We start from the raw sequence: 57,671 nt of genomic DNA, 5'->3' as shown, positions 1-57,671 counted from the left end.
CGCCGCGTGCACGAGCACCCGGGAGCCGAACGGCAGCGCCCGCTCGTCCAGGTCGAACGTCGGCTGGTGGATGTCGCGCTTCGGGCCGCTGCCCGCCCACACGCCCAGCCGGGCCATCGCCCCGGGCGCGTGCTCCAGGTACCAGGCGAAGTCCTCCCCGCCGGAGGACTGCTCGGTGCTCTCGTCGGCCGTGTCGCCGCCGACGGCGACCGCGGCGTCGCGCAGCAGGCCGGTGGAGACCTCGTCGTTGACCACGGGCGGGACCCCGCGGACGTGGTCGAGCACGTAGCCGACGCCGGTCGGGGCCAGCACCGACGCGACCAGCGCGCGCAGCGTGTCCTCCAGCTCGGTCCAGGTCGCGTGGTCGGCGGTGCGCAGGGTGCCGCGCAGCAGCCCGGACTGCGGGATCGCGTTGGCCGCCTCCCCGGCGTGCACCGCACCCCAGGTCAGGACGGTGCCCGAGCGGGGGTCGACGTGCCGGGTCAGCAGCAGCGGGACCTGGGTGGCGAGCAGCCCGAGGGCCTGGACCAGGTCCGCGGTCAGGTGCGGGCGGGAGGTGTGCCCGCCCGGCGAGGTCAGCCGGACCTCGATCAGGTCACACGCCGAGGTGATCGGCCCGACGCGGGTGCCCAGGCGGCCGACCTCCAGGCGCGGGTCGCAGTGCAGCGCGAAGATCCGCTGCACGCCCTCCATCACACCCTGGCCGACGACGTCGAGCGCCCCGCCCGGCCGCACCTCCTCGGCCGGCTGGAACACCAGCCGGACCCGGCCCGGCAGCGACGGCGCCGAGTGCAGCGCCAGCGCGGCCCCGAGCAGCATCGCGGTGTGCGCGTCGTGCCCGCAGGCGTGCATCACGCCGGGCACCTCGGACGCGAACTCCGCCCCGCTCTGCTCCTGCAGCGGCAGGGCGTCCATGTCGGCACGCAGCGCCACCAGCGGCTCGCCGTGGCCCACGTCGCACACCACGCCGGTGCCCCCGGCGAGCGTGCGCGGTTCCAGCCCGGCGCGCAGGAGCGTCTCCGACACCCGGGCCGTGGTCAGGTGCTCGCGGCGGGCCAGCTCCGGCTGGGCGTGGATCGCGCGGCGCCAGCCGAGGATCTCGCCCCTGTGCGCCCGCATCCACGACTCCAGCCAGGCCGGACCCGTGCCGGCACCGAGGTCGTCGACCGGGAGATCGACGATCTCGGGGAGCTCGGTGCGGGTCTGCAGCGCAGTCACCTTGTCCTCCTCGTCCGAGACGCCCGGGACCGGTGCGGCGGTCGCTGCCGTGTGCAGCCGTCGCGTCGTTCCGACGGGCCCGTACCCAAGGAATGGTCCTCACCCGTCCGGCGGTGTTCCAGTCGAAATCGTCCCGTTCGCGGTTCGGGGCGGCGAGGGGTCGGCGGGATGCTGCCAGCGGGTTCGCCACACCTGACGAGCGGGCGGGCGGAGGTACGACGAACGGACGTCTTCGCCGTTCACCGGCCGTTGTGGTAGCCGTCGCGGTACCCACCGTGCTCGTTACACCGTCACCGTCCCCACAGCGGTCACCGCACGGTGAGCCGCGCACGTCCGTCCCGCGGCGGGCGCCGTCCGGCGTGCGGACCCCGCCGGGCCGTGACGCACCGTGAGCACCGGGAACAGGGCGTGACAAGCGGTGTCCGGGCAGGGCGGTCCGGGCACGATGGGACAATCGCGGGCGTGTCCGTTCCCGAAGGCGAGGTCCAGCGCCGCCAGATCGCCGGGCGGTACCGCGTCGACGGCCCGCTCGGCAGCGGCGCGATGGGCACCGTGTGGTCCGGTTTCGACGACGTCCTGCAGCGCCGGGTGGCGCTCAAGGAGCTGAAGATCCCCGACGGGATCCCGGACGGCGAGAAGCAGGAGCTGCGCGAGCGCATCATGCGCGAGGCCCGCGCGCTGGCCGGGCTGTCGCACCCGAACGTCGTGACCGTGTTCGACGTGCTCGACTCCGGCGGCGACGAGCCGCTGGTGGTCATGGAGCTGGTGCCGTCGAAGAACCTGGCCGCCGCGATCTCCGAGCTCGGCAGGCTGGACTCGGCGCAGGCCGGTGTCGTCGGCTTCGGCACCGCGGCGGCGCTGCGGGCGGCGCACCGGGCCGGGATCACCCACCGCGACGTGAAGCCCGGCAACGTCCTGATCTCCGACGACGGCCGGATCAAGCTCACCGACTTCGGCATCGCGCGCAACGAGTCCGACGCACCGATGACCTCGGCCGGGCTGGTGCTCGGCTCACCCGCCTACATCGCGCCCGAGGTCGCCGCCGGCCAGCCGGTGACGCCGGCCGCGGACCTGTGGGGGCTCGGGGCCACGCTGTTCGCCGCGGTCGAGGGCCGCCCGCCCTACGACGTCGACGGCGACCCGGTGCGGACGATCACCGAGGTCGTCGACGGGCCGGTTCCGGTGCCGACGATGACCGGGCCGATCGCCGACGTGATCAGCGGGCTGATGGTCAAGGACCCGCCCGGCCGGATGCCGCTGGACGAGGTCCGCGCCCGGCTGCGACCGCTGCTCGCCGACCCGGACGACCCGATCTTCCCCGGCTCCCCGGACGTTCCGACGATCATGGCGCGGGTCCCCGCGCCGTCCGCCCCGTCCGCGCCCTCGGGGCCGCAGCCCGCACAGCGCCCCCAGGCGTCGCAGCAGGCGCCCGCCGTGGGCGGCACCGGGGCCTGGGGCGGGGCGCCGCTCACCGCCGACCCGGGCCCGCTCCCGGCCGGCCCGGCTCCCGCGCCGGCACCCGCACCGTCGCCGGAGCCGCACCGCGCCGCGCCGCCCCGACCGGCGTCCGCCCCGCCCCGGCAGCCGGCCCGCGCCGAGGCACAGCCGGCCGGCCGCAGCGGACCGGCCGGGGTGCTGGGCGGGGTACCGCTGGTGCTCGGCGGGGCGCTGCTCGTGCTGCTGGGCGCGCTGGCCGGGTTCGCCGGGGTCCGCGCGCTCGCCGGGCAGGAGCCGCTGAGCACGGTCACCGTGGCGACCGAGCGCACCCCGCGCATCGCCCACCCGGACCCGCTCGGGTTCTCCGTCGCCGTCCCGCAGGACTGGACGCAGTACCGCTCCCCCGCCCAGGACGGCTCGGCGGTGGTGCGGTTCGTCAGCCCGGACGGACGCCAGGAGCTGTCGGTGCGGGCGGCGGCCTCGGCCACCGCGGTCACCGACGCGCTCACCCCGGAGGCGCTCGGCGTCGACACCGTCGACGCGCGGCCGGAGGCCCCGGCCCCGGACGGCACGGCGCGGGTGGAGATGACCACCACGAGCGGCCCGCAGGAACGCCGCACGCTGATGCAGATCGTCCCCGGCCGGGACGCGGACGGCGGTGTGTGGGTGCTGCAGCTGACCTCGCCCGCCGGCCACGCCGAGAGCGCCGCCGACGGGCTGTTCGACGCGGTCGCGGCGGGCTTCCGGAACACCGCGAGCTGAGCGGGCCCGGCGGGGCCCGCCGTTAGGCTGCCCCGCATGTCCGCCCCCACGACGCTCCCCCTCGACGCCGCCGCCGAGCTCGCCCGCCGCACCGGCAGCGACACCCACGACGTCGCGCTGGTGCTCGGCTCCGGCTGGCGGCCCGCCGCCGACGTCCTCGGCCCGGCGGACGCCGAGATCCCCATGTCCGAGCTCCCGGGGTTCGTCCCGCCGTCGGCGATCGGGCACGGCGGCACCGTCCGCTCCGTGACCGTCGGCGGGAAGCGGGTGCTGGTCCTGCTCGGGCGCGTGCACCTCTACGAGGGCCACGGCACCGATCCCGTCGTGCACGGGGTGCGGGCGGCCGCCGCCGCAGGGGTGCGCACGGTGCTGCTCACCAACGCCGCGGGCGGCATCACCGAGGGCCTCGCGATCGGGCAGCCCGTGCTGATCGCCGACCACCTGAACCTGCTGGCCCGCTCACCGCTGCAGGGCGCGAACTTCGTCGACCTCACCGACGCCTACTCCCCGCGGCTGCGGTCGCTGGCCCGCGAGCTCGACCCGTCGCTGGTGGAGGGGATCTACGCCGGGCTGCCCGGGCCGCACTTCGAGACGCCGGCCGAGATCCGGATGCTGCGCGGCCTGGGCGCCGACCTGGTCGGCATGTCCACGGTCCTGGAGACGATCGCCGCGCGCGCCGAGGGCCTGGAGGTCGCCGGGATCTCGCTGGTCACGAACCTGGCCGCGGGGCTGTCCGGGCAGCCGCTGGACCACCGGGAGGTGCTCGAGGCCGGGCGGGCGGCCGCGGCCCGCACCGGCGAGCTGCTGCGCGACCTGATCGCGCGTGCCTGACGGCCGGTGCCCGATATCCGATGACAGGTTCGCGATGACAGGTTTTCGATGACAGGTTTTCGATGACACTGCGCCCCGAGCTGCGCGACGCGGCGATGCGCTGGATCGCCGACGACCCCGACCCGGGCACCCGCGCCGAGCTGCAGCGCCTGCTGGCGGCGGCGATGGCCGGCGGCCCGGCGCCGGCCCCCGGAGACACCGGCGACACCAGCGGCACCGGAGACCCCGCCGATCCCGCTGATGCCGCTGCTCCCGCCGCCGAGCTGGCCGACCGGATGTCCGGGCCGCTGCGGTTCGGCACCGCCGGGCTCCGGGGCCCGGTACGGGCGGGGCCGTCCGGGATGAACGTGGCCACCGTCACCCGGGCGACCGCGGGCCTGGCCGCCTGGCTGGCCGCGCAGGGAGCGGGCGGTGACGACACCGTCGTCGTCGGACGGGATGCGCGGCACGGCTCGGCGGCGTTCGCCGAGGCCGCCGCGCGGGTGCTGACCGGCGCGGGGTTCTCCGTCGTCCTGCTGGACGGCCCGGTGCCGACACCGCTGGTCGCGTTCGCCGTCCGCAGCCTGGACGCGGTCGCCGGCATCGCGGTGACGGCGTCGCACAACCCTCCGGCGGACAACGGCTACAAGGTCTACCTGCGCGGCGGCGCCCAGCTCGTCCCGCCGGACGACACCGGGATCGAGGCCGCGATCGCCGCCGCCCCGGCCGCGGTGACGGTCCCGCTCGGCGCCCTGCCCGGCCCGGTCGACGTCACCGAGGCCTACCTGGAGCGGGTCGCGACGCTCCCCCGCTCCGCCCCCGGCCCCGGCCCGCGGATCGCCCTGACCCCGATGCACGGCGTCGGCGGGGCGCTCGCCACGGCGGCGCTGGCGCGGGCCGGTGTGCACGACGTCCACGTCGTGGCCGCCCAGGCGCGGCCGGACCCGGACTTCCCGACCGTCGCGTTCCCGAACCCGGAGGAGCCCGGCGCCACGGACGCGCTGCTGGAACTGGCGGCGTCCTGCGGCGCGGACCTGGCCGTCGCGCTCGACCCGGACGCCGACCGCTGCGCGATCGGGGTGCCCGCGGCGGGCGGGCCCGGCCCCGGTGGCTGGCGGATGCTCTCCGGCGACGAGACGGGCGTCCTGCTGGGCCACCATCTTCTGGGACACCACGTGCGCGGGCCCAGGGCCACGGCTGCGCTCGTCGCCACCACCGTCGTGTCGTCGTCGATGCTGGCGCGGGTGGCCGCGGCACACGGCGCCCGGTTCGCCGAGACGCTCACCGGCTTCAAGTGGATCGTCCGCGCCGGGCCGGGGCTGGTCTTCGGCTACGAGGAGGCGATCGGGCTCTGCGTGGACCCGGACGGCGTACGGGACAAGGACGGGATCTCCGCGGCCGTCCTCGCCGCGGACCTCGTGCGGGAGCTGGCGGCGGCCGGGTCCTCGGTGCCCCGGCGGCTCGACGAGCTGGCCGCCGAGTTCGGCGTGCACCTCACCGAACCGATCTCGATCCGGATGGGGATCGCCGCGCGGGACGCGGCGGTGCAGCGCCTGCGCGACACCCCGCCGTCCGGCTGGGAGACCGACCGACCCGCCCCGGACGTGCTGCGGCTGCGGCGCGACGGCGTCCGCGTGGTGATCCGGCCGTCTGGCACCGAGCCGAAGCTCAAGGCGTACCTCGAGGTCGTCGAGCCGGCTGGCGGCGACCTCGCGGCGGTCCCGGCGTCGCGGGAACGGGCGCGGACCCGGCTCGCCGCGCTGCGGTCCGAGGTGGACGGGATGCTGGGGGCATGAGTGAGCGTGCGGACGGACCGCCGGACCGGGCCAGGCTGCTGATCGTGCACCACACGCCGTCCCCGGCGACGGCGGAGCTGCTCGCCGAGGTGCAGGCGGGCGCGGCCGATCCGGAGATCACCGGCGTGGAGACGGTGTCCCGGGCCGCGCTGGCGGCGACCGCGACAGACCTGCTGGCCGCCGACGCCGTCGTGCTCGGCACCCCGGCGAACATCGGCTACATGTCCGGCGCGCTCAAGCACTTCCTCGACCAGGTGTACTACGTCTGCGGCGACGACACCCGTGGCCTGCCGTACGGGCTGTGGGTGCACGGCGGCTCGGACACCTCCGGCGCGACCCGCGCCGTGACGACGATCGCCGAGGGGATGGGCTGGGCCGCGGCCGCCGCCCCGGTGGAGGTCACCGGGTCCCCGGACGGGCGGGCCCGCGCGGCCTGCCGCGAGCTGGGCGCGGTCCTGGCCGCCACCGTCATGCCGGAGCAGTGAGGCCCTACCCGGAGGCGCGGCGGCGGTCCGGCGGGCGCTCCAGCCACGCCCCGATCCGCTCGGCCCACATCCCGGCGATCGCCCGGTAGGCCTGCGGCGCGGCGTGCAGCCCGTCGGCGGTACGGGCCGCCGGGAACAGGTCCCCGACGTCGACGAACTCGACCGAGTGCCCGGCCGCCCGGTGCTCCTGGGCGACCTGCGGCAGCCGGCGGGTCAGCTCGGCGCGCTGCGCGCGCTGCTTCGGCAGCGGCGCCCACACCCCCGCCATGATCACGTGGGTGCGCGGCGCCGCGACGAAGATCCGGTCGAGCACCCGGTCGAGGTTGGCGGCCGTGGCCTGCGCCGACGCACCGCCCAGCAGGTCGTTGGTACCGGCGTGCAGCAGCACGACGTCCGGGTCGGCGGCCAGCACCCATCCGCCGACCATCGGGACCATCCGGGCCGCGGACCAGCCCGAGCGGCCCTCGTGGTCGGCGTCGGGCAGCGCGTCCGGGCCGGTCGAGCGCGAGCCGACGTAGTCAACCCGCACGCCCTCGGCAGTCAACCGCTCCCACAGCGGCAACCGGTACCCGGCCGTGGCGGTGCTGCCCACGCCGACGGTGGACGAGGCACCGAGCGGCATCACCCGCAGCGTCCCGGGTGCGGCGACGGCCGGGACGTCGATCTCCTCCGGGCGGTCCGCCGCCGGGAGCACCGAGACGGCACCGGCCAGCAGCGCGACCACCGCGCCGGAGAGCAGCCGGCGCCGGACCCGCCGGGCCGAGACCCGGCGGCCGGGGGCCGGGGCGGCACCGTCCGCCGTCGGACCGGGCACCGGGGCTCAGACCGAGCCGAACTGGCGGTCCCCGGCGTCGCCGAGGCCCGGGACGATGAACGCCGAGTCGTTGAGCCGCTCGTCGATGCTGGCGGTGACCATGCGGATCGGCAGGTCCGCCTCCTTCAGCCGCTGCACCCCCTCCGGGGCGCACAGCGCGCAGACGACGGTCACGTCGTCGGCGCCGCGGCGGGTGAGCAGCTCGACCGTGTGGACCATCGACCCGCCGGTCGCGAGCATCGGGTCGAGCACGAACACCGGCCGCCCGACGAGCGACTCGGGCAGCGACTCCATGTAGGGCACCGGTTCGTGGGTGGTCTCGTCGCGGGCCATCCCGACGAAGCCCATCTGGGCCTCGGGCACCAGGTCGAGCGCGGCGTCGGCCATGCCCAGGCCCGCGCGCAGCACCGGGACGAGCACCGGCGGCGTCTCCAGCCGGTAGGCGACGGTCCGCGAGACCGGGGTGTGGATCCGGTCCTCGGCCAGCGGCGCCGAGCGGGTCGCCTCGTAGATCAGCATCAGGGTCAGTTCCCGCAGCGCCGCCCGGAAGGTGGCGTTGTCGGTGCGGGCGTCCCGCATGGTGCTCAGTCGCGCCCGCGCCAGCGGGTGGTCGACTACGATCGTGTCCACGGGTCCACAGCCTACGGACGCCGGCGCGCCACGGGACCCCCTCCGGGCGGGTGCCCTGCACCACCGGTGACGACCGGGGACACGCCGGAGTGATGCCGACCCGTGACCGCACGGACATCCCCCGTCCATCCGGAGTCCCACCCACGGACGCGTGTCGACGCCCCCGGAGGAGCACGCAGCGCTACGAAGAGTGAGCTCCGAGCCCGCCCCGACGGGTGACGAGCGGGCACCGCAAAGTCGACTCCCGCCCCGCCCGGGTGAGCCGCCGGGCACCGCCGCAGACCTTGCGTGACAGGCGGACCCCGATCGGCCCCGTGATCACGACGAGTGGTGCGCGCGACACGCCGCGTTCCCCTCTTCGCGTGACCCGGCGGGCCGGGTGCCACGATCGGCACACGGGGTCGCCGATTTCGGAATTCACCTGACCTGAACGGGTGGTATGGCCGAAACGGTGTCACACCCGGGCCCTCGCCGACGCTGTACTAGATGACGAGGAGGTGATCCGATGCCGGAGAACACGACTTCGGAGGAACAGACGCTGATCGCTGCTGCGGAGAAGCTCACGCAGTGCGACGGGTACGTCGTTCTGGCGGTGGACCCGCAGACCGGGGAGGTGGACGCCCACGGCCCGTTCGACGGGATGACGGCGACCGTCAAGGCCGACCAGCTGCGACGCGACTTCGACCGTGGGGGGCTCGAGGACGTTTCCATCGGCGTGGTCCGCCTGCACAGCCAGGCCTGACGCAGGGCGGCGGGTCTCCCCACCCGCCCCCGACCGCGCTCCCGAGATCCCGCCCGACGCACCCCGCCACGGCTCCGGTCCCGGCATCCGGCACCGCCGGCGTGCCGCGCCCCGGGCGATCCAGACGCCTCCGGTCCGGCCGCGACACCCCGGCGGTCGGCCCGGCCGGAGGGCCGGCACGACGATAGGGTCGCCGGCGTGGCAAGCGACATCGTCCCGATCCGGCTCGCTCTCACGCGGGGCGACGTGGTGACCCTGTGGGCTCCCCCGTGGCGGGAGGACGGCGAGGAGTGGGAGGCCTTCCTCGGCGATGACGAGCACGTGTACGTCTTCGACGAGGTGGCGGGCCTCGCCGCGTTCGTCCGCACCGCGCCGGAGCACGACCTGACCGACCATCCCGCGTGGTCCGCGGTCCCCGGCCTCTCGGTCGGCGAGCTGACCCCCGACGACGCGCACCGCTACGACCTGGTCGGCCTGCCCGAGCTGGCTGCCGCCGACCCCGACGCGCAGACCGTGCAGGAGCTGCACGAGGCCGTGTCGATCGTGCGGTCCCTCGCCGACGTCTGCGATCTGGAGAACGTCATCGCCGCGCTCGACGGCGAACCGGCCTTCGCACTGCTGCGGGAGGGCCGGGCGGCCTTCACCGGCCGCGAGGGGCGCAAGCAGTGGACCGCCCTGTCCGCGGCGATCACCCAGCACTGGGACGACGTCGTCGACACCGTCGACGGGCTCGTCACCACCCCGGACGTCGACTCCGGCGCGCTGGAGAAGGCCCGGGCCGAGGCCGCCGAGTGGGAGGCCGAGCAGCAGGGCACCGGCGACGCCGACGACGAGGAGCTGGAGGCCGCCGCCCTCGCCGCCGGCACCTCCGGCTCGGAGGACGACGGCAACCGCAGAGGCACCGGCAGCGACACCGGCAGGGACACTGTGGAAGCCTCCGGCGGGGACACCGACGGGGACGAGGGCCCGACCGGCTTCTGGGCCGAGGTGGGCATCGACCCGATCCGCATCGAGTCCGGGGACCGCTCGGTGGTGACCCTGCGGTGCTACCTCGACGACGCGCCGGTGTTCCTCGGTTCCGACGGCCGGATCGACGTGTTCGGCTCGGAGCGCGCCCTGGTGCGCGCGCTGGCCGACCAGGAACATCCCGCGGTGCAGGGCACCGACCTCGCCGCGGCGCTCACCTTCGCCGACGTCCTGGAGGCCGCGAAGGTCGGCGATCTCGAGGCCGGGGTCGAGGACATGAACACCTACGTGCTCACCGGGATCGGCGCGGACCTCGCCGACGGCGTACTCGACCTGGACCCGGTCCAGCTCGACCTGGCCTCGGAGCTGCTCACCGACGTCGGCGAGTGGGCCGGGGACACCGAGCCGGCCGATGCGCTGGCGGAGTCGAACAGCCTCGGCTGGCTGGTGTCGTTCGTCGTCCGGCCCGATCCCACCCGGATGGCGCCGACCCCGCCGTTCTCCCAGGAGGCGCAGGCGTGGGGCGAGCTGGTCGCCGGGCTGGAGGCCCGGCTCCGGGTGCACTGAAACCTGCCGCCGGAAGCACTGCGGCCTGCCACCCGGAGGCACTGTGGCCTGCCGCCGGAATCACTACGGCCCGGCGGTCGTGCCGGTCGGACCGCCGGGCCCGTCAGGCCGTCGGGTCGCCGCCGCCGAGGGCGGCGTAGCCCGGCTTGATGACGTCCTGGATCAGCGCCAGCCGCTCGTCGAACCCGATGAACGCCGACTTCATGGCGTTGACCGTGTACCACTGCAGCGTGCTCCAGCCGTAGCCGAAGGTCTCGGCGAGGTCGACCAGCTCGCTGGTCATCGTGCACCCGGACATCAGCCGGTTGTCGGTGTTCACCGTGACCCGGAACCGCAGGTCGGTGAGCAGGCCGATCGGGTGCTCGGCCAGCGAGGCCACGGCGCCGGTGTGCAGGTTGGACGTCGGGCACATCTCCAGCGGCACCCGGCTGTCCCGCACGTAGGCGGCGAGCCGCCCGAGCCGTGGCAGGGCGGCGCCGTCCCGGCCCGTGGTCCTGCCGGTGGCGGCGTCGGTGGTGATGTCGGCGGTGATGTCGGTCGTGATGTCATCGACGATCCGCACGCCGTGGCCGAGCCGGTCGGCGCCGCACCACTGGATCGCCTCCCAGATCGACGGCAGTCCGAACGCCTCACCGGCATGGATGGTGACGTGCGCGTTCTGCTGGCGGACGTACTCGAACGCGTCGAGGTGCCGGGTGGGCGGGAAGCCCTTCTCCGCGCCGGCGATGTCGAAGCCGACCACGGCGCCGTGCGGGGCGGCGGAGGAGCGGGGTTCCACGGGTTCGCGGTAGCGGACGGCCAGCTCGGCGATCTCGCGGGAGCGGGCGGCGTGCCGCATGGCGGTGAGCAGTGCACCGATCCGGATGGTCCGCCCGGCCGCGGCGGCCCGCCGGGTGCCGATCCGGAACCCGTCGAGGACGGCGGTGATGACGGCGTCGACGTCGAGACCGCCCTCCACGTGCAGTTCCGGGGCGAAACGCACCTCGGCGTAGACGACGCCGTCGGCAGCCAGGTCCTCGGCGGCCTCGGCGGCGACCCTCGTCAGCGCCTCGCGGGTCTGCATGACGGCGACGGTGTGCCCGAAGGTCTCCAGGTAGCGCTCCAGCGAGCCCGAGTGCGCGGCGCCGAGGAACCAGGCGGCGAGCTCGCCGGGATCGGTGGTCGGCAGCTTGCGGTAGCCGGTCTCCCGGGCGAGATCGATGACGGTGTCGACCCGCAGCCCGCCGTCGAGGTGGTCGTGCAGCAGCACCTTCGGGGCGCGCCGCACGGTCTCGGCGGTGATCGGGGCCGCGCCGGACGGGCCGCCGGGGGCCGGTGCAGCGGGATCTGCGGGATCTGCCACGCGGGGCACCGTACCCATCCACGGGATCGTCCCGGCGTGGCGTGGCGATCGGAGCCCGTCGACCTGCCATGATCGACACCCGGATCGGGTGCGCACGGATACCCCGGACGGCCCAACGCAACACCGTCCGCCGACCCTCCAACGGCGGTCGCTACCCTCTGGGCACTCCCCACTTGGCTCAGAGGAAGCGCAGCAGGTGCCATGAGCGACACTTCGAACCTCTCGTTCGACCGGATGCGCGGCATGCTCACGCGGGCGGCCGAGATCCGTGACAGCGAACAGCAGCAGATCTTCGACTCCCTCGACGAGATCCACGCCCGGCTTGCCGCACTGGACGCCATCGGCACCGTGCGGAAGAAGCTCACCGAGCTCCCCGACCGGACCGAGCTGAACGTCCTGGCCGAGCGCCTCGACGAGACCGTGACCAAGCTGGACAACCAGGAGATCGTCCTCGGCGCGATCACCCGCGCGATCGAGTCGCTGCCGGACAAGCTGGCCAAGCCGATCGCACAGCTCGACGGCCGCCTCGACGGCATGGGCGGGCGTCTCGAGGGCGTCTCCGGCCGGATGGACGGCCTCGACGACCGGCTCGGCGGCCTGCACAAGCGGCTCGACGACCTCGACAACCGGCTCGACCGGCACGAGATGCGCCTGGACGCGATGCCGAACGCCGTCGCCGCCCCGATCAAGGAGCGGGTCGACGGGGTCGAGCGCCAGGTGAAGGAGCAGCTCGACGCCGCCGTCGGTTCGTTCGAGGAGACCGGCGAGGGCCTGCGCAACCTGCTCGGCGACACCTCCGTCGGGCTGCACCGGCGGCTGGAGGAGCTGGCACAGCGCCCGGCCGTCGACCCCGCTCCGGCGTTCGACGCGCTCACCGAGCGGCTCGAGGCCCTCTCGACCCGGCTCGAGGAGGTCGGCTCCCGTCTGGACTCCGTCGAGTCCGGTCTGGACGAGAAGCTGACCGATCTGGACGGTTCGGTGAAGGACCGGGTCGGCAAGCTCGGCGGTTCCCTCAAGGACCGGCTCGGCGAGCTCGACGGCACGGTGACCGAGCGGCTCACCGCCTTCGACGAGCGCCTCGACAAGCTCTCCGGCAGCGTCGACGGCCGGTTCGACACGCTCACCGAGAGCGTCGACTCCCGGCTCGACCGGCTGGCCGGCGAGGTCGACACGCGCCTGGACAAGCTCGCCGGGGATGTCGACGGCCGGCTGTCCGGCATCGACTCGACCCTGCGGGACCGTCCGGACACCGGCTCGGTGACCGAGCTCGTGACCCGCGCGAACACCGAGTCCGAGAAGCGCAGCGCCAGCCAGCTGGACGAGGCGATGGCGACCTTCGCCGAGCTGATCATGGGCCGGGGTGGGCAGTACGCCCAGCAGACCCCGCCGCCCCCGCCGCGTCCGGCCCAGCGCCGCGGGCGGCAGAAGGTCACGGTGAAGAGCCAGAACGGCGCGGCCCCGGCCTCCGACCTCGTCGGCGACGACCCGGACGACTGAGCCGGACGACCGAGCCGGGCCGGCCCGCTGCGCGCGGCGGCCCGCCCGTCGCACCTCGTGCTCCCAGGGGCACCCTCGAGGCACCTGGCGCCACGGGGGTGCCCCTCGCGGCATTTCCGGCGGGGCACCGACCCGGCACCGGCCCCGCCCCGGCGCCCCCAGGGGCACCCTCGGGGCACCTGGCGCCACGGGGGTGCCCCTCGCGGCATCTCTTGTTTTGTTTCGTCCCGGCTACCGGCACGGCCTGGTGCTCCCGGGGGCACCCTCGGGGCACCTGGCGCCACCGGGGTGCCCCTCGCGGCATCCCCGGCGAGGCACCGGCCCCGCCCCGGCGCCCCCAGGGGCACCCTCGGGGCACCTGGCGCTACGAGGGTGCCCCTCGGGGCACGAGATGCCGCGGCACGAGACCCCCGAGCACGAGGCCCCGGGCACGAGGCCCCCCGGGCACGGGGCCGCGGTCAGCGCAGTGCGGCCGCCATCCGGCGCACGGCGTCGGTGAGGATCTCCGGGCCCGTCGCGAGGTTGAGCCGCACGTGCCCGGCGCCGCCGGAGCCGAACGGGAGGCCGGAGTTGAGGCCGACCCGTCCCCGTTCCAGGAACGTCGCCGCCGGGTCGTCACCGAGGTCGAGCGCGTGGCAGTCGAGCCAGGCCAGGAACGTCGCCGGGGCCGGCCGGTACCCCACCGCCGGCAGGTGCTCCACGAGCAGGGCGGCGAGCAGCTCCCGGCGCGACGCGAGCGCGGCGACGAACGCGTCGAGCCAGTCCCGGCCGTTGTCGAGGGCCGCGACGTGGGCCTGCACCGCGACGTGGCTCGCGCCCACCTCCAGCATGTCCACCGGGAACGGCGCCAGGTCCACCTGCGGTCCGGCGACGGCGATCGCCGCCTTCAGCCCGGCCAGGTTCCAGCCCTTCGACGCCGACAGCAGGCTGACCCCGTTCTCCGCGCCGGGGACGGTCAGCCACGGGGTGAACGGCGTGCCCGGGTCCACGAGCGGGGCGTGGATCTCGTCGGCGACGACGATGACACCGTGCCGCCGGGCCAGCTCCGCGACGGTCGCCAGCTCGTCGGCGGTGTGCACGGTGCCGGTCGGGTTGTGCGGTGAGCAGAGCAGGAACGCACCGACCCCGTCGTCGGCGAACACCGTCTCCAGCGCGGCCGGGTCCAGCCGCCCGGCACCGTCCAGCGGCGCGAGCACCGGCTCCAGCCCGGCGTGGCGCAGGAACGAGTAGAACGGCGGGTACACCGGCGGCGTGACGGCGACGCCCGGAGCGACGACACCGCCCCCGTGCGCGAGCACGACCTTCAGCGACTCGGCGATCCCCTGCATCACGTCCGGCACCACGAGCGTGCGCGCCGGGTCGAGACCGGCCCAGCCCCACCGGTCCCGGGCGAACCGGGCGAACGCCTCGGCGTAACCGCGGCCCGCCGGGTAGCCGGTGTCGCCGCGGTGGACGGCCCCGGTGACCGCGTCGACGATCGCCGGGGCGAGCGGGACGTCGGCCTCGGCCACCCACAACGGGAGGACGTCGTCGTCGTAGGTGCGCCACTTCATGCTCGTACGGCGGCGCAGCTCGCTCAGCGGCGGGAACTCCAGCAGATCATCCGGCACGACGCCGATGCTGGCACGCCGGTCAGCTCCGGGAGAAGCGGCGGAACACGGCGTCGAGCTCGCGCACCTTCAGCAGCCGCATCCCGACGACCATCAGCGGCAGTGCCAGCAGGGACCCGCCGACGAGCAGCGTCCAGGCCTGCGCGACGACCGGCCAGTCCGTGATCGCGGGCTCCACCAGCTTCGACAGGCCCCAGGCGATCGCGGCACCGGCCGCGGACGCCACGGTCACCCGGACCAGCGTGTTCAGCACCTCGCCGGTGCGGACCCGGCCGAGCCGGCGGCGCAGCAGCCACTGGCCCAGGACCGCCCCGCCGACGAACGACATCCCGTTCGCCGCGGCCAGCCCGAGCACCACGTCCTCGGGCGGCAGGAGCAGCGGGCAGGCCAGCAGCAGCGGGATCTTCACCCCGACCATCCCGACCTGGATCATCGTGGGCGTGCGCGAGTCGGTCATCGCGTAGAAGACCCGCATCTGCAGCATCGTCACGGCGTAGGGCAGCAGCCCGAACGCCGACCAGGCGACGGTCTCGCCGAGCCGCGCGGCACCCGCTCCGCTGGCCGCGCCGACCGAGAACAGGGCCGTCCCCAGTGCCCCTCCGAACGCCGTCATCACCGCCGCGATCGGGACCAGCCCGACCGTCGACAGCCGGGCGCCGAGCGACAGGTCGGTGACGACCTGGCCGGTGTCGCCGTTCGCCGCGGCCCGGCTCATCCGCGGCATCAGCGCGGTCAGCAGCGAGACGCCGAGGACGCCGTACGGGACCTGCAGCAGCAGCCAGGCGTTCTGGTAGGTCGAGACCGAGCCGCCGTCCGCGGCCGCGGCCACGCGGGTGGTCACGATGTAGCCGACGGCACCGACCAGGACGTAGCCCATGATCCAGACGACCATGCCGCCGGCCACACTCAGCCGTGGGTCCCAGCCCCACACCGGCCGGTAGCGGAACCCGATCCGGCGCATGAACGGGATGAGCACCGCGGCCTGCACGACGATGCCCAGCGTCGTGCCCAGCCCCAGCACCAGCAGTTTCGGGTCGCCCATCCGGACCGGGTCGGTGCTGATCTCGCCGGGGACGAGTACGTAGACGACGAGCACCCCGAGCACGACGACGTTGTTCAGAACCGGTGCCCAGGCGAACGGTCCGAAGACCTGTTTCGAGTTGAGGATCGCGCCGAGCAACGCCCCGATGCCGTAGAAGAAGATCTGTGGCAGCAGCAACCAGGCGAACGCCGTCGCGAGCTCGGGATTGGACGCGTCGGAGCCGCCGGACCCCAGGTACAGCCGGGTGAGCAACGGTGCGGCGGCCATCGCCACGAGCGTGGCCAGCAGCAACCCCACGCCGACGACGGTGAGCAGCCGCCGCGTGAACACGTCGCCGCCGTCCGGGTCCTCGGCCTGCGCACGCACCAGCACCGGGATCATGACGCTGGTGAGCACGCCGCCGATGAGGAACTCGTAGACGATGTTCGGCAGTGTGTTGGAGACGGTGTAGGAGTCGTTGACGACGGCCAGGCCCAGCACCGCGACCAGCGCCAGGTTCCGGACGAAGCCGGTCGCCCGGCTGACCATGCTGGCGATCGCGATCATGCCGGACGACCGGACGAGCGAGCCCGCGTTCTCGGTGCCCTTCGCCAGGGCGCCCGCGCCGTCCGGGGCTCCGGCGGGAGCGGGCGCGTCACCGGCGCCGGGGGTGACCGGGCCGGTGGCGGCCGATGCATCGGGCGGTGCCGCCGGGCCCCCGGGCCGCGGGGCGTCGCCCGCCGGGGCACCGTGCGGTGGTGTGCCGCCCGCCGGGGCACCGTGCGGTGGCGTGTTGCCCGCCGGGGAACCGTGCGGCGGTGTGCCGCCCGCCGGGGCACCGTGCGGTGGCGTGGTGCTCGCGGGGACCCCGTGCGGCGGGGTGTCACCCGTCGAGGTCCCGTTCGCCGGCGGGCCGGCGGCCTGTCCCGGACCGCCCTGGGCGGGTCCGTGAGCCGGCGACGGGCCGGCCGCCGGGGAGGCGGGGACTCGACCGTTCGGCGTGGGCCCGTGCCCCGACGGGCCCGCTGCCCGGGCCGCCGGGGCCGGGCCGTCCGGGAACGACGCCCCGTGGACGGGCGACCCGGTGGCCGGGTCCGCCGGGTCGCTCCCGCTGCCCGCCGCGGCACCGCCGGGTGGGGTCCCGTTCACCGGGACACCGGCCCCGGGGGCGACCGGACCGGTGGCGGCCCGTGCGCCCGGCGGCAGGGTCGGCTGGTCGCCGGCCGGGACACCCGTCCCGGGAACGGCGGACGGCCCGGGGGACGACACGGGGACAGGGGACGGCACGGGGCCGGCGCCCGGATCGATCGGGTTCGTCGGCGGCCCGTCGTGCGGGACCGGTCGCCCGACCGGGCGGGTCACCTCCCCGGACGTCTCCGCGGGTGCCGGACGAGCCCGTCGCGGCATCACCGGTCGGGGTATCGGCGCCCGCTCCGCCCGTCGGTCCTCACGCATCGCGCACCATCGTGCCGGATCCGCATCGCCCGCCCGGACTCGCCTGCCCCGTGCCCACCGTCCACGACGGGCACCTCGTCGGGGCGACGATCGCGGCCCGATCGGCGCCGCGCGACCCGGTGACCGGTGGCCCTCCAGTCCGGCGCGGACCGCGGCGCGGACCTGTTCCTGACGGTGCGTGCCGGACCGGGTCCGGACGCCCGCGCCGCGGGCGGAGCACGAGGGCGACAGGGCGGCCCCGCCGCTCAGCCCCCGCGGCGCACGTCCAGCACCAGCTCCTCGAACACGGGCGGGCCGGCGGCGACCGGCAGTGCCGTGGCGGTGAGCAGCTGCCGGGCACCCGGAAGCCGTTCCGGGGTGTCGGTGTGCAGCTCGAGCAGCGGGTCCCCGGCCCGGACCTCGTCCCCGGGGACGGCGAGCATCCGCACCCCGGCCGCGGCCTGGACCGGGTCCTCCTTGCGGGCCCGCCCGGCGCCGAGCCGCCAGGCGGCGGTGCCGACGGCGAGCGCGTCGGCACCGGCGAAGATCCCGGAACGGTCGGCGGTGAGCGTCTCGACGTGGCGGGCGACCGGCAGCGGCGCCGCCGGGTCCCCGCCCTGCGCGGCGATCATCCGTTCCCACACGTCGTACGCCGCGCCGGAGGCGAGCACCGCGGCCGGATCGGTGCCGGTGATCCCGGCGAGTGCCAGCATCTCCCGGGCGAGCGTGACGGTCAGCGCCACGACGTCGCCGGGCCCGCCGCCGCGCAGCACCTCGACCGACTCCGCGACCTCGAGGGCGTTGCCCACGCACCGGCCGAGCGGGCGGGACATGCCGGTGAGCAGCGCCGTCGTCGGGAGGCCGTGCGCGGCACCGATCGCGGTCATCGCGCCGGCCAGCTCACCGGCCCGCTCGCGGGTCTTCATGAACGCCCCGGAGCCGACCTTGACGTCGAGCACCAGCCCGCCGGTCCCCTCGGCCAGCTTCTTGCTCATGATCGAGCTGGCGATCAGCGGGACCGACTCGACGGTGCCGGTGACATCGCGCAGCGCGTAGAGCCGCCGGTCGGCCGGGGCGAGCGTCGGCGTCGTCGCACAGACGACGGCGCCGACCTCGGCGAGCTGGGTCCGGATCTCATCGGTCGAGAGCGACGCCCGCCAGCCGGGGATCGCCTCGAGCTTGTCCAGGGTGCCGCCGGTGTGTCCGAGCCCGCGCCCGGACAGCTGCGGGACGGCCGCGCCGCACGCGGCCACCAGCGGCGCCAGCGGCAGGGTGATCTTGTCCCCGACCCCGCCGGTGGAGTGCTTGTCGACCAGCGGGCGTCCGACGTCGCCGAGGTCCAGGACCTCCCCGGAGCCGATCATCGCCTGGGTCCAGTGCGCGGTCTCGGCCGCGGTCATGCCGTTGAGCAGGATCGCCATCGCGAGCGCGGCCATCTGCTCCTCGGCGACCTCGCCGCGGGTGTAGGCGCCCAGCACCCCCTCGATCTGTCCGGGGGTCAGCTCGTGCCGGTCGCGCTTGGCCGCGATCACCTCGACCGCGCTGGACGACGGCTGCGGTGCCGGCCCGCTCACGGTCCGCTCCCCGGCAGGTCGGCCGGCCCGAACGCGTCGGGCAGTACCTCGCTGAACGGCCGGATCCCGCGCGGGGTGTCGCACAGCAGCTCCGGACCGCCGAACTCGTACAGCACCTGCCGGCACCGCCCGCACGGCATCAGCAGCGCCCCGGTGCCCGAGCGGCAGGCGACCGCCAGCAGCCGCCCGCCCCCGGACAGGCGCAGCTGCCCGGCGAGGGTCACCTCGGCGCACGTCCCGAGACCGTAGGAGGCGTTCTCGACGTTGCACCCGGTGACCACCCGGCCGTCGCCGACCAGTGCCGCGGCCCCCACCTGCAGTCCGGAGTACGGCGCGTACGCCCAGGCCGCGGCCGTGACGGCCGCCGACCGCAGTGCCGGCCAGTCCGGGGTGGGCGGACCGGGCCGCATCATCTCCGCGCCCGCACCGGACGGGCCGCCGCCGACCATCAGGACCCCTCCCCGCGCCGGTAGGGCTCGCCGAGCCACGCGGGTGGTCGTAGCCGTTGCGACGCCGCGGCGAGCACGATCAGGGTCACCAGCTGCGGCGCGTAGGACGCGAACTCCGAGGGCACGGACTCGATCGTCCAGTACACCGTGTACACCAGCACCCCGGCGCCGAGCGCGACCGCGGCGGCCGTCCACATGCGCCGGATCGCCCACAGCACGGCGCCGGCGACCGCGACCAGCGTCGCCGTGTAGAGCAGGGCGTGCACCGCCTCGCCGCCGGCACGCAGCTGCAGGCCGTCGACGTAGCCGAACAGGGCCGACCCGGTCAGCAGCCCGGCGGGCCGCCAGTTGCCGAAGATCATCGCGGCGAGTCCGATGTAGCCGCGGCCGCCGACCTGGTTCTCCAGGTAGCCGAGCTGGGCGGAGTTGAGCACCAGCGCCGCGCCGCCGAGCCCGGCGAGCCCGCCGGAGGTGACCACCGCGACGTAGCGGTGCGCGACGACGTGCACGCCCAGCGACTCGGCCGCCACCGGCGACTCCCCCGTGGAACGCAGCCGCAGCCCGAACGCGGTCCGCCACAGCGCCCAGTAGCTCACCGGGACCAGCACGATCCCGAGGACGACGATCGGGGTCAGCCCGGTGACCAGGCCCGACAGCAGCCCGGCGAGGTCGGAGACGAACACCCGCTGCTGGGCCTCGACCGCGGCCAGCCCCTCGGAGATCCCGGGCACGGAGAACTCGGTGAAGCCGTCGATCCGGGGCGACTGGCGCGGGTTCTGCGAGAGCGGGGCGAACACCAGCGTCGCCAGGTACTTGGTCAGCCCGGTGCCGAGCAGCGTGACCGCGACCCCGGAGACGATGTGGTTGACGTGGAAGGTGATCGTCGCGACCGCGTGCACGAGGCCGCCGAGCCCGCCGAAGACCAGCCCGCCGAGCATCGCCGCCCACGGTCCCCCGTAGTAGCCCGCCCAGGCCGCACCCCAGGTACCGAGCACCATCATGCCCTCGAGACCGATGTTGATGATCCCCGCGCGTTCGGACCACAGCCCGCCCAGCGCCGCGAACAGGATCGGCAGCCCGAGCCCGACGGCGGCCTGCGAGGTCCCCGAGGACGCCAGCTGGGTCTGCCCGGTCAGCGTCACCGTGATCGACAACGCGAGCACCAGGCCGGTCGCGATGAGCGCCGACCGGGCCCAGCCGGGCAGCGTCCGCACCCGTTCGACCAGCGCGGTCACGAGGCCGCCCCCACCGGTTCCGGGGTGCCTGCGGCCACCCGGCGCTGCTCGGCGCGCTGCTCCATCCGCCGGACCAGCTCGTAGGCGACGACCACCGACAGCACGATCAGGCCCTGCATGATCAGCACGATCTCCCGCGGGATCCCGACGACGTCGAGGGCCACCGCGGACTTGTCCAGGAACGCCCACAGCAGCGCACCGAGCGCGATCCCGACCGGGTGGTTGCGCCCGAGCAGCGCGATCGCGATGCCGGTGAAGCCGTAGCCCTGCGGCGAGCTGAGCGTGTACGCGTGGTCGCGGCCGAGCAGCTCGGGCAGCCCGATCAGCCCGGCGATCGCGCCGGAGAGCAGGAGCGCGACGACGATCGTCCGCCGCGCGTTCACACCGCCGGCCGATGCAGCCGTCGTCGACTCACCGGAGGCGCGCAGCTCGAACCCGAAGCGGGTGCGGCCCAGCAGGAACCAGTAGCCGACCCCCAGCGCGGCGGCGACGAACACCATCCCGAAGATCGTTCCGCTGCCGACGGGGACGCCCGGGAACCAGCCGGACTCCGGGATCGGCGGGGTGGTGATGTTGTTGCCGCGCAGCTCGCCGAAGGTCTCCGGGCGGATCAGGAAGGCGATCATGCCGGTGGCGATCGCGTTGAGCATGATCGTCGAGATGACCTCGGAGACGCCCCGGTAGGCCTTGAGCAGCGCCGGGATCGCGATCCACGCCGCACCGGTCAGCACCGCGACCACGATGATCAGCAACGTGTGCAGCACCGGCGGGAGCACCACCGTCCCGCCGACGATCGCCGCCACGCAGGCCGCGACCCGGAACTGGCCCTCGACACCGATGTTGAACAGCCGCATCTGGAAGCCGACCGCGACCGCCAGCGCGGCGAGGTAGTACACGGCCGCCGAGTTCACCGTGTCCACCGCGACGGTGCCCGAGCCGAGCTGGGACAGGACCGTGGTGACCGCGGTCCACGGCGAGGCGCCCGAGACCAGCAGGGCGACGGCGCAGAGCAGCCCGGCGACGCCGATCGCGAGCAGCGGCGCGACGACGGCCCCGCGCAGCCGCGCCACGGCCGTCACCGGGTCGCCCCGGTCATCGCCGTCCCCAGCTCCTCCGGGGTGACCGTGGCCGGGTCGGCGGTGCCGACCAGTCGCCCGCCCAGGATGACGGCGAGCCGGTCCGACAGGCCGATCAGCTCGTCCAGGTCGGCCGAGACCAGCAGCACCGCGAGGCCGGCCCGGCGGGCCCGGCGCAGCTCGGCCCAGATGCCGGCCTGCGCGCCGACGTCCACGCCGCGGGTGGGGTGGGCCGCGATCAGCAGGACCGGGTCGCCGGAGAGCTCCCGGCCGACCACGAGCTTCTGCTGGTTGCCGCCGGACAGCGCGGACGCCATCACGTCGATGCCCGGCGTGCGGACGTCGAAGTCGGCCACGATCCGCTCCGTGTCGGTCCGCGCGGCGCCCCGGTCGATCAGCCCGTGCCGCCCGATCGGCGGTCGTGACTGGAACCCCAGCACCCGGTTCGCCCACAGTGGCTGGTCACCGAGCAGCGCGTGCCGGGACCGGTCCTCGGGGACGTAGCCGATCCCGCGCTCGCGACGGGCCATCGTGGACAGCCCGGAGACGTCCACACCGGACAGCAACACCCGTCCGCGCGCGTGCCGGCGCATGCCCATGACGGTCTCGACGAGCTCGGTCTGGCCGTTGCCCTCGACACCGGCGATCCCCAGCACCTCGCCGGCGTGCACCACCAGGTCGAGACCGTCGAGGAGGTCCCGTCCGCCCGCCGGGTCCGGCAGGCCCAGGCCCTCCACCCGCAGTACCTCGCGGTCGGTGACGCTCGAGTCGCGACTCTCCGGGGACGGCAGCTCGGACCCGACCATCATCTCGGCCAGCTCGGCGTTGCCGACCTCCCGCGGGTCGACGGTGCCGACCGTGCGACCGCGCCGCAGCACGGTGATCCGGTCGGCGATCGCGCGCACCTCGTCGAGCTTGTGCGAGATGAACAGGAACGTGTAGCCCTCGCCGCGCATCGCCCGGACGGTGGCGAACAGCTCCTCGACCTCCTGCGGGACGAGCACCGCGGTCGGCTCGTCCAGGATCACCGTGCGGGCCCCGCGGTAGAGCACCTTGAGGATCTCGATGCGCTGCCGGTCGGCGACGCCGAGGTGCTCGACGAGCATGTCGAGCGGAGCGCCGGCGGAGCGCGCACCGGAACCGTCGGCGGCCGCGAGCCCGACGGTGCCCGCGAGCTCGGAGATCCGGGCGCGGGCCGCCCGCCCGATGCCGTGCTGCTTCTCGGCGCCGAGCAGCACGTTCTCGGCGATGGTCAGGTTGTCGGCCAGCATGAAGTGCTGGTGCACCATCCCGATCCCGGCGGCGATGGCGTCCGCCGGGGTGCGGAAGTGCATCTCGGCACCGCCGACCGCGATCGTGCCCTCGTCGGGTGCCTGCATCCCGTAGAGGATCTTCATCAGGGTCGACTTGCCCGCCCCGTTCTCGCCGCAGAGGGCGTGCACCTCGCCGGTGTGCACGGCGAGGTCCACGCCGTCGTTCGCGACGACGCCGGGGAACCGTTTGGTGATCCCGCGCAGCTCGACCGCCTCGGCGCTCACGGGGTCGACGACACCTGGATCTCGCCGGCCATGATCGCGGCCTTGTAGGCCTCGAGCTGGGGCCGGATGTCGTCGACGAAGCCGCCGGAGGTGGAGTAGCCGACGCCGTCGTTGCGCAGGTCGAACCGCTCCGGGAGCGCGTCCACCGTGTTGCCGGCCACGGCGTTGACGTAGTCGTAGACCGCCACGTCGACCCGCTTGATCATCGACGTCATGATCACGTCGCGGACGTCGGTCAGCTGCGGCGAGTTGTACTGGTCGGAGTCGACGCCGATCGCCCGCGTGCCCGCCGCCTGTGCGGCGGCGAAGACCCCCTGGTTCGACTGCCCGGCCGCGGCGAACGAGATGTCGGCGCCGGAGTCGTACTGCCCGGCGGCGATCTCGGTGCCCCGGGTCGCGTCGTTGAAGCCGGAGAAGTCCCCGGCCGGCGAGATGTAGTCGGCGTTGATCCGGATGTCCGGCGCGACGGCCGTGGCGCCCTGCTCGTAGCCGGCCTCGAACTTCTGGATCAGCGGGCTGTCGACACCCCCGACGAAGCCGATCGCGCAGGTCCCGGTCGTGAGCGCGGCCGCAGCACCGACCAGGAACGAGCCCTGCTCCTCGGCGAAGACCAGCGGCGTGACGTTCGGCAGGTCGACGGTGTCGTCGTCGACGATCGCGAACTGCGTCTGCGGGAACTCCTTGGCGACCGTGTCCACGCCGGTGGCGTAGTTGAAGCCGACCGCGATCACCGGGTCGAAGCCCTGCTCGGCGAGCTGGCGCAGCCGGGTGGTGCCGGCGTCCTCGCTCTCGCCCGGCTGGGCGGTGGCCTCCCGGGTGTTGGCCTTCTGCAGGCCCAGCTCGGCGACCGCCCGGTCCAGGCCGGCCGCGGCGGCGTCGTTGAACGAGGCGTCGCCCCGGCCGCCGATGTCGTAGGCGAGACCCACCTTGAGGGCGCTCGCGTCGGCCTTCGGCTTCTCCGGTTCCGGCTGCGCGCTCTCCGCCGGTACCGACGGCGGTGGGACGCGCTCGCACTCACCCTGGGCGGTCCCCCCGCCGCCGGTGTCGCGGGCGCAGCCCGCCAGTGCGAGAGCCGTGACGGCCATGACGGCGATCGCCGTCACCAGCCTCCCCCGCCGTCCGATGCGCTGGTCGATCCGCACGAACGTCCTCCCCCGATCCGGGGCCACCTGGTCGGCGACCACGTTCCGCGGGACCGTAACGGCTCACCCGGTCGAGCGGCAGGGTCGCAACATCGCCGTGACACCGACCCGCCGGGAAATCGTCGAGCGGTTGACGGGCGGTACCGTTCCTGCGCCCGGACGATCTTGACCGGGCCGAGTAGCGGTGTCGTCGCCGACGAGGACGGAGCTGTCGTGGACCGTGCGGAACTGACCGTGGAGGCCCCGCCGGAGAAGGTGTGGGAGCTGGTCTCGGACATCACCCGGGCCGGGGAGTGGAGCCCCGAGGCCACCGGTGGGCGGTGGCGCGACGGCGCGACCGGGGCCGCCGTGGGTGCCCGCTTCGTCGGCGGCAACCGGCACGGGAAGCTCCGCTGGTCGACGCACTGCCGGGTCACCGAGTGCGAGCCGGGCCGCCGGTTCACCTTCGTGGTCACCGAGTCGAAGACGGCGTGGGGCTGGATCCTCACCCCGGCCGACGAGACCCCCGGGGGTGCCGGCGACACCGCGGGCACCGCGACCCGGGTCGTCGCGTGGCGGGAGAGCGTCGGGAAGACGCTGCTCCCGATCCGGCTGGTGCAGCGCAGCGGGCTGCTCGGCACGGACCGGGAGGGCATGATGCGCGACGGGCTGACCCGCAGCCTGGAACGCGTGAAGAGCATCGTCGAGGGCTCCCGGTAGGGCATGCTGCGCAGGTGACGACCACGGGCCGGCCGGTGCGCCGCCACCGGACCGGCCGGGTGCTCCTCCCCTCGGTGGTGGTTGCGCTGCTGGTCGCGGCCGGGACGCCGGCGCTCGCCGGTCCGGTCCCGCCGACCGCGGCCGGGTGCCCGGGGCAGGAGCAGCCGCCGGGCCCGCCCGCCGTCGAGGAGACGGCGGCCGTCCCACCGCTGCCGGTGCCCGACCCGGCCGTCGGCGGTCTCGCCGTCTGCACCGAGGCGCACGCCGGTGCGACGCCGCCGCCCCCGGTCGGCGTCGCCTCCTACCTGGTGGCCGACCTGGACTCGGGTGCAGTGCTGGCGGCGCGCGCCCCGCACGCCCGGCAGCGCCCGGCCTCGACGATCAAGCTGCTGCTCGCGCTGGTCGTGGAGGACCTGCTGCCGCCGGACCGGGTCGTCGTCGGGACCGCCGAGGACGGGGCCGTCGACGGCAGCCGCGCCGGGATCGGCCCCGGTGGGCGCTACACCGTGGAGCAGCTGCTGCACGGCCTGCTCCTGGCCTCGGGCAACGACGCCGCACACGCGCTGGCCCGCGAGCTCGGCGGGGAACCCGCGACGCTCGCGGCGATGCAGGACACCGCCCGCCGGCTGGGCGCGCTCGACACCCGGCCCGCCACACCGTCCGGGTTGGACGGTCCGGGGATGTCGTCGTCGGCCTACGACCTCGCGCTGATCCTGCGGGCCGCGCTGGAGCGGCCACGGATCGCGACCGCCCTGCTGACCCCGAGCATCCCGTTCCCGGGGTTCGCCGACCGCCCGGGCTTCGAGCTGGGCAACGACGACCGGCTGCTCGGCACCCCCGGGTTCCTCGGCGGCAAGAACGGCTTCACCGACGCGGCCCGGCACACCTTCGTCGGCGCGACCGAGCGGGACGGGCGGCGCGTGGTCGTCGCACTCCTGCGCGGCGAGCCGCAGCCGGTCCGGATGGCCGACCAGGCGACGGCACTGCTCGACTGGGGTGTCACCGCCCCGGCCGAGGGGATCGGGACGCTGGTCGAGCCCGGTTCGGTCCGGCCGGAGAGCCCGGCCGACCCGGACGCACCGGCCGACCGGGCCGAGGGCACGGCACCGGTTGCGCCGGCCGGGCCGGGGGTGCCTGCCGCCGCGGTCGCCGGCGGGGTGGCCGCCGCCGTCGGGCTCGGCGCCGCGCTGCTGGCGGTCCTGCTCCGGCGCCGCCGGAGCTGACCCGGTCCCCGGGCGCCGGGGGCTGGTTTGCTCCCGTCCGGCGGCCCCGACCGGCGCGCACCGGCCCCGCGGCCGGTCAGGCCAGCAGGGCGAGGAACCCGACGAACAGACCCGCGACGAGCGCCGACCCCACCAGCGCGCCGAGCGCCGACCACAGGAACGCCAGCCGCTCCCGCTGCGGACCGGGGAGCCGGTCCTGCGCCCGGACCGGGGCGGCGGACGATGCGGACCCGACCGACCCCGTTCCCCCGGCGGACACGACTGCCCCGGCGGACACGACGCCCGCTGCGGGCCCGGCGATCGCGCTCGCCTCGGCGACCGCCGGGCCCCCCGCGGTCCTCCCGGACCCGCCGGCCTCGACCGGCCCACCCGCATCGGCGAACGCAGCGGACCCGGCGGCGTCGATCGACTCGGCACCGTCGGCCGGCTCGGCAGCGTCGGCCCACGCGGCGAGTGCGGGCCGCGCGGCGGGTGCGGTCGGCGCGACGGATGCGGTCGGCGCGACGGGCGCGGGGGACGCCCCGGTCGGGGCCGCCGGGGCGTCGGGATCCCGGGGCACCGGGATCAGGTCGGACAGCGACGGCGCCGTCTCGATCTTGTCGGGCATATCCGTCGGATCGCCACTCCCGCACCGCCCGTTACCGGGTTCCGCCCGAGTACGACCGTTCGGTCCTGTCGGCTGCGGCGTCCGGGCGCACCGAAGGCGTCAGCGGCGGCGCCGGCCCAGCGCCCGCAGGCCCAGCACCCCGCCGAGCAACCCGGCGCCGAGCAGGCCCGCCGAGGCGAGCGCACCGGGCCCCTCCCGGACCACGTACTGCGGCCGGATGACGGCCGGGGCCGGGACGTCGCGCGGGCCCTGGTCGTTCTCCTCGGCGCTGGCGGCCCAGGCCGTCACGAACAGCAGGAACCGGGACGTGAAGAAGATGAAGATCAACAGACCGAGGATGGACCCGAACGCGGCCCCCGCCGCCGAGTTACCGATCGTCCCCAGGTAGACCACCATCACCCGCTGCAGGATCGCGAACCCGACCGCGCCGATCAGCGCGGCCATGGCGGCGCTGCGGAACCCGACCGGCTCGCGCGGCAGCCGGGCGATCACCCAGAGGAACACCAGCCAGTTGCCGGCGAGGCCCAGCAGGAACGACGCCACCATCAGCAGGAACCGGGCCCAGCCCGCGTCCCCGAGCCCGACCAGATCCAGCAGGTAGGCCCCCAGGGTGCCGCCGACCGAGGCGATCGCGAACGACGCGACCAGCGCCAGCCCCAGGCCGACCAGGGCCAGCAGGTCGAACGCCAGCCGCTTGATCATCGGCGGGGCGTCGTCGCGCTGGCCCCACTGCTCGGTGAGCGCCTCGCGCAGGTTGCTCATCCAGCCGATCCCGGAGTAGAGCGCACCGACCAGACCGACCAGGCCGATCGCCCCCGCCCGGGTGATCGCGGTGTCGACGATGCCGCTCAGCATGTTCCCGATGTCCCCCGGCGCCGCCGAGGCGATGCCGTCCTGCAGCGACCGCAGCAGCTCCTCGTTGCCGCGCAGCACGAACCCGGCCGCGGCGAAGGCGACCATCAGCAGCGGCACCAGCGCGAGGATCGAGAAGTAGGTGATCGCCGCGGCGTAGTGGTCACCGTGGTTCTCGGTGTAGCGGGCGCCCGCCCGGACCAGGTGGTCCAGCCACGGGTGCTTCTCGCGCTGGCGCTCGAGGAAGGTCGGGCCCTCCTCGGCGTCCTCGTCGAACCGGTGCGCCGTCGTGGTGGCACGGTTGTCGGCCATCGTTCCCCCGGGATCGGTCGTACCTCGCCCGCCGGGCCGGTCAGCCGGCCGGCGGGAGGAACCCGATCCTCTCGTGAACCGCGGCGAGTGTCGCGCCGGACACCTCGCGCGCCCGGGTGGCGCCCTTCGCGAGGACCCGGTCGAGCTCGGCCGGGTCGGCCAGGTAGCCGTTGACCTTCTCCGCGAACGGCTCCGCGAACCCGGCGACGATCTCGCCGAGGTCCTTCTTCAGGTCGCCGTAGCCCCGGCCGGCGTACTCGGCCTCGACCTCGGCGATCGTCCGGTCGGTCATCGCCGCGTTGATCGTCAGCAGGTTCGCGATACCCGGCTTGGCCTCCGGGTCGTACCGGATCTCGCGCTCGTTGTCGGTGACGGCCGAGCGGATCTTCTTCGCGGACGTCTTCGGCGGGTCGAGCAGCTCCACGATCCCCGACGGCGACGACGCCGACTTGCTCATCTTCGCCGTCGGCTCCTGCAGGTCGTAGATCTTCGCGGTGTGCGGCGGGATGTAGGGCTCGGGCACCTGGAAGGTCTCGCCGAACCGGTGGTTGAACCGCTGCGCGAGGTTGCGCGTGAGCTCCAGGTGCTGGCGCTGGTCCTCGCCCACCGGCACCCGGTCGGCCTGGTAGAGCAGGATGTCCGCGGCCATGAGGACCGGGTAGGTGAACAGCCCGACCGTCGTCCGGTCGGCGCCCTCCTTGCTCGACTTGTCCTTGAACTGGGTCATCCGGCCGGCCTCGCCGAAGCCGGTGATGCACTCCAGCACCCAGCTCAGCCGGGCGTGCTCGGGCACGTGCGACTGCGCGAACAGCGTGCACCGGGCCGGGTCGAGCCCCAGGCCGAGCAGCTGCGCCGCGGCGACCCGGGTGCGCCGGGCCAGCTCGGCCGGGTCGTGCTCGACCGTGATCGCGTGCAGGTCGACGATGCAGTAGTAGGCGTCGTGGTCGTCCTGCATCGCGACCCACTGCCGCAGCGCACCCAGGTAGTTGCCGAGGTGGAACGAGTCGGCGGTGGGCTGGATCCCGGAGAGCACGCGGGGGCGGGGAGCGTCGGTCATGGGGCCATCGTTCCAGCCCCGCCGGCGCCCTGGACCGGGACACCCGGGGACACCGAGCGCCGGTCGATCGGCCGCCCGCACCGGTCACAGTCGAGCCGCAGCCGCAGGACCGCGCCGCAGGACAGGTGCCGGATCGTGAGGTCGGCCGGGGCCCCGTCCCCGCCGAGCCAGCGGTGCGACCACTCGACGAGCGCGACGTGGATCGGGAACGACGCGCGCCCCTTGTCGGTGAGCCGGTAGCTGCCCGACCCCGTGCGGCACAGCACCCCGAGCTCGACGAAGCGGCGCAACCGGTCCGAGAGCACCTCCGGGGAGATCGCCAGTGCCTCGCCGAACTCGCCGAACGTGCGGATCCCGGTCAGCGCGGCACCGAGCACGGTCGCGCCCCACCGGTCGCCGATGATCTCCATGGCACCGGGGAGCGCGGACAGCGGGTCGTCCGGGAGCCGGCCACGGGTCCGGCGCGGATGCTGCCGGGCGAGCCGCTCCAGCCCGGGGGTGCCCGGCAGGCGGATCACCTCGGTGCCCTGCGGACCGACCGGCTCCCCGCAGTCCGCGCACCGCGGGAGCACCCGGGCCGGCTCGCCGCAGGTGCGGTGCACGATCTCCGGCAGCGGTGTCGCGCGCGGTACCCAGGTCTTCTCCCAGTCCCAGATGACGATCAGGAGCTTCCAGACGTCCATACCGCGCTCGGTCAGGACGTACTCGCGCCGTTCCCGCCCGCCCTCCCGGTAGGGACGGGTCCGCAGCAGGCCGGCGTCGACCAGCGAGCGCAGCCGCGCGGACAGCGTGGCGTCGGAGATCTGCAGGGTGTCGCGCCACCCCGCGTACCGGCGGACGCCGAAGAACGCGCGCTGCAGGATCAGCAGGGTCCAGTGGTCGGCGAGCAGTCCGAGGCCCCGCCCGACGGCGCCCAGATCCGGCATCCGCACGCCCCCTCCCTTGACCTCGCGCCGATCATGATCGTACCGTGGAGCCTGACTCTGCCGATCGAAGTCGGGTGTGCCGGGGGGCGCGCCACGACGGCCGGAATCCGGCCCGAGCGGTGGGGTGTGGGTCGGTATCGGGGGATCCGATCCACGGGCCGGGGCCGGTCGGGGTCCGTGGCGACGCAGAGGGGGACGTCGCCGCGATCCGGCCGGCCACGCGTCGCTCAGGTGTCCCGGTCCGCGCCGTCGTCGGCCGGATCGGTCGGATCGGCGGCGGTGTTCTCGGCGGGGCGGGCGGTGTTCTCGGCGGGGCCCACCGTCACCACACCGTTCTCCAGGTCGATCGGCCCCAGCCGCCACTGCTGCCCGCCCTGCGCGGCGTCGGAGTCCTCGTGGATCCGCTTCTTGCCGAACATCTCTCCGAGTACGCCCATGCCCCGACCGTACGCCGCACGGCGGCCGCGAGAGGTGCTCCGGAACTGCACCGGGGCACCCCCGCGGCCGCGCGGCGGTCAGGCGGGGGTGAGCGGGAGCGTCGGCGGGCGGGACGGCGTCAGCACCGACGGCTCGCCGCGGTAGGTGGTCGTGCGCTGCCGCACCGGGCGGCCCGCGGCGTGCGCGATCGCGGTCAGCTCCTCCACCGAGCGCTCCGAGCCGTTCTCCGACCCGGCCATCCGGCTGATCGTCTCCTCCATCAGCGTGCCGCCCATGTCGTCGGCACCGCCGCCCAGGACGTCGCCGGCCAGCTCGTCGCCGAGCTTCACCCACGACACCTGGACGTGGTCGATCCGGCCGTGCAGCGCGAGCCGGGCGAACGCGTGCACCGCCCGGTTGTCCCGCTCGGTCGGACCGGGCCGGGCGATCCCGGCCAGGTAGATCGGCGCGTTGTGGTGCACGAACGGCAGCGGGACGAACTCGGTGAACGCCGCGGCCCCGGCCGCCAGCGACCGGTCCTGGATCGAGGCGAGGGTGCGCAGGTGGCCCAGCCAGTGGCGGGGCTCGTCGACGTGGCCGTACATCATCGTCGACGACGACGGGATCCCCAGCTCGTGCGCGGTCGAGACGACCTCGATCCACTGCGACGCCGGCAGCTTGCCCTTGGTCAGCACCCAGCGGACCTCGTCGTCGAGGATCTCGGCCGCGGTGCCCGGGATCGAGCCCAGACCGGCCTCCTTGAGCTCGGCCAGCCAGTCCCGGATCGACACGCCGGCCTTGGCCGCCGCCGAGACGATCTCCATCGGGGAGAAGGCGTGCACGTGCATGCCGGGCACGGCCTCGTGCACCGCGCGGACCAGGTCCGCGTAGAACGACACCGGCAGCTGCGGGTCGATCCCGCCCTGCACGCAGACCTCGGTGGCACCGTCCCGGGCGGCCTCGGCGGCGCGGGCGGCGACGTCGTCGAGGGAGAGCCGGAACGCGTCGGCGTCGCGCTCGCGCTGGGCGAACGCGCAGAACCGGCAGCCGACGTAGCACACGTTCGAGAAGTTGATGTTGCGGTTGACGACGTAGGTGACGTCGTCGCCGTTGACGTCGCGGCGCACGTCGTCGGCCAGGCGCACCAGCTCACCCAGCGCCGGCCCGTCGGCGGTCAGCACGGCCATCGCCGCGGCCTCGTTCGCCGGGTCCAGCAGCGCGGCCGGGTCGGACGCGGCCAGGTCCAGGCCGGCGCGGGCGTCGGCGTCCAGGCGGGGTCCTCCCCCGGCCGGGTGGCCCGCCCCGCCGCCCCGGGACCGCTGTGCGGCCAGCTCGGCCGCCACCTCGTCCCAGTCGCCGTAGACCGAGCCGAAGTCGCTGCGCCGGTCCGCGGTGCGCCCCTCGGTGTCCACGGCGGTGTTGAGGTCGGTGCGCCCGGTCGAGGCGAACCCGCCGTCGGGCTCCTGCCAGGACCGCCCCTCGACCACCGCGTCCGGGTCCGCGAGCCCGTCGGCCGTCGCGAGCGCGGCGACGTGCCCGTGCAGCCGGGTGTCGATCCAGGGCGACCCCGCGCGCACGTACTTGGGGTAGGCGGTGAGCCGCTCCGCCAGCGTGAACCCCTCCGCCGCCGTGACCCGCTCCAGGTCCTCGACCGCCGGCCAGGGCATCTCCGGCGACACGTGGTCGACCGTCACCGGCGAGACCCCGCCCCAGTCGTCGATGCCGGCGCGCAGCATCAGCGCCTGCTCCTCGCCGACCAGGTTCGGCGGGGCCTGCAGCCGGATCTTCGGCCCGAGCACCAGCCGGGCGACGGCGAGGGTGGCGGCCAGGTCGTCCAGGTCGGCGTCCGGGTCGTTGGCCATCGCGGTGTCCGGCTTGGCCCGGAAGTTCTGGACGATGACCTCCTGCACGTGCCCGTGCTGGCGGGCCGCGGACCGGATCGCGAACAGCGACTCGGCCCGCTCGGTGCGGTTCTCGCCGATCCCGATCAGGAGGCCGGTGGTGAACGGGACCCCGACCCGCCCGGCGTCGGTGAGCGCACGGAGCCGGACCGCGGGCTCCTTGTCCGGGCTGCCGAAGTGCGGGCCGCCCTTCTCGAACAGCCGCTGCGAGGTCGTCTCCAGCATCATCCCCATGCTGGCCGCGACCGGCTTGAGCCGGGTGGCCTCCTCCCAGCTCATGACGCCCGGGTTGAGGTGCGGCAGCAGCCCGGTCTCCTCCAGCACGGCGATCGCGCACGCCCGCACGTAGTCCAGTGTGGAGTCGTAACCGCGCTCCTCCAGCCACTCCCGGGCCTGCGGCCACCGGTCCTCCGGACGGTCGCCGAGGGTGAACAGGGCCTCCTTGCAGCCCTGCTCGGCCCCCTGCCGGGCGATCTCGACGACCTCGTCGCGCTCGAGGAACAGCGACTCGAGCCGGTGCGGCACGGTCGCGAACGTGCAGTAGTGGCAGCGGTCCCGGCAGAGCCGGGTCAGCGGGATGAACACGTTGCGGGAGTACGTGATCACCCCGGGCCGGCCCTCCTCGACCAGCCCGGCGTCCCGGACCCGGGAGGCGTGGGTGAGCAGCTCGTCGAGGTCCGCACCGCGCGCGGCGAGCAGCACCGCGGCCTCGGTGACGTCCAACGTGGACCCGTCACGCACCCGGCGCAGCGCGCGGCGGAGGGCCGAGGCGCTCGGGGCGGGCTCGGACGGGGCGGCGGAAGATTCGGCCATGCCCCTCACAGTAGGTACGCCGGGCGCCACGAGCGACCACCGAGATCGACGAGATCCCGGGGGCCGCGGTCGGCGCGCGGCTCAGCCCCCGGCGCGGTCCGCGGCGACCTGCGCGGCCGTCCCGCCGGTGACCGCGATCAGCTCCGCGAACGTGGTCGGGAACACCGACCGGGCGACCCCACCCGCCGCCCACACCCGGTCGTAGTCGTCCAGCGCGACGTCGACCAGCGTGCGCAGCGGCGCCGGGTGCCCGACCGGCGCGACACCACCGATGACCTGCCCGGTCGCGGCCAGGACGACGTCCTTGTCGGCCCGGCCGACCCGGCCGGCGCCGACGAGGGCGGCGACCCGGTCGGTGTCCACCCGGTGCCGGCCCGAGGTGAGCACGAGCAGCGGCTCCCCGTCGGCGTCGAACACCAGCGAGTTGGCGATCTGACCGACCTCGACGCCGAGCGCCGCGGCCGCCGCGGCGGCGGTGGTCACCGCGTCCGGCAGCAGGATCAGCCCGGCGATCGACGCCGGGGCGGCACCGGCCCGGCGCAGTTCCTCCTTCACCGCCGCGACGCGGGGATGGTCGGCGGGGTGCTCGGCCGTGCTCTCGGGTGCGGTCCCGGCGGTGGGCTCGGTCATACGCCCATCCTGCTGGGTCCGGCCACCGGTTTCCGTACGGCCCCGGCTGCACCGGGCTCGCGGCGGGACGCCGATCCTCGCAGCACCCGACTCACAGCACGACGGATCACAGCACCCCGACTCACAGCACCCCGACTCGCAGCACCCCGACTCGCAGCACCACGGCTCACAGCACCGCCCAGAGCACCATTCCGACGACGGCGACCAGCAGCACACCGGCCGCGAGCAGCAGGATCCAGCGGTTGCGCCCCAGGTCGCCACCGGTCGGGCGGGGCCGCGCGGCCCGCTCCAGCAGGGCCTCGGCATGATCCGGGCCGATCCGCCCGGCCGGCTCGGCCGCGGTCAGGCCGGTGATCGCCTGGTCCAGCGGGCTGCCCGGCGCCGCCTGCCGCCCGGCGGCGTGGTGCAGCACGGCCCCGAGACTCCACAGGTCCGCGGCCGGTGTGTCGCCGTCCGGGCCGGTGCGCTCCGGCGGGGTGAACGGGCTCCCGCCGGTGGCCCGCCGCCCGATCGCGCGGGCCAGCCCGATGTCGGTGACCAGCCCGCGGCCGTCCGGGGCGAGCAGGACGCAGTCCGGGTCGAGGCCGCCGTGCGTGCGGCCCTCGGCGTGCACGGCCCGCAGCGCGGCCAGCACGTCCCGCCCGATCACCGCCGCCCGGCGGGGGGACGGCGGGTCGCCGTCGGTCAGCACCCGGCTCAGCGGACGCGTCTCCGGGTGCTCGGTGACCAGGTACTCGCGCATCCCGCCGTCGGCGACCCGGTCGGTGATCAGGTCGAGGACGCCGACGACGCCCGGGTGGCGCAGCCGTCCGGCGGCCCGCACCTCGGCGAGCAGCCGCTCCCGCGCACCGTCGTCCGCGGGCAGGGTGATCTCGGTGACCACGACCGTCCGGCCGGTGATCCGGTCCTCGGCGCGGTGCGAGGGACCGAACCCGCGACGTTCCAGGGTGTCGAGCAGCAGGTAGCGCCCCCCGACGAGCCTGCCCTCGATCACCCGGCGCCTCCCAGCCGGACGAGCACCGGTGCGTGGTCGGACCAGCGGGCGTCGTGGGACGCCGCGCGTTGCACGACCGCCCCGGTCGCCGCCGCCGCGACGCCGGGGGTGGTCAGCACGTGGTCGATCCGCCAGCCGACGTCGTTGTCGAACGCCCGTCCGCGGTAGGTCCACCAGGTGTACGGCCCGTCGGTGTCCGGGTGCAGGTCCCGCACGACGTCGGACCAGCCGTGCGCCAGCAGCGCGGCGAACCACTCCCGCTCGTAGGGCAGGAAACCGGAGTTGCGCTGGTTGTTGCGCCAGTTGCGCAGGTCCCGCTCGGTCGGCGCGATGTTCCAGTCCCCGGCGACGACCATCTCGCGGCCGGTGACGGCGCACCGGTCGAACGCGGTGCGCAGGTGGTCGGCGAAGGTCTTGCAGAACGCGTCCTTGGCGTCCTGGCGGTCGGTCCCGGCGACCCCCTTGGGCAGATAGAGCGACGCCACGGTGAGCCCGCCGGGCAGGTCGACCTCGAGGTAGCGCCCGTCCAGGTCGGAGGCGGGGTCACCGAAGCCGATCCGCACCGCCTCCGGTTCGGCCCGGCTCAGGACGGCGACGCCGTTGCGGCCCTTCGCGGTCTCCGACGGCGCCATCCGCAGGTGCCAGCCGTGGGCGTCGAGCAGCTCGCGGAGGGCGACCGGTACCTCGTCCGGACGGGCCCGGACCTCCTGCAGGCAGATCACGTCGGCGTCGGTCGCGGCGAGCCAGTCGAGCATCCCCTTGACGCTGGCCGCCCGCACACCGTTGACGTTGGCGGCAGCGATGGCACGGACGGGAGGAACCACGCCCCTACTCTCCCGTACCGACGATCACGCCGGGCAGCGGGTTCGCGACGCCGCCAGGGGCGCTAACACCGGCTCCCGGCGGTCGCGGCGACGCTGTTCGACGGCACCCACCGGTCGCCGCCGGTGAGCTTGCGGAATCCGGTGTCGACGATCGTCTCCGCCGGGACCTCCTCACCCCGGGTCAGCGTCCCGACGGACTGCGCGGACGGGCTCGGCGCCGCCCGGACCGTGACCTCCGCGGCCTGCACCGTCACCGTGCACGTGCTGCCGAGCTGGTCGGTGGCGCCGCCGTAGCCGAGTGCGACCACGGTCAGGGCGATGGCCAGCACGACCACCAGCGGCCACCCGCGCAGCCAGGACTTCTTGAAGGCCGGGAGTTTCACCTTGGCCACGCCCGTCGCTCCCCTCGTCACCTGCTCGCCTCAACCGTAGCCGGTCGGGCCCGGCGGGCCTGTCCACCGCACGGGGGTGTCGGACCGGTTACTCCTGCGCGCGTCACGGGGTGTCCACGGGATAGCGTGTGCCGCGGAAGCGGGCCGCCGCGCCGGGGCCCCGCCCGGCCCCCGGGCAGGTCGTCGGCGCAGCGGCGGAGCCCGCAGATCCGATCCGACGACGAGCCCGAGGCAGGCCACAGACGCGATGAAGCTCATCTACACGTACACCGACGAGGCGCCGGCGCTGGCGACACACTCCTTCCTGCCGATCATCGAGGCGTTCGCCGGGCAGGCCGGGGTCGACGTGGAGACCCGTGACATCTCGTTGGCCGGTCGCATCCTGGCGCAGTTCCCGGACCGGCTGACCGACGCCCAGCGCGTGCCGGACGCGCTCGCCGAGCTCGGCGAGCTGGCGAGGACCCCGGACGCCAACATCATCAAGCTGCCGAACATCAGCGCCTCGATCCCCCAGCTCAAGGCCGCGATCACGGAGCTGCAGGACGCCGGCTACGACGTACCGGACTACCCGGAGGACCCGCAGACCGACGACCAGCGGGCCGCCCGCGCCGCGTACGACGCCGTCAAGGGTTCCGCCGTGAACCCGGTGCTGCGCGAGGGCAACTCCGACCGCCGGGCGCCGGCCTCGGTGAAGAACTTCGCGCGCAAGTACCCGCACTCGATGGGGGCCTGGAGCCCGGAGTCGGCATCGCACGTCGCGACCATGTCCGACGGTGACTTCCGGCACTCCGAGACCTCGTTCACCGCTCCCGCCGACGGCGCCGTGCGGATCGAGCACGTCGCGGCCGACGGCACCGTCACCGTCCTCAAGGAGTCGGTGCCGGTGCTGGCCGGCGAGGTGATCGACGGAGCGGTCATGCGGCGCGAGGCGCTGCAGGCGTTCCTGGCCGAGCAGGTCGCCGACGCCAAGGCCAAGGGCGTGCTGTTCTCGGTGCACCTGAAGGCCACGATGATGAAGGTCTCCGACCCGATCATCTTCGGGCACGCGGTGCGGGCCTACTTCGCCGACGTCTTCGCCGCTCACGGTGACGCCCTCGCCTCCGTCGGCGCCGACCCGGACGACGGCCTGGCCTCGGTGCTGGCCGCGCTGGAGCAGCTCCCCGCGGACAAGCGCGAGGCCATCGAGCAGGCCATCACCGACGCCTACTCCTCCGGCCCCGCCCTGGCCCAGGTCGACTCCTCGCGCGGGATCACCAACCTGCACGTGCCGAGCGACGTCATCATCGACGCCTCGATGCCGGCGGCGATCCGGTCGTCCGGCCAGATGTGGAACGCCGACGACACCACGCAGGACACCAAGTTCGTCATCCCGGACTCGTCCTACGCGGCCCTCTACGACGAGACCGTGCGGCACTGCCAGGAGCACGGCGCGTTCGACCCGACGACGATGGGCACCGTCCCGAACGTCGGCCTGATGGCGCAGAAGGCCGAGGAGTACGGCTCGCACGACAAGACCTTCGAGATCGCGGCGGCCGGCACGGTCCGCGTGGTCGACGCCGCCTCCGGCGAGGCGAAGCTCTCGCACGAGGTCGCCGAGGGCGACATCTGGCGCGCCTGCCAGACCAAGGACGCCCCGATCCGCAACTGGGTCGGCCTGGCCGTCGACCGGGCCCGGGCCACCGGCGTCCCGGCCGTGTTCTGGCTGGACGAGACCCGCGCGCACGACGCGCAGCTGATCGCCAAGGTGCGCGAGTACCTGGGTGAGCACGACACCGACGGCCTGACCATCGAAATCATGAACGTCGCCGACGCCACCCGCTACACCCTGGAGCGGGCGCGCAAGGGCGAGGACACGATCTCGGTCACCGGCAACGTGCTGCGCGACTACCTGACCGACCTGTTCCCGATCCTCGAGCTGGGCACCAGCGCGAAGATGCTCTCGATCGTCCCGCTGATGAACGGCGGCGGCCTGTTCGAGACCGGGGCCGGCGGCTCGGCGCCCAAGCACGTGCAGCAGTTGCAGAAGGAGAACCACCTGCGGTGGGACTCCCTCGGTGAGTTCCTGGCGCTGGCCGTGTCGCTGGAGATGCTGGCGTCGAAGTCGCCCGACCCGCTCCGGGCGAAGCTGCTGGGACAGGCGCTCGACGACGCCACCGGCCTGCTGCTGGAGAACGGCAAGTCCCCGTCCCGCAAGGTGAACGAGCTCGACAACCGGGGCAGCCACTTCTACATCGCGCTCTACTGGGCGCAGGCGCTGGCCGCCCAGACCGACGACCCGGACCTGGCGAAGGTCTTCGCCCCGCTCGCCGAGTCGCTGGCCGCCGACGAGGAGAAGATCGTCGGGGAGCTGAACGGCGCCCAGGGCGACCCGGTCGACCTCGGCGGCTACTACTACGTGGACCGCGCCAAGGCCGACTCGGTGATGCGGCCGAGCAGCACCTTCAACACCGCGATCGACGGCTTCGCCGGCAAGAACTGACACAGCGACGCCACGAGGGCCGCCTCCCCGCCGGGGAGGCGGCCCTCGCCCGCACCAGGAGCACGTGCGGGCCCTCCGAGCACCTCCGCGCGCGCAGGTCACGGACCGCGCCCGCAACTCCCCGTGATCAAGATCCGGCGCCTCGGGGGTGATCACCTGCGGGGCGACGCCTCCCCGGTGACCGAGCGTGCGTACCGACCGGTAGAATTCTGTTAGCGATGATCATTATCGAGCCGACGACGACCGCGCCGCCCGGGGCCCCCGTCCCCGCCCGGCCGTCCCGCCGCGCGCACCGGCCGCCCCGCCGTCCGGTGCAGGGACCGCGAGCCACCAGCACCGGCCCCGGACGCCCCGGCAGCAAACGTCCCGCAGGCCCGCGCCGGCCCCCGACCCGGCGCCCGGCCACGCCCGCCGACACCCGCCGCTGAGCGGTCCGCCCGGCAGCCCCGGTCAGCTGATCGTCAGCGAACCCCGGGTGATCGTCAGGGCCAGCAGCAGGACGGCGAGCCCGAACGCGCCGTAGACCAGCGCGTCGGCGTGCCGGCCGCGGACCGCGAGCAGCCCCACCCGGTCCGGCGGCAGCGCGAGCCGCAGCCCGGCGGCGAGCAGCATCGCCACGGCGAACGCCGCCGACCCCTCCCGCCAGTGCTCGGTCACCACCCGCTCGAGGCCGACCAGGGCGATCCCGAGCACGGCCAGCAGCGGCCAGTGCGTGCGCAGCCGGGCACGCAGCCCGAACCCGCTCCGCGTGGTGGCCATCGTGCCTCCTCCGCCCGGCCGTTCGGTATCGATGCTCACTCCGGCACGCTGCGTTCGTTATCGATGCTCACTCCGGCACGCTGCGTTCGGTGCCGACGCTCACTCCGGCACGCTGCGTTCGGCGCCGACGCTCACTCCGGCACGCTGCGTTCGGTGCCGATGCTCACTCCGGCAAGCTCCGTTCGGCTGCCTCGATGACGTTCGTCAGCAGCATCCCGCGCGTCATCGGGCCGATGCCACCCGGCATCGGCGCCAGCCGCCCGGCGACCTCCGCAACCTCGGGGGCCACGTCGCCGACCAGCCCGAGATCGGTCCGGGTGACGCCGACGTCGAGCACCGTCGCCCCCGGCCGGATCTGGTCCGCGGTGATCAGCCCCGCCTTCCCGGCCGCGGCGACGACGACGTCGGCCGCCCGCAGGTGCGCCCCGAGATCACGGGTCCCGGTGTGGCACAGCGTCACGGTCGCGTTCTCGCTGCGGCGGGTCAGCAGCAGCCCGAGCGGGCGCCCGACGGTGACCCCGCGGCCGACGACGACGACCTCGGCGCCGTTCAGCTCGACGTCGAAGCGGCGGCACAGCTCGACGATGCCGCGCGGCGTGCAGGGCAGCGGCCCGGGCTCGCCGAGCACCAGGCGTCCCAGGTTGGTCGGGTGCAGGCCGTCGGCGTCCTTCGCCGGGTCGATGCGCTCCAGCGCGGCGCCGGCGTCCAACCCGTCCGGCAGCGGCAGCTGGACGATGTAGCCGGTGCAGGACGGGTCGGCGTTCAGCTCGTCGATGGTGTCCTCGACCTGGGCCTGGCTCGCGTCGGCCGGCAGCTCGCGCTGCAGGGAGGTGATCCCGACCTTGGCGCAGTCGCGGTGCTTGGCGCGGACGTAGGCGTGCGACCCCGGGTCGTCCCCGACCAGCACCGTGCCGAGACCCGGCGTCGCTCCGGCCGCCGTCAGCTTCTCGACACGTGCCCGCAGGTCCTCGAGGAGCTCCGCCAGCGTCGCCTTGCCGTCCATGACCGTTGCGCTCACGCGGTCATCCTCCCAGGTGCCCGCAGTGCGTGCCGCACCGACCGAGTCGCGCGGAACCGCAGCCCGCGGGTCACCGCGACCGGGCCCAGGGTCCGCTTCGCCGAGCTCAACCGACCCGTGAGTGGTTATCGCGGCTCTGACCGCGATTACCACTCACGGGGGTCAGCGGAAGTCACGGGACTGCACGGTCACGGCGAGCGGCATCCGCTGCAGCCGGTCCGCCAGCAGGTTGAGCACCCCCTCGGGGCTGCGTTCGAGCCGCCCGCGCACCAGCAGCGCGGCACTGCCCAGCGCTACCGACCGGTAGCGGGCCCACAGCCCCTCCGAGCACGTCACGTTGAGCATCCCGGACTCGTCCTCCAGGTTCACGAACGTCACCCCGCCCGCGGTCGCCGGGCGCTGCCGGTGGGTGACCAGACCGCCGACCAGCACCCGCGGCGGCGCGTCCGGCCCGGACCGGCTGCCGACGGCGTCGAGCCGGTCGATCCGGACCGCGCCGAGCGCGTCCAGCCGGTCCCGCAGGTGCTGCACCGGGTGACTGTCCGGCGAGACGCCGGTGGCCCACACGTCGGAGACGGTCAGCTCCGCCTCGGTCATCCCGGGCAGAGCGGGCGCCTCGAACCCGACGGCGGTGCCCGGCAGGTGCTCCGGGCGCACCCCCGCGACGACGCCGGCCGCCCACAGCGCCTCCCGCCGATCCACCCCGAAACAGCCGAACGCGCCCGCGGTGGCGAGCGCCTCGGCCTGCGGCCCGGTCAGCCGGACGCGGCGGGCGAGGTCGGCCAGGTCGGCGAACGGCCCGCCCGCGTCCCGCCCGGTGTCGATCGTCTCGGCGAGGTCGGTGCCGATCGTGCGGATCCCGGAGAGCCCGAGCCGGATCGCCCACCCGCCGGTGCTGTCCGGGTCCGGTTGCAGGGTCGCGTCGGCCCGGCCGTCGTTCACGTCCGGACGGCGGACGCGCACCCCGTGCCTGCGGGCGTCGGCGACCAGTGACTGCGGCGAGTAGAAGCCCATCGGCTGGGCGTTGAGCAGCGCCGCGCAGAACGCGGCCGGGTGGTGGAGCTTGAACCAGGCCGAGTAGTAGACCAGCGCGGCGAAGCTGATCGAGTGACTCTCCGGGAAGCCGAAGTTCGCGAACGCCAGCATCTTGTCGAAGATCTTCGAGGCGAGCTCTCCGGTGATCCCGTTCGCCGCCATCCCGTCGAAGAACCGGCCGCGCAGACGCTCCATCTTCTCGGTGGAGCGCTTGGCCCCCATCGCCCGGCGCAGCTCGTCGGCCTCGGCCGCGGAGAACCCGGCGACGTCCACCGCGATCTGCATCATCTGCTCCTGGAACAGCGGGATGCCCAGGGTCTTGTCCAGCGCGGGCGCCAGCAGCTCGTGGTCGTGCTCCCAGTCCTCCAGCTGGTTGCGGCGCCGGATGTAGGGGTGCACCGAACCGCCCTGGATCGGGCCGGGCCGGATCAGCGCGACCTCCACGACCAGGTCGTAGAACTCCCGCGGGCGCAGCCGGGGCAGCGTCGCCATCTGGGCCCGGGACTCCACCTGGAACACCCCGACCGAGTCGGCCCGGGAGAGCATCGCGTAGACCTCCGGATCGGACTCGCCGATCGTGTGCAGCTCGATCCGGGTGCCCGTGGTGTGCTCGACCAGGTCCACCATCAGGTGCAGCGCGGTGAGCATGCCCAGGCCGAGCAGGTCGAACTTGACCAGCCCCGCCGCGGCGCAGTCCTCCTTGTCCCACTGCACGACGGTCCGGTCCGCCATCCGCGCCCACTCCACCGGGACGACCTCGGACACCGGCCGGTCGCAGATGACCATGCCGCCGGAGTGGATGCCGAGATGACGCGGCGCGCCCAGCAGCTGCCCGGCGAGGTCGAGCAGCTGCGGCGGCATCGCCGTGCCGTTCCCGTCCGCCCCGAGGTCCGACGCCTCCAGCGCGTGCCACCGCTCGACCCGCTTGCTCCACGCGTCCTGCTGGCCGGGCGAGAAGCCGAGCGCACGGGCGGTGTCGCGCACCGCCGACCGCGGCCGGTAGGTGATGACGTTCGCGACCTGCGCGGCGTACAGCCGGCCGTAGCGGCGGTAGACGTACTGGATGGCCTCCTCCCGGCGACCGGACTCGATGTCCAGGTCGATGTCGGGGTAGCCGTCGCGGTCCGGGGACAGGAACCGCTCGAACAGCAGGCCGTGCCGGACGGCGTCGACGTTGGTGATGCCGAGCGCGTAACAGACCGCGGAGTTCGCCGCGGACCCCCGGCCCTGGCAGAAGATGTCCTCCCGCCGGCAGAAGTCGACGATGTCGTGCACGATCAGGAAGTAGCCCGGGAAGTCCTTCTGCTCGATGATCGCCAGCTCGCGCTCGACGGTGTACGCGGCGAACGGGTTCTCGTCGTGGCTGCCGTAGCGCTCCATCCGGCCCCGCTCGGTCAGCGTCCGCAGCCAGGAGGCCTCGGTCTCCCCCGCCGGCACGTCGAACGGGGGCAGTTCCGGCGCCACCAGGTGCAGCTCGAACGCCAGCTCGCGGCCGAGCTCCGCGGCCCGCGCCACCGCGCCCGGGTACCGCTCCTCGAAGCGCAGTGCCATCTCCGCCCCGGAGCGCAGGTGCGCGGTGCCGGCCGCGGGCAGCCAGGGGTCGATCTCGTCCAGGCTGCGGCGGGCCCGCACCGCCGCCACGGTCGCCGCGAGCGGCGCCCGGTCCGGGCCGGCGTAGTGCGCGGCGGTCGTCGCCACCGTCGCGACACCCGCCCGGTCGGCCAGGGCGGCCAGGGCGTCGTTGCGCTCGGTGTCGCACGGGTCGCCGTGCGCGGTCAGCTCGACACGGACGTACTCCCGGCCGAACCGGGTCACCAGCCGCTCCAGCTCGGCGGCCGCCGCCTGCGGGCCGTGCCGCTCCAGCGCGCGGCGCACCGCACCCTTGCGGCAGCCGGTGAGCACCACGACCGCCCCGGCGGTGTCGGCGACGACCTCGTCGAGGTCGTAGATCGGGCGGCCCTTCTCTCCGCCACGCATCTGCGCGGTCGAGATCGTGCGGCACAGCGCGCGGTAGCCGTCCGGGCCGCGGGCGAGCAGGAGCAGGTGCTCGCCCTCCGGGTCGGCCACCCCGTTCTGCGGGGCGGACAGGCCCAGGCTCAGCTCGGCCCCGAAGACGGTCCGGACCCCCAGCACCTCGGCCGCCTCGGCGAACCGGACCACGCCGTACATGCCGTCGTGGTCGGTGAGCGCGATCGCCTCCAGCCCGAGCTCGGCCGCCCGCTCGACGAGTTCCTCGGGGGCGCTCGCACCGTCGAGAAAGCTGAAGTGCGAGTGACAGTGCAGCTCGGCGTACGGGACGCCCGCCCCCGCCGGGCGCAGGTTCTCCGGCGGTGCGTAGGGGCCGCGGTGGGCGGACCAGGCCGGGGCGTCGCCGCCGTCGGCCTCCGGGCCGCCGCGCAGGCTCGACCCGTCGTGCACGGGCCGGCCGGAGAGCGCACCCTCCAGCTCGGACCAGGGGACATCCGGGTTCTGCCAGCCCACACCCGCAAGCCTACTCGAACACAAGTTCGATCAACAGTGATGCGCTCGCACAGCACACGCCGTACAGCAGGACCGGGCAGGCACCGTCGGCACGGCGAAGGTGATGGAAGGGGCGGGCGTGCCGTGCGGGGGCCGGCCGGCCGCTCCCCAGCGCCGGTCGGCCCCGCACGGCGGTACCGAGTTCCTCCACGGCACCGGCTGCTCCCCAGCGCCGGGCCGCAGGGCCACTCGGACGGCCCCGTCAGGGGGTCGGTGGGCCGCTCGCGGGCCGCTCCACCGACACCAACGAGTTCACCAGCCGAACCTGTGGAACTCCTGAGACAAGTCCGTGGATCCACCGTGGATCGGGACGGCGGCGGGACGCCGCGCCCGGCGCGCTCCGCACCACCCGGACGGGATGCCGTGTCGTGATCGTCAGTTCACGGCACGTCCACACCCGATGCCCGATGCTGGTCCGACGCTGCGGCGCCCGGATCCGGTCCGGCCGCGCTCCAGGACGGGCACCGGAGGACCGGTGCGGACCAGGCCCGCGACGGGGCCGGACAGCGGGGGTGGACCCATGACGTCGGAACGCACGGGAACGGGGGCGGCCGGTCGCGCCGGGGGACGGACCGGTGGTCGCCGGCTGCTGCGGGTACTGGGTGCCGGGGTGGCCGTCGCGGCACTGGCGGCCTGCGCGAACGTGCCGGCAGGGCCGGGGGCGGCGACGCTGGGCACCGCGGCGGCGCCCGGCCCGGGCGCCCCGCAGGCCGATCCGGGACTGTCCGAGCGGCTCGCCGCCCAGGTGAGCGGTGACGCCGCCTTCGCCCACCTCCAAGAGCTGGAGAGGATCGCCGCCGCGCACGGCGGCAACCGGGCGGTCGGCACGCCCGGCTACGACGCGAGCGTCGACTACGTCTCGAGCACGCTGCGCGAGGCGGGGTTCGAGGTGCAGACACCGTCCTTCGACGTCCGCACGTTCACCGCGAACGACGCCCGGCTGACCGTGGCGGACGCACCGGTGCCCACCGAGGTGCTGAGCTTCTCGCCCGCCACGCCACCCGGCGGGCTGACCGCACCGCTGTCCGTGCTGCCCCGCACCCCGCAGGACCCGACGCCGGGCTGCGAGGCCGAGGACTACGCCGGCATCCGGGCCGGGTCGATCGCCGTCGTCGAGCGCGGGGTCTGCTCGTTCGGACAGAAGTCCCAGCTGGCCGGCGCGGCCGGTGCCGGCGCCGTGATCATCGTGAACACCGAAGACGCCGCGTTGCCCGCCACCCTCGGCGAGACGCCGGGGGTGGTGCCCACCGCGGCCGTCCAGAAGACCGCCGGCGAGGCGCTGCGCGACGGGCAGCAGGCCACCCTGCTCCTGGCCACCACGATCCAGAAGCAGACCTCGCGCAACGTGATCGCCGAGACCAGCACCGGCGACCCGGACCGGGTCGTGATGGCCGGCGCCCACCTCGACTCGGTGCCCGAGGGCGCCGGGATCAACGACAACGGCAGCGGCAGCGCGGCCCTGCTGGACGTGGCCCAGAAGCTCGGGGCGGCACCGCCCGCCGGCCAGAAGGTGCGTTTCGCCTGGTGGGGGGCCGAGGAGATCGGCCTGGTCGGAGCGACCCGCTACGTCGAGTCGCTGTCCGAACAGGACCGCGCGCGGCTCGCGCTCTACCTGAACTTCGACATGGTCGGCTCGCCGAACGCGGGCTACCTCGTCTACGACGGCGACGACTCCGACGGGCTCGGCGGGCAGCCCGGCCCGGCGGGGTCGGAGACCGCGGAGCAGGTGCTGACCGATGCGCTCGTCGCGGCGGGCGTCCAGGGACCGGAGGGGACCGCCTTCGACGGCCGCTCGGACTACGGGCCGTTCATCGAGGCCGGTGTCCCGGCCGGTGGCCTGTTCACCGGGGCCGAGGAGAAGAAGACCCCGGAGCAGGCACAGAAGTGGGGCGGGACGGCCGGCCAGTCCTACGACTCCTGCTACCACACGCCGTGCGACGGGCTGAGCAACATCGACCGGACCGCCCTCGACCGGAACGTCACGGCGATGGGCTCGGCGATCGGCCGGTTCGCGGAGGACCTGACCGGCATCCCGCCCCGGTAGCCGGGCAGCGGCCCCGCGCCGGTCGGGCACCGGCACAGGGCGGGCGCCCTCACAGTCAGTCGTAGACACCGGCCACCTCCCAGCGCGTTCCACGGTGGACGAGCAGCAACGCCACCCCGTCGGCGAGGACGGCCTGCAGTCGCGCCGCGGGACCGGGGCCCTCGGGGTCCCACCAGCGGGCGTGCACCGGCCAGGGCCCGGCCCAGCCGGTGACCTCGCGGTCGGGGCCGTGCCCGTCGGAGACCCGGTGCGGGACACCGTCGAGCAGGTCGGGCGCCGCCGGACGCACCTCACCGCCCTCGGCGGTGAGCAGCCGGACCGGCGCCGGATCCGGCAGGACCGTCGCCGGGGACGGGGCCGGCAGCCGACCGGGCCAGGACGCCGGCGGATCCTTCGGCACGGCGCCCCGCCGCGCACGCTCCGACACCGCCGCACCGGGGCCGGACGCCCGCGGGCCCGCCGGGCAGCCGCCGGACACCCCACGGGCCGGGTCCCCCGCGGCGGCACCGGCCGCCCGGTGCAGGTCCTCGGCGGCTGGGTCACCGCCCGGGTGGGGCGGCGCGGCCGTCTCCGCGACGACCCGTTCCTCACCCCACGGCACGAGCCGCACCCGCTCCCCGGGGTCCCGGCCCCCGGCCGGCACCGCGGTGACCACCGACTCCGGACCGAGCAGCGCCTGCACCCGCACCAGCGCCCGCCCGGCGCGCTCGTCGTTCTCGCCGACGTCACCCCACAGCCCGCGCTGCAGCGCGCCCGCCAGCACCGTGTCCTCCGGGGTGAGACGCAGCGCCACCAGCGTCCCGGAACCACCGCGACCGAGCCACGAGTCGAGCTGCCAGCGCACCCGGTCGACGGTGCCGGACGGGGTGAGCGGTTCGGCGCACCGCCAGATCCGGAGCAGCTCCTCCCCGCCGTCGGTGCGCGCATGCACGCCGAGCCGGGTACAGGCCAGGCCGTGCCCGGCGAGCGCCTCGTGCAGCCGGGTCGCCAGGCCGCGCGCGGCGAACGCGGCCGCGTCCACCCGGTCCACCGGCGGATCCAGCTCGATCGCCGCGGCCAGCTCCTCCGGGGGTACCCGGCGCACCGGCGGCCGCGGATCGACTCCCCGGGCCAGCCGGTGGGCGGCCACCGCGTCGGCACCGAACCGGGACGCCACGTCGGCCTCCGCCAGCGACGCGAACGCCCCCAGCGAGCGCAGGCCGAGCCGGCGCAGCAGATCGATCAGCGCGGAGCGGTCGACCTCCGGGTCCCGGTCCAGCTCGGCGACCTCCAGCGGAGCGAGGAACTCGGCGGACCGCCCCGGCGGCACCCCGCGCCCCCGGCGGGCGGCGAGCTCGGCGGCGAACATGCCGTCCGCGACACCGATCTGGCACTCGGTGGCCGCCCGCAGCGCGACCTGGTCGATCAGCCGCTCGACGGCCTCCCGCTCGCCACCGAACCAGCCGACCGGTCCGCGGGCGGGCAGCACGAGCAGACCTGGCCGGACGACCTCGACCCCCGGGGCCAGCTCCTCGACCGCGGCAGCGACCGGTTCGAACAGCCGGGCGTCCCGCCCCGGGTCCGGGGCGAGCACCGCCAGGTCCGGGCAGCGGGCCTGTGCCTCGCGCCGCCGCAGCCCCCGCCGCACCCCGTGCCGGCGCGCGGTGGCCGAGCAGGCCAGCACCCGGTTGGCGTGGAACACCGCCGCCGGGCGGTGCGCCGGGACGTGCGCGGCCCGGGCGGCCGCGGTGACCGGCCAGTCCGGGGACCAGACCGCCAGCACCCGGGGATCGGGGGCAGGGCGGGCGGAGCCGGTGCGCGCCGCTTCCGCGCCGGTGCTCACCCGGCCACCCGCACGGCCGCGCCGTCTGCCGCCGCCGCGACCGCAGCGGCGGAACGCCCGTCGAGGGTTCCCACGGCAGGGTCCAGCCCGGCCGTGACCGGCAGCGGGAGACGCGTCGGCGTGGCCGCCGGAACCGGCGCCACCGCCCCGCCCGGCCCGGGCAGCAGCACCTCGACCCCACGGCCCGCGGGTGCGATTCCCCGGCCGGACACCCGCACCTCGACCCGGCGGGAGCGCAACCGCCCGGTGCCCCGGCCCACCCCCTCCCAGCGCGGCCGCTCGCAGTGCAGCCGCAGGTCCGCGCCGGGCCAGGAGCCCGATACGAGCAGCACCGCACCGCGCTGACGGGCCCGGGCCATCAGCCGCTGCCGGTCGGCGGCACGCAGCCCGGCGCGCTCCGGGCCCGCCAGCACGACCAGGTCCAGCCCGTCCAGCAGGGCTCCGGTGACCCCGGCCGGATCGGACCCCGGGTCCGGGACCAGGGCGAGCCGGTCCAGCCGGACCCCCGCCTCCGCCGCGGCCGTCGCCCCCAGCCCGGGCCGGCCGACGACCCCGGCCCAGGCGCCCTCCGCGGAGGCCGCGGCCAGCAGCGCGAACAGCAACGAGCCGGCCCCGGTCCCGGCGCCCACCGCGACCGTGGAGCCCCGGCGCAACCCGCCCCCGGGCAGCAATCCGGCGAGCGGTCCGGGGACGGGCAGGGCCGTTCCGGGGCCACCGGTGGGGTCGCTCGTCCCCGCGGTGCGGGCCGGGCTCGGATCGGTGGGAGCTGCCTCTCCACCACCGGCCGGGCCCGCCGGACGGGACCGTTCGACGTCGGACCGGGTCTCCACCCGGTGCAGCACCTGCCGGGCGCGGGCCAGCCGGTCCGGTACCGATGCCCGCACCGGGCCCCGTGCGCCGGAGAGCGGCTCCCGCCCGCCCCCGGCGTCACGGGGCCCGGCCGACCCGGCCCGCGTGCCGGCGCCGCAACCGGCGCGGCCCGCGGGGACGGGCTCCCCGTCCGCCCCCGCGCACCGCACACCGGCCCCGATCACCGGGCCGGCCACCGCCTCCGGATCGCACGGCCGATCCGGATCGCACGGCCGATCCGGATCGCCCTGCAGTCCGGGATGCTCCGGAGTGGGGGCCCGCCCCGGGGGACCGTCCGGCACCCCGCCGCCGGGAGCCACGCCGCCGGGAGTCACACCGTCCGGCGCAGCACCGACGACCCGGCCCACCGCCGCCGCTCCCCCGACGACGGCGACCCCGGTCGCCCGTGCACCGTGCTGCCGCTCACCGGCCACAGTCCTGCTCAACGGACCTCCCCCGTCGCACCGCGACCGGCCTGCGACCGGTCGGAACCTGCCCGGCGCACCGTGGGGAAGACGATGCGGTCTCGAACTCAGGCGATCTCGAACTTGTGTTCGAAGTATAGGGCGTGTGCCGATCCGCCGCAGCCCCCGGCCGGGGGAACCGGAGGACCGGCACCGGAGCACCGTCGCACGGCCCACCGACACTTTCCGGACTCCGGCAGCGGCCGAGCCCGGTGCTGCCCAATGCTGCCCCCGTGCTGTCCAGCGCTGTCCAGTGCTGCCTCGTGCCTGCTGCTCGGTGCTGCCGGGTGCTGCCGCCGCCCGGCCTGCCGCTCCGAGGGGCACCCTCGGGGCACGGGGCGCTACGAGGGGGCCCCTCGGGGCAGCTACTCGTCGGCCCGGCGAATCTCTGGCAACGGTGCCCTCGGAACACGGAACGGCCCGGACCGCGTTGCGGTCCGGGCCGTCCGGAAGCGCCACCCCGGGGCGGCGGGAACTCAGTGCGCGAAGTGCCGGGTCCCGGTCAGGTACATCGGCACGCCCGCCTTCGCGCAGGCGGCGACGACCTGCTCGTCACGCACCGACCCGCCGGGCTGCACGACGGCCGTCACGCCGCCCTCGAGGAGCACCTCCAGGCCGTCCGGGAACGGGAAGAACGCATCCGATGCCGCGACCGCGCCGCGCGCCCGGTCGCCCGCCCGCTCCACGGCGAGCTTCGCGGCGTCCACCCGGTTGACCTGGCCCATGCCGACGCCGACCGCGGCACCGTCGTGCGCGAGCAGGATCGCGTTGGACTTCACCGCGCGGCACGCCCGCCAGGCGAACGCGAGGTCGGCGAGCGTCTCCGCGGACACCGAGTCGCCGGTGACGAGCTTCCACGAGGCGGGGTCGTCGCCGTCGGCGTGGACCAGGTCGCGCTCCTGGGCGAGCACCCCGCCGGAGATCGGACGCAGCTCGATCCCGCCGCGGGAGACCGTCCCCGGAATGCGCAGCACCCGCACGTTCTTCTTGCGCTGCAGGGCCTCCAGCGCGCCGTCGGCGTACGACGGGGCGACGACGACCTCGGTGAAGATCTCCGCGATCTGCTCGGCCAGCTCGACCGACACCTCGCGGTTGACCGCGATGACGCCGCCGAACGCCGACACCGGGTCGGTGGCGTGTGCCTTGCGGTGCGCCTCGGCGACGTCCGCGCCGACGGCGATGCCGCAGGGGTTCGCGTGCTTGATCACCGCGACGGTCGGGAGGTCGCCGTGGTCGTGCGCGGCCCGCCAGGCGGCATCGGCGTCGACGTAGTTGTTGTAGGACATCTCCTTGCCGTGCAGCTGCTCCGCGCCCGCCAGACCGGAGGCTCCGCCGTCGGTGTAGAGGGCGGCGGCCTGGTGCGGGTTCTCGCCGTAGCGCAGCGGACGCTCACGGGTCCAGGTCGCACCGAACCACTCCGGCGTGGCCGACTCCGAGGGCTCCGCGCCGGGGAACTGCTCGCCCATCCAGGTCGCGACCGAGACGTCGTAGGCGGCGGTGTGCCGGAACGCGTCGGCGGCGAGCCGGCGCCGGTCCTCGGCGACGAACCCACCGGCCGTGACCTGCTCGAGCACCCACTCGTAGCGGGACGGCTCGACGATCACCGCGACGCTCTCGTGGTTCTTCGCCGACGCGCGCACCATCGCCGGGCCGCCGATGTCGATCTGCTCGACGGCCTCGTCGCGGCTCGCCCCGGAGGCGACGGTCTCCCGGAACGGGTACAGGTTCGAGACCAGCAGGTCGAACGGAGCGATCTTGAGCTGCTCGAGCTGTTCGACGTGCTCGGCCTTGCGGGTGTCGGCCAGCAGCCCGGCGTGCACCCGCGGGTGCAGGGTCTTCACCCGGCCGTCGAAGCACTCGGGGAAGCCGGTGACCTCCTCGACGGGAGTGACGGGGACGCCGGCGTCGGCGATCCGCTGAGCGGTCGACCCGGTGGAGACGATCTCCACCCCGGCCGCGTGCAGCCCGGTCACCAGGTCCAGCAGCCCGGCCTTGTCGTAGACGCTGATCAGTGCCCGGCGGACCGGCCTGCGCTCACTCACTGTTCACCTCGTGGTTCTCCCGGTGTGGTTCCCGGCCGTGGTCGCCCGCCGCGGCGAGGTGCCGCACCGTGTCGACCAGCAGCCGTCGTTCCTCGGTCTTGATCCGCTCGTGCAGGCCGACCTCGTCGTCATCGGGGTGGACGGGCACCTCCACCTGCGCGAGCACCGGCCCGGTGTCCAGGCCCGCGTCGACCTCGTGCACGGTCGCGCCGGTCACCTCGACACCGGCGGCCAGCGCGTCACGGACGGCGTGCGCGCCGGGGAACGCCGGCAGCAGGGCCGGGTGCGTGTTCAGCATCGGGCATCCGAGCGCGTCCAGGAAGGCAGGTGCGACCAGCTTCATGAAGCCCGCCCCGACGACGAGGTCCGGCCGGTGTGCGACGACGGCGGCGGCGAGGGCGTCGTTCCAGGCCGCCCGGACGGGGTGCTCGGCGACCCGCTCGACGAACGTCGGCAGCCCGGCCACCCGCGCCCGCTCCAGCCCGGCGGCACCGGGACGGTCGGCACCGACGGCGACGACGCGGTAGTCGTCGCCCGCCGCGTCGAGCAGCGCCTGCAGCAGGGTCCCGCTCCCGGAGACGAGTACGACGACCCGGAACGGACCGGCCTGCTCGCGCGCGTGCACCGTCTCCCCTCCGACGCCTTGTCGTCCGGCCGCCGTGGCAGCCGGTGACCAGCGTAGACGCGCTGTCCGGGACCGGCGCGGCCCGGTCCGGTGGCCCGGGTCACGCATGCTCGCCGACGGTCACCGGACGTGCGTCCGGCGCAGGTTCCGGCGCCCGGCCGGTTCAGGCCCGGTCGTCCCGGTCGTCCTGATCCGGTCGGTCGTCGGACGATGCCCCGTTGCGGGCTCCGCGGTCGACCTCGGTGTCGCCGGCGAGCGAGGCCTCGGTGCCGTGACCTCGGGTGCCGCGACCTCAGGTGTCGCGATCCCGGGTGTCGCGATCCCGGGTGTCGTGATCCCGGGCGTCGCCGTCCGCGCTGTCCCGCACCGCGGCGCCGCGGTCCCGCGGTGCACGGCCTCCGGCGCCCCGGCTCCCGGTGTGATGCCCGTCGGCATCACCGCTCCCGGTACCCCGGCGCTCGGCGGCCGGGCCTTCGGCGTCCCGGGCGGCGGCGTCCGGATCCACGGTGTCCCGGGCCTCGCTTTCCCGGGCCTCGCTTTCCCGGGCCTCGCTTTCCCAGCCTTCGGTCTCTCGGGCCTCGGTCTCCCGGGCGTCGGTCTCCCGGGCGTCGGTGTCCCGGGCATCGAGGTCCTGCGCATCGAGGTCCTGGGCATCGGCGCCCCGGCGCCCCGACGTGCGGTCCCCGGTGCCCTTCGTCCGCCCAGTGGCACGGGAGCCGCGCCCATCGCGGGGTGGGCGAGGCGAGCCGTCAGTGCGTGCGTCTCCCGCGGTGTCGTGAGCGTCCGCGGCCACCCGGCCACCGGCACCGGTCGTGCGGCCCCGGTCGACGAGGTCCCGGACGGTGGACGACCGCGGCCGCCGCGACGCGGCCCGCCCGTCCGCGCCACCCATGGGGACGTAGCGGGCCAGCTCGGGCCCGGCGCAGGTGAGCAGCGCGGGCAGCCCCACCAGCAGCAGCACGGCGCCGAGGACCCCGCCGCCCTGGAACGACACCGGGTCGTACGGGCCCCCGGCGAGCGCGCCCCCGGCCACCGTCGCGAGCACCGAGGCCCCGATCGCGACGACGGTCGTCGCCGTGACCGGCGCCGTCACGCGCTCCACGGTGGGGGCGTCCGCGGGCAGCGCCCGCCGGCAGGCGAGTCCGGTCAGCACCCCGACGGCGGCAGGAAGCAGGAGGACCAGCGGCGCCCCGGGCGGCACGGACGTCACGGGGAGGACCGCGACGAGCGGGAACGACGGCAGCGGCGCCGGCACCGCCACCAGCGGCCCGGACGACGCGGCACCGACCGACACACCCGGGCCCAACGCCCAGGACAGGCCTCCGACCAGTGCGTTCGGGAGATATCCGACGGCGAGTGCCAGCACCCCGAGCGCGGCGCCGGCACCGGGCCCGAGCCGTGCGGCGGCGTCGGTCGCCGTGGTCGCGGCGAGCAGCAACGCCCCGGTCAGCACCAGGGCTCCGATCAGCAGCAGCCCGGTCGCCGCCACCCGGACCCCGGCGAGCGCCGCGCCCGGCCACCCCGCGAGCACCCGTTTCCAGGCCGCGGGCAGGCCACACGCGTGGATGACGCCGATGCCCGCGGCCGTCCCACCGATCATCCCGGCGCCGACGAGCGAGGCCCACGGTGCGGTGACCGCCATCGCCTTCGGCAGCAGGGCCCCGGCCAGGACCGCGACCGCGGCCGCCGCACCGGCCTGCGAGGCCACGACCGCGCCCGCGTCGTGCCGGACCCGGCCGCCCAGCCTGCGCACCGCCCAGGCCGAGAAGCAGGCGACCATCACGATGACGATCATCGTGGGCAGCAGCGGGAGCAGGCCGAGCGCGCGGCCGTCGAACGCGATCGGGATCTGGTGCGCGGCCAGCCACATCGGGACGGCGACGGCGAGCGCGCCGTCCGCGGTCACCGATGCACCGCCGCTCCCCGCGAGCAGTGCCGCGACCGGCACGAGAAGCGTGTACCCGGTCAGCACCGCGCCCATCGTCGCCGCCAGGAGGATCCGCAGCCGGTCCAGCCCGTTCCCGCCGCCACCCGTCGGAGGGCGGGGGGCCGCACGGCGGCGGGGCTCCCGCTCCGCCACGGCCGTGCCGCCGCGACCGCCCCGCGGCCCGTCCGGTCCGGCTCCGCGCGACCGGCTCGGCTCGGTGCCGGACGGCCGGGAGCGGGACGCGGGACGGCCACGGGTGCGCCGGGACGGGGTACTCACCCGGTCAGGGTCGCAGCGCGGGTGCACGGGCTGCGGCAGGCACGCCGCACGCGGGCGGCTCCGCGGCCGACCGGCCGCCGGGCCGGAGCGCACGACCGGCGTCGGCCGGTTCTCACGCGGCGGGGCCGAGCAGCGAACCGGAGGGGGGCGAGCAGCGGGCCGGACAGTAGGGCCGAGCAGCGGGCTGGACAGTGGGCCGCGGCAGCGGGCGGGCCACGGCAGCGGTCAGCGCCGTGAGGGCAGAGCTCCGGTCAGTGCCGTGGGGCAGAGCCGCGAGTCAGAGCTCCGGTCAGGGCCGCGGACCAGGGCCGGGGGTCAGGGCCAAGGGAGAGCCCGATCAGGACCCGGGGACAGGACCGAGGGTCACGACGACGAGGGCGAGCCGCCGTTGGCGCGGAACGCGCGGGTGGCGTCGTCCTCGGCGTCCGGGCCGTCCCAGGGCCGGGTCGAGCCGGACGCCTGCTCACCGGAGGCGGGCGTCGCGGCCGCGTCCGCCGACCACGGCGCCGGCGACGGCTGCCCGCCGGACGCAGCGCCCGGACCGGAACCCGCCGACAGCGGGGACGGCTGCGTCACGCCCGGCTCGACGGCACCGGCCGGGCCGGTCGCCTCCAGCGGCGATCCCGCGGCGGGCCGGGCCGCCTGCTGATCGCTTCCGGACCGGTCGTCACCCTGCGCCGGCCGGCCTGCCGGCTCCGGGGCCGGTGCGGCACCGGCCGCCGGGAGGTGATCCGGATGACCGGGAGCCTGCGCCGCCGGCTCCGGGGCGGAGCCCGCCGGTCCGCTCCCCGGACGGCCCGGTGACGGTGCCCCCTGGTCCTGCGGACCCGTTCCCTGCGGGGCCGGGGTCGGGGCACCGGCCCCCTGCCGGTTCGAGCCCGGCGCCCCGGCGGCGTCCTGGGCACCGGTGAACGGTCGGCCCGGGCCCTCCCGGTCCGCGCCCGCCACTCCGGCACCCGGCCCCGGTCCACCGGTGCCGAACGCGCCGGCGCCCTGCCCGGCTGCGTCCTGACCGGTCACGTACTGCCCGGCTACACCCTGACCAGCACCGCCCTGGCCGGCACCGCCCTGACCAGCACTGCCCTGAACACCGGCGCCGGGGGCACCTCCGGCGTGGTAGGCCCCGGCGCCCTGTCCGGCCGCACCGTGGCCGGACGGACCCGGCGCGTCGCCGCCGTGGGCGGCCCCGTACGCCGCGGCACCCTGCGCGCCGGCCGGCTGGTCACCGGGCCCCTGCCCGGCGAAGCCCTGCGCACCGGCACCCTGAACCCCGGCACCCTGAGCCCCGGCACCCTGAGCCCCGGCACCCTGGACGCCGCCGCCCTGAACGCCGGCAGCCCCCTGCTCGAATGCCGGCCGGCCCGGTGCGTACGCCCCCGGGGCCTGCCGGCCCGCGGAACCGTCGACGACGCCACCGAACCCGGGCTGCGCGGGATCCGACGCCGCCGCGCGCTCCCCGTAGGCGACCCCGGAGAACGCGCCGCCGGTGTGGGCCGGGCCGGAGGCTCCGCCCACGGCGTAGGCACCGGCCGCCTGCTGCCCGTACGGCGCCTGCTGCCCGTACTGGTCCCCGGCGCCGGACTGCGGGTACGGGCCGGCCTGTCCCGCGGCCTCGGGCCCCGGGGCGCCGGGGTAGGCCTGCCCCGGCGCGCCGTACTGCCCGTACCCCGGCCCGGGCTGCCCCGGCCGGCCGTACGGGCCGGGCTGACCGGCCCAGCTCCCCGCCGGACGGCCGGGCTGCTGGGGAAGGCCGGGCGTCGCCCACTGGTGCTGCTGCTCGCCGCCACCGACGTGGCCGGGCCGGGCCGGGCGCGGTGCCGGCGGCGCGAGCACCCCGGACATCAGCAGCTGCCCGTAGAGCAGGGCCGCGACGGAGAGCAGCGCGAACGCCAGGACCACCCAGCCCACGGCTCCGGCCGCGACCGGGCTGCCGCTGGCGGTGAACAGGAACAGCAGGACGAGGAACCCGGTCCCGGTGAGCACGATCCCGGCGACCAGCGTGCGGCCGGTGCCCGGCAGCAGGGACAGCCCGCCGGCGATCCCGCCCGCGAGGAGCAGTGCGAGCCCCACCACGGCGGCCGGCGGCAGGCCGAAGAAGCTCGTGAGCAGCGCCAGCAGGGCGCAGCCAGCACCCCCGAGTACGGCGAGCCGCACCGGGCCGGCGGGCGAGGGGGCCGCGTCGTCGGGCCCCGCTCCCGCCACGGGCGGGGAGGACGGCTGGTTGCTCGGCATGACGACTACTCCAGCGGCGTCGGGGACAGGAGGCCTGCCCCGCACGCTAGCCGATGACCGGACACGGCCGGGTGATGCCCGATGCCACCCCGTACGACGACGCGGGCCCCGGGAGGTTCCCGGGGCCCGCGTCATCGCACAGCGGCGTGTGCCTACTTGGCGGAGAGGATCTCCTTCATGAGCGCGGCGGTCTCGGACGGTGTCTTGCCGACCTTCACGCCCGCGGCCTCGAGGGCCTCCTTCTTCGCCTGCGCGGTCCCGGCCGAGCCGGAGACGATCGCACCGGCGTGACCCATGGTCTTGCCCTCCGGCGCGGTGAAGCCCGCGACATAGCCCGCCACCGGCTTGGTGACGTTGGCCTTGATGTAGTCCGCGGCCCGCTCCTCGGCGTCGCCACCGATCTCACCGATCATCACGATGGCCTCGGTGTCCGGGTCCGCCTCGAACGCGGCGAGGGCGTCGATGTGGGTGGTGCCGATGACCGGGTCCCCGCCGATGCCGATCGCGGTGGAGAACCCGAAGTCCCGCAGCTCGAACATCATCTGGTAGGTCAGCGTGCCCGACTTCGACACCAGACCGATCTTGCCCGGGCCGGCGATGTTCGCCGGGATGATGCCCGCGTTGGACTTGCCGGGCGAGATGATCCCGGGGCAGTTCGGGCCGATGATCCGGGTCCTCGGGGTGGTGTGGGGTGTCCCCGGCTGCTCAGGGCCGGTGGCGACCGCGTGCGCCCAGAAGTACGCCGAGTCGTGCACCGGGATGCCCTCGGTGATCACCACGGCCAGCGGGATCTCGGCGTCGATGGCCTCGATGACCGCGTCCTTGGCGAACTTCGGCGGGACGAAGATGACCGACACGTCGGCGCCGGTCTCCTTCATCGCCTCCTCGACCGTCCCGTACACGGTGACGTCGTTGTCGCCCACCGTGTGCGTGGTCCCGGCCTTGCGGGCGTTCACCCCACCCACGATGTTCGTCCCGGAGGCGATCATCTTGGTGGCGTGCTTGGTGCCCTCACCGCCGGTGATGCCCTGAACGATGACCTTGCTGTTCTCGTTGAGGAAGATCGACATGTCTCAGGCTCCAGCGTTCGCGAGCTCGGCGGCCTTGGCGGCCGCGTCGTCCATCGTGCCCACCACGGTGACCAGCGGGTGGTTGGCGTCGGCGAGGATCTTGCGACCCTCCTCGACGTTGTTGCCGTCCAGCCGGACGACCAGCGGCTTGGTCGCGTCGTCGCCCAGGATCTTCAGCGCCTCGACGATCCCGTTCGCCACCGCGTCGCACGCGGTGATGCCGCCGAAGACGTTGACGAACACCGACTTGACCTCGTCGTCGCCCAGGATGACGTCCAGGCCGTCGGCCATCACCTGCGCCGAGGCGCCGCCGCCGATGTCGAGGAAGTTCGCCGGCTTCACGCCGCCGTGCGCCTCACCGGCGTAGGCGACCACGTCGAGGGTCGACATGACGAGACCCGCACCGTTGCCGATGATGCCGACCTGGCCGCCGTCGAGCTTGACGTAGTTCAGGCCCTTGGCCTTCGCCTTCGCCTCGAGCGGGTTCTCGGTCCGCTCGTCGACCAGCTGGGCGTGCGCCTCGTGGCGGAACGCGGCGTTCTCGTCCAGGGTGACCTTGCCGTCGAGGGCGATCACCTTGTCCTGCGGGTCGCGCACCAGCGGGTTGACCTCGACCAGGGTCGCGTCCTCGGCGACGAAGGTCTCCCACAGCTTCACGATCACGTTCGCGGCCTCGTCCGCGACCGCGGCCGGGATCTTGCCCGCGGCGACGAT

Annotated in this window: 43 protein-coding genes and 1 pseudogene (1 of these 44 running past the window's edge); 11 read left to right on the top strand and 33 right to left on the bottom strand. The window is 75.2% G+C overall.

From position 1 onward, the window contains the following. Positions 1 to 1,218, bottom strand: the 5' portion of a protein-coding gene (locus BM093_RS09995) for an amidohydrolase (RefSeq protein WP_245773433.1). 27 nt of this gene lie to the left of the window's left edge; the window shows 1,218 of its 1,245 coding nt (coding positions 1-1,218); its start codon is at positions 1,216 to 1,218; its stop codon lies beyond the left edge, outside the window. A gap of 462 nt (positions 1,219 to 1,680) precedes the next feature. Between BM093_RS09995 and BM093_RS09990 the strand changes: the two genes are divergently transcribed. The 4 genes from BM093_RS09990 to BM093_RS09975 all read left to right on the top strand — a co-directional run bounded on the left by BM093_RS09990 (position 1,681) and on the right by BM093_RS09975 (position 6,508). Next, on the top strand, positions 1,681 to 3,417 hold the full coding sequence (locus BM093_RS09990) for a serine/threonine-protein kinase (RefSeq protein ID WP_245773432.1): 1,737 nt from the start codon (positions 1,681 to 1,683) through the stop codon (positions 3,415 to 3,417). A gap of 36 nt (positions 3,418 to 3,453) precedes the next feature. Next, positions 3,454 to 4,248, top strand: coding sequence for a purine-nucleoside phosphorylase (locus tag BM093_RS09985; RefSeq protein WP_093340657.1), 795 nt, complete (start codon positions 3,454 to 3,456; stop codon positions 4,246 to 4,248). Between the two features lie 62 nt (positions 4,249 to 4,310). Continuing rightward, complete coding sequence (locus BM093_RS09980) at positions 4,311 to 6,023, top strand: phospho-sugar mutase (RefSeq protein WP_093340655.1); 1,713 nt, start codon at positions 4,311 to 4,313, stop codon at positions 6,021 to 6,023. Then, on the top strand, positions 6,020 to 6,508 hold the full coding sequence (locus tag BM093_RS09975) for a flavodoxin family protein (RefSeq protein ID WP_093340653.1): 489 nt from the start codon (positions 6,020 to 6,022) through the stop codon (positions 6,506 to 6,508). Before BM093_RS09980 ends, BM093_RS09975 begins: the two co-directional genes overlap by 4 nt. Before the next feature lie 4 nt (positions 6,509 to 6,512). On the opposite strand, the gene BM093_RS09970 is transcribed toward BM093_RS09975, so the two are convergent. Together BM093_RS09970 and upp are read right to left on the bottom strand one after the other, a co-directional pair. Next, positions 6,513 to 7,322 (bottom strand): GDSL-type esterase/lipase family protein, encoded by an 810-nt coding sequence (locus BM093_RS09970; protein WP_093340651.1) that lies wholly within the window; start codon positions 7,320 to 7,322, stop codon positions 6,513 to 6,515. A gap of 6 nt (positions 7,323 to 7,328) precedes the next feature. Beyond that, the gene (gene upp / locus BM093_RS09965) at positions 7,329 to 7,952 is read right to left on the bottom strand and encodes a uracil phosphoribosyltransferase (RefSeq protein WP_093340649.1); all 624 of its coding nucleotides are present in this window, start codon (positions 7,950 to 7,952) and stop codon (positions 7,329 to 7,331) included. 505 nt (positions 7,953 to 8,457) lie between these two features. Here upp and BM093_RS09960 point away from each other — a divergent pair. Continuing rightward, the gene (locus BM093_RS09960) at positions 8,458 to 8,694 is read left to right on the top strand and encodes a hypothetical protein (RefSeq protein WP_073576391.1); all 237 of its coding nucleotides are present in this window, start codon (positions 8,458 to 8,460) and stop codon (positions 8,692 to 8,694) included. A gap of 198 nt (positions 8,695 to 8,892) precedes the next feature. Then, positions 8,893 to 10,227 carry a primosomal protein gene (locus tag BM093_RS09955; RefSeq protein WP_093340647.1) on the top strand — a complete coding sequence of 445 codons (1,335 nt, stop codon included), beginning with the start codon at positions 8,893 to 8,895 and terminating at the stop codon, positions 10,225 to 10,227. A 103-nt stretch (positions 10,228 to 10,330) separates the two neighbouring features. Here BM093_RS09955 and BM093_RS09950 read toward each other — a convergent pair whose 3' ends face one another. Beyond that, a complete protein-coding gene (locus BM093_RS09950) occupies positions 10,331 to 11,587 on the bottom strand; it encodes an adenosine deaminase (protein ID WP_093340645.1) in 1,257 nt (418 codons plus the stop codon). Between the two features lie 183 nt (positions 11,588 to 11,770). Between BM093_RS09950 and BM093_RS35040 the strand changes: the two genes are divergently transcribed. After that, positions 11,771 to 13,066 (top strand): PA containing protein, encoded by a 1,296-nt coding sequence (locus BM093_RS35040; protein ID WP_143105325.1) that lies wholly within the window; start codon positions 11,771 to 11,773, stop codon positions 13,064 to 13,066. Positions 13,067 to 13,524: 458 nt separating this feature from the next. Here the strand turns inward: BM093_RS35040 and BM093_RS09940 are convergent, their stop codons facing one another. The 8 genes from BM093_RS09940 to BM093_RS09905 all read right to left on the bottom strand — a co-directional run bounded on the left by BM093_RS09940 (position 13,525) and on the right by BM093_RS09905 (position 24,088). Further along, a complete protein-coding gene (locus BM093_RS09940; RefSeq protein WP_245773430.1) occupies positions 13,525 to 14,676 on the bottom strand; it encodes a MalY/PatB family protein in 1,152 nt (383 codons plus the stop codon). 22 nt (positions 14,677 to 14,698) lie between these two features. After that, positions 14,699 to 16,966: a murein biosynthesis integral membrane protein MurJ gene (gene murJ / locus BM093_RS09935; RefSeq protein ID WP_245773429.1), complete on the bottom strand. Its 2,268-nt coding sequence runs from the start codon at positions 16,964 to 16,966 to the stop codon at positions 14,699 to 14,701. A 431-nt stretch (positions 16,967 to 17,397) separates the two neighbouring features. Further along, entirely contained in the window at positions 17,398 to 18,705 is a 1,308-nt protein-coding gene (locus tag BM093_RS09930; RefSeq protein ID WP_093340643.1) for a thymidine phosphorylase, read from the bottom strand. After that, positions 18,702 to 19,115, bottom strand: coding sequence for a cytidine deaminase (locus tag BM093_RS09925; RefSeq protein ID WP_093340896.1), 414 nt, complete (start codon positions 19,113 to 19,115; stop codon positions 18,702 to 18,704). The genes BM093_RS09930 and BM093_RS09925 overlap by 4 nt, the downstream gene beginning before the upstream one ends. Positions 19,116 to 19,153: 38 nt before the next feature. Beyond that, positions 19,154 to 20,389, bottom strand: coding sequence for an ABC transporter permease (locus tag BM093_RS09920; protein ID WP_093340641.1), 1,236 nt, complete (start codon positions 20,387 to 20,389; stop codon positions 19,154 to 19,156). Beyond that, the gene (locus tag BM093_RS09915; RefSeq protein WP_093340894.1) at positions 20,386 to 21,459 is read right to left on the bottom strand and encodes an ABC transporter permease; all 1,074 of its coding nucleotides are present in this window, start codon (positions 21,457 to 21,459) and stop codon (positions 20,386 to 20,388) included. Before BM093_RS09915 ends, BM093_RS09920 begins: the two co-directional genes overlap by 4 nt. A gap of 5 nt (positions 21,460 to 21,464) precedes the next feature. Continuing rightward, positions 21,465 to 23,003, bottom strand: coding sequence for an ABC transporter ATP-binding protein (locus BM093_RS09910; RefSeq protein ID WP_093340639.1), 1,539 nt, complete (start codon positions 23,001 to 23,003; stop codon positions 21,465 to 21,467). Continuing rightward, entirely contained in the window at positions 23,000 to 24,088 is a 1,089-nt protein-coding gene (locus BM093_RS09905; protein ID WP_093340892.1) for a BMP family lipoprotein, read from the bottom strand. Before BM093_RS09905 ends, BM093_RS09910 begins: the two co-directional genes overlap by 4 nt. Positions 24,089 to 24,358: 270 nt before the next feature. Here BM093_RS09905 and BM093_RS09900 point away from each other — a divergent pair, with 270 nt between their 5' ends. Then, the gene (locus tag BM093_RS09900; RefSeq protein WP_093340637.1) at positions 24,359 to 24,844 is read left to right on the top strand and encodes an SRPBCC family protein; all 486 of its coding nucleotides are present in this window, start codon (positions 24,359 to 24,361) and stop codon (positions 24,842 to 24,844) included. A gap of 14 nt (positions 24,845 to 24,858) precedes the next feature. Continuing rightward, a complete protein-coding gene (locus tag BM093_RS09895; RefSeq protein ID WP_245773428.1) occupies positions 24,859 to 26,067 on the top strand; it encodes a D-alanyl-D-alanine carboxypeptidase family protein in 1,209 nt (402 codons plus the stop codon). Positions 26,068 to 26,143: 76 nt separating this feature from the next. On the opposite strand, the gene BM093_RS09890 is transcribed toward BM093_RS09895, so the two are convergent. The 10 genes from BM093_RS09890 to BM093_RS09845 all read right to left on the bottom strand — a co-directional run bounded on the left by BM093_RS09890 (position 26,144) and on the right by BM093_RS09845 (position 35,792). Beyond that, a complete protein-coding gene (locus BM093_RS09890) occupies positions 26,144 to 26,674 on the bottom strand; it encodes a hypothetical protein (RefSeq protein ID WP_093340635.1) in 531 nt (176 codons plus the stop codon). 99 nt (positions 26,675 to 26,773) lie between these two features. After that, positions 26,774 to 27,838 carry an inner membrane protein YhjD gene (gene yhjD / locus BM093_RS09885; RefSeq protein WP_177238370.1) on the bottom strand — a complete coding sequence of 355 codons (1,065 nt, stop codon included), beginning with the start codon at positions 27,836 to 27,838 and terminating at the stop codon, positions 26,774 to 26,776. Between the two features lie 40 nt (positions 27,839 to 27,878). Beyond that, complete coding sequence (gene trpS, locus BM093_RS09880; RefSeq protein WP_093340633.1) at positions 27,879 to 28,895, bottom strand: tryptophan--tRNA ligase; 1,017 nt, start codon at positions 28,893 to 28,895, stop codon at positions 27,879 to 27,881. Then, positions 28,892 to 29,821: a winged helix-turn-helix transcriptional regulator gene (locus BM093_RS09875; protein WP_245773444.1), complete on the bottom strand. Its 930-nt coding sequence runs from the start codon at positions 29,819 to 29,821 to the stop codon at positions 28,892 to 28,894. The genes trpS and BM093_RS09875 overlap by 4 nt, the downstream gene beginning before the upstream one ends. A gap of 227 nt (positions 29,822 to 30,048) precedes the next feature. After that, positions 30,049 to 30,258 (bottom strand): hypothetical protein, encoded by a 210-nt coding sequence (locus BM093_RS09870; RefSeq protein WP_093340629.1) that lies wholly within the window; start codon positions 30,256 to 30,258, stop codon positions 30,049 to 30,051. A 78-nt stretch (positions 30,259 to 30,336) separates the two neighbouring features. Then, positions 30,337 to 32,952, bottom strand: coding sequence for a bifunctional FO biosynthesis protein CofGH (locus tag BM093_RS09865; RefSeq protein ID WP_093340627.1), 2,616 nt, complete (start codon positions 32,950 to 32,952; stop codon positions 30,337 to 30,339). Positions 32,953 to 33,033: 81 nt separating this feature from the next. Further along, positions 33,034 to 33,582, bottom strand: a complete 549-nt coding sequence (locus BM093_RS09860) for a YbaK/EbsC family protein (protein WP_093340625.1) — start codon at positions 33,580 to 33,582, stop codon at positions 33,034 to 33,036. Positions 33,583 to 33,748: 166 nt separating this feature from the next. Beyond that, the gene (locus BM093_RS09855) at positions 33,749 to 34,576 is read right to left on the bottom strand and encodes a protein kinase domain-containing protein (protein ID WP_177238369.1); all 828 of its coding nucleotides are present in this window, start codon (positions 34,574 to 34,576) and stop codon (positions 33,749 to 33,751) included. Continuing rightward, positions 34,573 to 35,400, bottom strand: coding sequence for an exodeoxyribonuclease III (locus tag BM093_RS09850; protein ID WP_093340623.1), 828 nt, complete (start codon positions 35,398 to 35,400; stop codon positions 34,573 to 34,575). The genes BM093_RS09855 and BM093_RS09850 overlap by 4 nt, the downstream gene beginning before the upstream one ends. Positions 35,401 to 35,462: 62 nt before the next feature. Beyond that, complete coding sequence (locus BM093_RS09845) at positions 35,463 to 35,792, bottom strand: hypothetical protein (RefSeq protein WP_093340621.1); 330 nt, start codon at positions 35,790 to 35,792, stop codon at positions 35,463 to 35,465. A gap of 247 nt (positions 35,793 to 36,039) precedes the next feature. Between BM093_RS09845 and BM093_RS09840 the strand changes: the two genes are divergently transcribed. Further along, positions 36,040 to 38,271, top strand: coding sequence for an NADP-dependent isocitrate dehydrogenase (locus BM093_RS09840; protein ID WP_093340618.1), 2,232 nt, complete (start codon positions 36,040 to 36,042; stop codon positions 38,269 to 38,271). A gap of 450 nt (positions 38,272 to 38,721) precedes the next feature. Here the strand turns inward: BM093_RS09840 and BM093_RS09835 are convergent, their stop codons facing one another. From BM093_RS09835 to BM093_RS09825, 3 genes are all read right to left on the bottom strand, one after another. Continuing rightward, on the bottom strand, positions 38,722 to 39,030 hold the full coding sequence (locus tag BM093_RS09835; RefSeq protein ID WP_093340616.1) for a DUF3017 domain-containing protein: 309 nt from the start codon (positions 39,028 to 39,030) through the stop codon (positions 38,722 to 38,724). Between the two features lie 163 nt (positions 39,031 to 39,193). Further along, a complete protein-coding gene (locus tag BM093_RS09830; protein ID WP_093340614.1) occupies positions 39,194 to 40,048 on the bottom strand; it encodes a bifunctional methylenetetrahydrofolate dehydrogenase/methenyltetrahydrofolate cyclohydrolase in 855 nt (284 codons plus the stop codon). Between the two features lie 162 nt (positions 40,049 to 40,210). After that, positions 40,211 to 43,564, bottom strand: coding sequence for an error-prone DNA polymerase (locus tag BM093_RS09825; protein ID WP_093340612.1), 3,354 nt, complete (start codon positions 43,562 to 43,564; stop codon positions 40,211 to 40,213). A gap of 559 nt (positions 43,565 to 44,123) precedes the next feature. On the opposite strand from BM093_RS09825, the gene BM093_RS09820 reads away from it, so the two are divergent. After that, on the top strand, positions 44,124 to 45,647 hold the full coding sequence (locus tag BM093_RS09820; RefSeq protein WP_093340610.1) for a M28 family peptidase: 1,524 nt from the start codon (positions 44,124 to 44,126) through the stop codon (positions 45,645 to 45,647). A 55-nt stretch (positions 45,648 to 45,702) separates the two neighbouring features. Here BM093_RS09820 and BM093_RS09815 read toward each other — a convergent pair whose 3' ends face one another. The 8 genes and pseudogenes from BM093_RS09815 to BM093_RS09775 all read right to left on the bottom strand — a co-directional run. Beyond that, entirely contained in the window at positions 45,703 to 47,469 is a 1,767-nt protein-coding gene (locus tag BM093_RS09815; RefSeq protein WP_245773427.1) for a Y-family DNA polymerase, read from the bottom strand. Further along, entirely contained in the window at positions 47,466 to 48,353 is an 888-nt protein-coding gene (locus BM093_RS37130) for a hypothetical protein (protein ID WP_177238368.1), read from the bottom strand. The genes BM093_RS09815 and BM093_RS37130 overlap by 4 nt, the downstream gene beginning before the upstream one ends. A gap of 905 nt (positions 48,354 to 49,258) precedes the next feature. Then, positions 49,259 to 50,824, bottom strand: coding sequence for a bifunctional phosphoribosylaminoimidazolecarboxamide formyltransferase/IMP cyclohydrolase (gene purH / locus BM093_RS09805; protein ID WP_093340604.1), 1,566 nt, complete (start codon positions 50,822 to 50,824; stop codon positions 49,259 to 49,261). Continuing rightward, positions 50,817 to 51,449, bottom strand: a complete 633-nt coding sequence (purN, locus tag BM093_RS09800; RefSeq protein ID WP_245773426.1) for a phosphoribosylglycinamide formyltransferase — start codon at positions 51,447 to 51,449, stop codon at positions 50,817 to 50,819. The genes purH and purN overlap by 8 nt, the downstream gene beginning before the upstream one ends. 292 nt (positions 51,450 to 51,741) lie before the next feature. After that, positions 51,742 to 53,655, bottom strand: a complete 1,914-nt coding sequence (locus BM093_RS09795; RefSeq protein ID WP_143105323.1) for a cell division protein PerM — start codon at positions 53,653 to 53,655, stop codon at positions 51,742 to 51,744. 363 nt (positions 53,656 to 54,018) lie between these two features. Next, positions 54,019 to 55,887, bottom strand: coding sequence for a DUF5336 domain-containing protein (locus BM093_RS37880; RefSeq protein WP_143105322.1), 1,869 nt, complete (start codon positions 55,885 to 55,887; stop codon positions 54,019 to 54,021). A gap of 152 nt (positions 55,888 to 56,039) precedes the next feature. Next, the gene (sucD, locus tag BM093_RS09780; RefSeq protein ID WP_093340590.1) at positions 56,040 to 56,957 is read right to left on the bottom strand and encodes a succinate--CoA ligase subunit alpha; all 918 of its coding nucleotides are present in this window, start codon (positions 56,955 to 56,957) and stop codon (positions 56,040 to 56,042) included. A gap of 3 nt (positions 56,958 to 56,960) precedes the next feature. Then, positions 56,961 to 57,671 (bottom strand): annotated as a pseudogene (locus tag BM093_RS09775) (ADP-forming succinate--CoA ligase subunit beta); the annotation flags it as partial.

This window comes from Pseudonocardia ammonioxydans (assembly GCF_900115005.1).
Taxonomy (GTDB): Bacteria; Actinomycetota; Actinomycetes; order Mycobacteriales; family Pseudonocardiaceae; genus Pseudonocardia; species Pseudonocardia ammonioxydans.
The sequence above is the reverse complement of the archived record's forward strand: the minus strand, read 5'-3'. Positions and strand labels throughout refer to the sequence as shown.

Coding starts and splice junctions, on each gene's coding strand:
- BM093_RS09890 (WP_093340635.1), bottom strand. CDS start 26,674: ATGCCCGACAAGATCGAGACGGCGCCGTCGCTGTCCGACCTGATCCCG.
- BM093_RS35040 (WP_143105325.1), top strand. CDS start 11,771: ATGAGCGACACTTCGAACCTCTCGTTCGACCGGATGCGCGGCATGCTC.
- BM093_RS09870 (WP_093340629.1), bottom strand. CDS start 30,258: ATGGGCGTACTCGGAGAGATGTTCGGCAAGAAGCGGATCCACGAGGAC.
- sucD (WP_093340590.1), bottom strand. CDS start 56,957: ATGTCGATCTTCCTCAACGAGAACAGCAAGGTCATCGTTCAGGGCATC.
- yhjD (WP_177238370.1), bottom strand. CDS start 27,838: ATGGCCGACAACCGTGCCACCACGACGGCGCACCGGTTCGACGAGGAC.
- BM093_RS09840 (WP_093340618.1), top strand. CDS start 36,040: ATGAAGCTCATCTACACGTACACCGACGAGGCGCCGGCGCTGGCGACA.
- BM093_RS09975 (WP_093340653.1), top strand. CDS start 6,020: ATGAGTGAGCGTGCGGACGGACCGCCGGACCGGGCCAGGCTGCTGATC.
- BM093_RS09860 (WP_093340625.1), bottom strand. CDS start 33,582: ATGACCGAGCCCACCGCCGGGACCGCACCCGAGAGCACGGCCGAGCAC.
- BM093_RS09905 (WP_093340892.1), bottom strand. CDS start 24,088: ATGGCCGTCACGGCTCTCGCACTGGCGGGCTGCGCCCGCGACACCGGC.
- BM093_RS09980 (WP_093340655.1), top strand. CDS start 4,311: ATGACACTGCGCCCCGAGCTGCGCGACGCGGCGATGCGCTGGATCGCC.
- BM093_RS09875 (WP_245773444.1), bottom strand. CDS start 29,821: ATGCCGGATCTGGGCGCCGTCGGGCGGGGCCTCGGACTGCTCGCCGAC.
- BM093_RS37880 (WP_143105322.1), bottom strand. CDS start 55,887: ATGCCGAGCAACCAGCCGTCCTCCCCGCCCGTGGCGGGAGCGGGGCCC.
- BM093_RS09835 (WP_093340616.1), bottom strand. CDS start 39,030: ATGGCCACCACGCGGAGCGGGTTCGGGCTGCGTGCCCGGCTGCGCACG.
- trpS (WP_093340633.1), bottom strand. CDS start 28,895: ATGACCGACGCTCCCCGCCCCCGCGTGCTCTCCGGGATCCAGCCCACC.
- BM093_RS09985 (WP_093340657.1), top strand. CDS start 3,454: ATGTCCGCCCCCACGACGCTCCCCCTCGACGCCGCCGCCGAGCTCGCC.
- BM093_RS09820 (WP_093340610.1), top strand. CDS start 44,124: ATGACGTCGGAACGCACGGGAACGGGGGCGGCCGGTCGCGCCGGGGGA.
- BM093_RS09865 (WP_093340627.1), bottom strand. CDS start 32,952: ATGGCCGAATCTTCCGCCGCCCCGTCCGAGCCCGCCCCGAGCGCCTCG.
- BM093_RS09950 (WP_093340645.1), bottom strand. CDS start 11,587: ATGGGTACGGTGCCCCGCGTGGCAGATCCCGCAGATCCCGCTGCACCG.
- BM093_RS09925 (WP_093340896.1), bottom strand. CDS start 19,115: ATGCGGCCCGGTCCGCCCACCCCGGACTGGCCGGCACTGCGGTCGGCG.
- BM093_RS09960 (WP_073576391.1), top strand. CDS start 8,458: ATGCCGGAGAACACGACTTCGGAGGAACAGACGCTGATCGCTGCTGCG.